Source organism: Paraburkholderia sediminicola (assembly GCF_046027355.1).
Classification (GTDB): domain Bacteria; phylum Pseudomonadota; class Gammaproteobacteria; order Burkholderiales; family Burkholderiaceae; genus Paraburkholderia; species Paraburkholderia sediminicola_B.
Genome location: NZ_JAQQEK010000009.1, coordinates 230,687 through 288,357, shown reverse-complemented (window position 1 = coordinate 288,357; position 57,671 = coordinate 230,687). Strand labels below are relative to the sequence as shown.

52 protein-coding genes (2 of these 52 running past the window's edge) are annotated in these 57,671 nt (G+C 64.0%); 11 read left to right on the top strand and 41 right to left on the bottom strand.

Annotation, left to right across the window (positions count from 1 at the left end):
* Window positions 1-875, bottom strand: partial view of a hypothetical protein gene (locus PQR42_RS18170; protein ID WP_408447022.1) — the 5' portion only. It extends 22 nt beyond the left edge of the window; 875 of the gene's 897 nt are visible here — the first part of the coding sequence; the start codon lies at window positions 873-875; its stop codon lies beyond the left edge, outside the window.
* On the opposite strand from PQR42_RS18170, the gene PQR42_RS18165 reads away from it, so the two are divergent.
* Window positions 757-1,140: a hypothetical protein gene (locus PQR42_RS18165; RefSeq protein ID WP_408447027.1), complete on the top strand. Its 384-nt coding sequence runs from the start codon at window positions 757-759 to the stop codon at window positions 1,138-1,140. The two genes, PQR42_RS18170 and PQR42_RS18165, sit on opposite strands and share 119 nt — an antisense overlap.
* Before the next feature lie 156 nt (window positions 1,141-1,296).
* Window positions 1,297-3,645, top strand: a complete 2,349-nt coding sequence (locus PQR42_RS18160; RefSeq protein WP_408387192.1) for a Tex family protein — start codon at window positions 1,297-1,299, stop codon at window positions 3,643-3,645.
* A gap of 182 nt (window positions 3,646-3,827) precedes the next feature.
* Here the strand turns inward: PQR42_RS18160 and PQR42_RS18155 are convergent, their stop codons facing one another.
* The 17 genes from PQR42_RS18155 to ndk all read right to left on the bottom strand — a co-directional run bounded on the left by PQR42_RS18155 (window position 3,828) and on the right by ndk (window position 23,301).
* Entirely contained in the window at window positions 3,828-5,714 is a 1,887-nt protein-coding gene (locus PQR42_RS18155; RefSeq protein ID WP_408203791.1) for a potassium transporter Kup, read from the bottom strand.
* A gap of 294 nt (window positions 5,715-6,008) precedes the next feature.
* Window positions 6,009-6,599, bottom strand: coding sequence for a phosphoribosyltransferase (locus tag PQR42_RS18150; RefSeq protein ID WP_168794484.1), 591 nt, complete (start codon window positions 6,597-6,599; stop codon window positions 6,009-6,011).
* Between the two features lie 3 nt (window positions 6,600-6,602).
* Window positions 6,603-7,949 (bottom strand): adenylosuccinate synthase, encoded by a 1,347-nt coding sequence (locus tag PQR42_RS18145; protein ID WP_408203787.1) that lies wholly within the window; start codon window positions 7,947-7,949, stop codon window positions 6,603-6,605.
* A 214-nt stretch (window positions 7,950-8,163) separates the two neighbouring features.
* The gene (locus PQR42_RS18140; protein ID WP_408387193.1) at window positions 8,164-9,315 is read right to left on the bottom strand and encodes an ATP phosphoribosyltransferase regulatory subunit; all 1,152 of its coding nucleotides are present in this window, start codon (window positions 9,313-9,315) and stop codon (window positions 8,164-8,166) included.
* A gap of 256 nt (window positions 9,316-9,571) precedes the next feature.
* Window positions 9,572-9,763 (bottom strand): DUF2065 domain-containing protein, encoded by a 192-nt coding sequence (locus PQR42_RS18135; RefSeq protein WP_408203783.1) that lies wholly within the window; start codon window positions 9,761-9,763, stop codon window positions 9,572-9,574.
* Window positions 9,764-9,807: 44 nt separating this feature from the next.
* A complete protein-coding gene (hflC, locus tag PQR42_RS18130; protein ID WP_408387194.1) occupies window positions 9,808-10,710 on the bottom strand; it encodes a protease modulator HflC in 903 nt (300 codons plus the stop codon).
* A 12-nt stretch (window positions 10,711-10,722) separates the two neighbouring features.
* Window positions 10,723-12,114, bottom strand: coding sequence for an FtsH protease activity modulator HflK (hflK, locus tag PQR42_RS18125; RefSeq protein ID WP_408203779.1), 1,392 nt, complete (start codon window positions 12,112-12,114; stop codon window positions 10,723-10,725).
* Window positions 12,115-12,164: 50 nt separating this feature from the next.
* Window positions 12,165-13,379 (bottom strand): GTPase HflX, encoded by a 1,215-nt coding sequence (gene hflX, locus PQR42_RS18120; protein ID WP_408387195.1) that lies wholly within the window; start codon window positions 13,377-13,379, stop codon window positions 12,165-12,167.
* Between the two features lie 30 nt (window positions 13,380-13,409).
* Window positions 13,410-13,646 (bottom strand): RNA chaperone Hfq, encoded by a 237-nt coding sequence (hfq, locus tag PQR42_RS18115; protein ID WP_006051315.1) that lies wholly within the window; start codon window positions 13,644-13,646, stop codon window positions 13,410-13,412.
* 153 nt (window positions 13,647-13,799) lie between these two features.
* On the bottom strand, window positions 13,800-15,137 hold the full coding sequence (gene der / locus PQR42_RS18110; protein WP_408203775.1) for a ribosome biogenesis GTPase Der: 1,338 nt from the start codon (window positions 15,135-15,137) through the stop codon (window positions 13,800-13,802).
* Between the two features lie 455 nt (window positions 15,138-15,592).
* Complete coding sequence (gene bamB / locus PQR42_RS18105) at window positions 15,593-16,738, bottom strand: outer membrane protein assembly factor BamB (protein ID WP_408387196.1); 1,146 nt, start codon at window positions 16,736-16,738, stop codon at window positions 15,593-15,595.
* 75 nt (window positions 16,739-16,813) lie between these two features.
* On the bottom strand, window positions 16,814-17,443 hold the full coding sequence (locus tag PQR42_RS18100; RefSeq protein WP_408175882.1) for a YfgM family protein: 630 nt from the start codon (window positions 17,441-17,443) through the stop codon (window positions 16,814-16,816).
* 78 nt (window positions 17,444-17,521) lie between these two features.
* Window positions 17,522-18,862 (bottom strand): histidine--tRNA ligase, encoded by a 1,341-nt coding sequence (gene hisS / locus PQR42_RS18095; RefSeq protein WP_408203769.1) that lies wholly within the window; start codon window positions 18,860-18,862, stop codon window positions 17,522-17,524.
* A 21-nt stretch (window positions 18,863-18,883) separates the two neighbouring features.
* Entirely contained in the window at window positions 18,884-20,200 is a 1,317-nt protein-coding gene (ispG, locus tag PQR42_RS18090; RefSeq protein WP_408387197.1) for a flavodoxin-dependent (E)-4-hydroxy-3-methylbut-2-enyl-diphosphate synthase, read from the bottom strand.
* Between the two features lie 86 nt (window positions 20,201-20,286).
* The gene (locus PQR42_RS18085) at window positions 20,287-21,345 is read right to left on the bottom strand and encodes a RodZ domain-containing protein (RefSeq protein WP_408387198.1); all 1,059 of its coding nucleotides are present in this window, start codon (window positions 21,343-21,345) and stop codon (window positions 20,287-20,289) included.
* Window positions 21,346-21,562: 217 nt separating this feature from the next.
* On the bottom strand, window positions 21,563-22,714 hold the full coding sequence (rlmN, locus tag PQR42_RS18080) for a dual-specificity RNA methyltransferase RlmN (protein ID WP_007181344.1): 1,152 nt from the start codon (window positions 22,712-22,714) through the stop codon (window positions 21,563-21,565).
* Between the two features lie 161 nt (window positions 22,715-22,875).
* A complete protein-coding gene (gene ndk / locus PQR42_RS18075; protein ID WP_012433533.1) occupies window positions 22,876-23,301 on the bottom strand; it encodes a nucleoside-diphosphate kinase in 426 nt (141 codons plus the stop codon).
* 296 nt (window positions 23,302-23,597) lie between these two features.
* Here ndk and PQR42_RS18070 point away from each other — a divergent pair, with 296 nt between their 5' ends.
* Complete coding sequence (locus PQR42_RS18070; RefSeq protein ID WP_106279488.1) at window positions 23,598-24,296, top strand: Bax inhibitor-1/YccA family protein; 699 nt, start codon at window positions 23,598-23,600, stop codon at window positions 24,294-24,296.
* A gap of 129 nt (window positions 24,297-24,425) precedes the next feature.
* On the opposite strand, the gene PQR42_RS18065 is transcribed toward PQR42_RS18070, so the two are convergent.
* The 10 genes from PQR42_RS18065 to PQR42_RS18020 form a co-directional block, all read right to left on the bottom strand.
* Window positions 24,426-25,199 (bottom strand): MBL fold metallo-hydrolase, encoded by a 774-nt coding sequence (locus PQR42_RS18065; protein ID WP_408203760.1) that lies wholly within the window; start codon window positions 25,197-25,199, stop codon window positions 24,426-24,428.
* Between the two features lie 7 nt (window positions 25,200-25,206).
* Window positions 25,207-26,346 carry an NlpB/DapX family lipoprotein gene (gene bamC, locus PQR42_RS18060; RefSeq protein WP_408203758.1) on the bottom strand — a complete coding sequence of 380 codons (1,140 nt, stop codon included), beginning with the start codon at window positions 26,344-26,346 and terminating at the stop codon, window positions 25,207-25,209.
* A gap of 133 nt (window positions 26,347-26,479) precedes the next feature.
* On the bottom strand, window positions 26,480-27,394 hold the full coding sequence (gene dapA / locus PQR42_RS18055) for a 4-hydroxy-tetrahydrodipicolinate synthase (protein WP_310814692.1): 915 nt from the start codon (window positions 27,392-27,394) through the stop codon (window positions 26,480-26,482).
* Between the two features lie 43 nt (window positions 27,395-27,437).
* Window positions 27,438-28,040, bottom strand: coding sequence for a class I SAM-dependent methyltransferase (locus PQR42_RS18050; RefSeq protein ID WP_408387199.1), 603 nt, complete (start codon window positions 28,038-28,040; stop codon window positions 27,438-27,440).
* A gap of 17 nt (window positions 28,041-28,057) precedes the next feature.
* Window positions 28,058-29,260: a tryptophan--tRNA ligase gene (locus PQR42_RS18045; protein WP_106279479.1), complete on the bottom strand. Its 1,203-nt coding sequence runs from the start codon at window positions 29,258-29,260 to the stop codon at window positions 28,058-28,060.
* A gap of 6 nt (window positions 29,261-29,266) precedes the next feature.
* Complete coding sequence (locus PQR42_RS18040) at window positions 29,267-29,929, bottom strand: site-2 protease family protein (RefSeq protein WP_408203752.1); 663 nt, start codon at window positions 29,927-29,929, stop codon at window positions 29,267-29,269.
* A gap of 47 nt (window positions 29,930-29,976) precedes the next feature.
* Window positions 29,977-30,612, bottom strand: coding sequence for an L-threonylcarbamoyladenylate synthase (locus PQR42_RS18035; protein ID WP_132373849.1), 636 nt, complete (start codon window positions 30,610-30,612; stop codon window positions 29,977-29,979).
* Between the two features lie 141 nt (window positions 30,613-30,753).
* Entirely contained in the window at window positions 30,754-31,584 is an 831-nt protein-coding gene (locus tag PQR42_RS18030; RefSeq protein ID WP_408387200.1) for a 3',5'-nucleoside bisphosphate phosphatase, read from the bottom strand.
* A gap of 108 nt (window positions 31,585-31,692) precedes the next feature.
* Entirely contained in the window at window positions 31,693-32,577 is an 885-nt protein-coding gene (locus tag PQR42_RS18025; protein WP_408493688.1) for an alpha/beta fold hydrolase, read from the bottom strand.
* Between the two features lie 84 nt (window positions 32,578-32,661).
* Window positions 32,662-33,570, bottom strand: coding sequence for a ferritin-like domain-containing protein (locus tag PQR42_RS18020; protein ID WP_408493687.1), 909 nt, complete (start codon window positions 33,568-33,570; stop codon window positions 32,662-32,664).
* 330 nt (window positions 33,571-33,900) lie between these two features.
* Between PQR42_RS18020 and PQR42_RS18015 the strand changes: the two genes are divergently transcribed.
* From PQR42_RS18015 to PQR42_RS18005, 3 genes are all read left to right on the top strand, one after another.
* Window positions 33,901-34,425, top strand: a complete 525-nt coding sequence (locus tag PQR42_RS18015) for a gamma carbonic anhydrase family protein (protein WP_408203743.1) — start codon at window positions 33,901-33,903, stop codon at window positions 34,423-34,425.
* A 64-nt stretch (window positions 34,426-34,489) separates the two neighbouring features.
* Window positions 34,490-35,440, top strand: coding sequence for an Hsp33 family molecular chaperone HslO (gene hslO, locus PQR42_RS18010; RefSeq protein ID WP_408203741.1), 951 nt, complete (start codon window positions 34,490-34,492; stop codon window positions 35,438-35,440).
* A 197-nt stretch (window positions 35,441-35,637) separates the two neighbouring features.
* Window positions 35,638-36,027, top strand: coding sequence for a hypothetical protein (locus PQR42_RS18005; RefSeq protein ID WP_408203739.1), 390 nt, complete (start codon window positions 35,638-35,640; stop codon window positions 36,025-36,027).
* 135 nt (window positions 36,028-36,162) lie between these two features.
* Here PQR42_RS18005 and ftsB read toward each other — a convergent pair whose 3' ends face one another.
* From ftsB to PQR42_RS17955, 10 genes are all read right to left on the bottom strand, one after another.
* Window positions 36,163-36,600 carry a cell division protein FtsB gene (ftsB, locus tag PQR42_RS18000; protein ID WP_408203737.1) on the bottom strand — a complete coding sequence of 146 codons (438 nt, stop codon included), beginning with the start codon at window positions 36,598-36,600 and terminating at the stop codon, window positions 36,163-36,165.
* A gap of 107 nt (window positions 36,601-36,707) precedes the next feature.
* Window positions 36,708-37,991, bottom strand: a complete 1,284-nt coding sequence (gene eno / locus PQR42_RS17995; RefSeq protein ID WP_115106943.1) for a phosphopyruvate hydratase — start codon at window positions 37,989-37,991, stop codon at window positions 36,708-36,710.
* A 214-nt stretch (window positions 37,992-38,205) separates the two neighbouring features.
* Window positions 38,206-39,060: a 3-deoxy-8-phosphooctulonate synthase gene (kdsA, locus tag PQR42_RS17990; protein ID WP_408175867.1), complete on the bottom strand. Its 855-nt coding sequence runs from the start codon at window positions 39,058-39,060 to the stop codon at window positions 38,206-38,208.
* The gene (pyrG, locus tag PQR42_RS17985; RefSeq protein WP_408203734.1) at window positions 39,057-40,730 is read right to left on the bottom strand and encodes a CTP synthase; all 1,674 of its coding nucleotides are present in this window, start codon (window positions 40,728-40,730) and stop codon (window positions 39,057-39,059) included. Before pyrG ends, kdsA begins: the two co-directional genes overlap by 4 nt.
* Before the next feature lie 140 nt (window positions 40,731-40,870).
* Window positions 40,871-41,674, bottom strand: a complete 804-nt coding sequence (locus PQR42_RS17980; protein ID WP_408203732.1) for an alpha/beta fold hydrolase — start codon at window positions 41,672-41,674, stop codon at window positions 40,871-40,873.
* A gap of 118 nt (window positions 41,675-41,792) precedes the next feature.
* Window positions 41,793-44,624: a DNA internalization-related competence protein ComEC/Rec2 gene (locus PQR42_RS17975; RefSeq protein WP_408387203.1), complete on the bottom strand. Its 2,832-nt coding sequence runs from the start codon at window positions 44,622-44,624 to the stop codon at window positions 41,793-41,795.
* A 111-nt stretch (window positions 44,625-44,735) separates the two neighbouring features.
* A complete protein-coding gene (locus PQR42_RS17970; RefSeq protein WP_408203728.1) occupies window positions 44,736-45,524 on the bottom strand; it encodes a TatD family hydrolase in 789 nt (262 codons plus the stop codon).
* A gap of 46 nt (window positions 45,525-45,570) precedes the next feature.
* The gene (lolD, locus tag PQR42_RS17965) at window positions 45,571-46,314 is read right to left on the bottom strand and encodes a lipoprotein-releasing ABC transporter ATP-binding protein LolD (protein WP_408203726.1); all 744 of its coding nucleotides are present in this window, start codon (window positions 46,312-46,314) and stop codon (window positions 45,571-45,573) included.
* On the bottom strand, window positions 46,307-47,560 hold the full coding sequence (locus PQR42_RS17960; protein WP_408203724.1) for a lipoprotein-releasing ABC transporter permease subunit: 1,254 nt from the start codon (window positions 47,558-47,560) through the stop codon (window positions 46,307-46,309). The genes lolD and PQR42_RS17960 overlap by 8 nt, the downstream gene beginning before the upstream one ends.
* Before the next feature lie 376 nt (window positions 47,561-47,936).
* Window positions 47,937-48,182, bottom strand: a complete 246-nt coding sequence (locus tag PQR42_RS17955; protein ID WP_408203722.1) for a hypothetical protein — start codon at window positions 48,180-48,182, stop codon at window positions 47,937-47,939.
* A gap of 145 nt (window positions 48,183-48,327) precedes the next feature.
* On the opposite strand from PQR42_RS17955, the gene PQR42_RS17950 reads away from it, so the two are divergent.
* The 5 genes from PQR42_RS17950 (at window position 48,328) to PQR42_RS17930 (ending at window position 55,345) form a co-directional block, all read left to right on the top strand.
* The gene (locus tag PQR42_RS17950; RefSeq protein WP_408493686.1) at window positions 48,328-49,503 is read left to right on the top strand and encodes a regulator; all 1,176 of its coding nucleotides are present in this window, start codon (window positions 48,328-48,330) and stop codon (window positions 49,501-49,503) included.
* A 28-nt stretch (window positions 49,504-49,531) separates the two neighbouring features.
* Complete coding sequence (recJ, locus tag PQR42_RS17945; RefSeq protein ID WP_408387205.1) at window positions 49,532-51,238, top strand: single-stranded-DNA-specific exonuclease RecJ; 1,707 nt, start codon at window positions 49,532-49,534, stop codon at window positions 51,236-51,238.
* Window positions 51,239-51,503: 265 nt separating this feature from the next.
* Window positions 51,504-52,608 (top strand): peptide chain release factor 2 gene (gene prfB, locus PQR42_RS17940; protein ID WP_106313460.1). Its coding sequence is split into 2 segments (ribosomal slippage): window positions 51,504-51,584 and window positions 51,586-52,608, totalling 1,104 coding nucleotides; the frame shifts between segments, so codons are not numbered across the junction.
* A gap of 122 nt (window positions 52,609-52,730) precedes the next feature.
* Window positions 52,731-54,272: a lysine--tRNA ligase gene (lysS, locus tag PQR42_RS17935; RefSeq protein ID WP_408387206.1), complete on the top strand. Its 1,542-nt coding sequence runs from the start codon at window positions 52,731-52,733 to the stop codon at window positions 54,270-54,272.
* Window positions 54,273-54,592: 320 nt separating this feature from the next.
* A complete protein-coding gene (locus PQR42_RS17930; protein ID WP_408203714.1) occupies window positions 54,593-55,345 on the top strand; it encodes a glycine zipper 2TM domain-containing protein in 753 nt (250 codons plus the stop codon).
* A 124-nt stretch (window positions 55,346-55,469) separates the two neighbouring features.
* On the opposite strand, the gene iscX is transcribed toward PQR42_RS17930, so the two are convergent.
* The 3 genes from iscX to hscA form a co-directional block, all read right to left on the bottom strand.
* On the bottom strand, window positions 55,470-55,667 hold the full coding sequence (iscX, locus tag PQR42_RS17925) for a Fe-S cluster assembly protein IscX (protein WP_007181290.1): 198 nt from the start codon (window positions 55,665-55,667) through the stop codon (window positions 55,470-55,472).
* Between the two features lie 15 nt (window positions 55,668-55,682).
* On the bottom strand, window positions 55,683-56,024 hold the full coding sequence (fdx, locus tag PQR42_RS17920) for an ISC system 2Fe-2S type ferredoxin (RefSeq protein ID WP_097389705.1): 342 nt from the start codon (window positions 56,022-56,024) through the stop codon (window positions 55,683-55,685).
* A gap of 149 nt (window positions 56,025-56,173) precedes the next feature.
* Window positions 56,174-57,671: the 3' portion of a Fe-S protein assembly chaperone HscA gene (hscA, locus tag PQR42_RS17915; protein WP_408493685.1), read on the bottom strand. 374 nt of this gene lie beyond the right edge of the window; the window shows 1,498 of its 1,872 coding nt (coding positions 375-1,872); its start codon lies off the right edge, out of view — the gene reads right to left on this strand; the stop codon is at window positions 56,174-56,176.

Below are 57,671 nucleotides of genomic sequence, written 5' to 3'. Positions count from 1 at the left end.
TTTTGCTGCTCTTCCTGTTGCTGCTGTTTCAGCGCGTCCTGACGCTTCTGCTCGGCTTTCTCGGCCGCCTGTTTCTGACGCGCCTCCACGTCGGCCTTGTGCTGCGCCGCGTCCGCCTGCTTCTTCTCGAAGCTCTGCTGCTTCTGCACGCGCTCCTGCGCCTTCTGCGCGCCTTGCGCACGCGCCTCGTCGAGCTTGCGCTGGAAGTCGCCCTGCTTCTGATCGTACGCCTGCTGGTTGGCCGCCGCCTGCGACGGGCTGATGCCGCGCTGCGCCTGATCCAGCGCATGCTGACGCTGCTTCTCCTGATAGGCCTGCGCATTCGAGCTGCGCTGCGGCGCTTCGGCGGCGCGCTGCGCCTGATCGAGCTGATGCTGACGCTGCTTGTCTTCGTAAGCCTGGGCGTTGCGCGCGTCCTCGGCGGCACGCTGCGGCGCGCTCGCTTCGTCCTGCGCGCGCTTGATCGCGGCCTGCTCGTCACGCACGCGGGCACGCTGCGTGCGCTGTTCGCCGTCGAGCGCGAGCTGTTCCTTGCGAATGTCGGCCTGCACCGAGCGCATGCTGTCGCGCGCCTTGTTCAGGCAATAGTTGACGAAGAACTTGCTATAGCAGTCGTGTTCCGCGACGCCGTAGCGATAGTTGTTCTCCTCGGTGCGCTGATCCAGGACTTTTTGCCGCGCGTCGAAATCGCTGCCCGACGATACCGCGTTGCCGGCGTTGTCCGTGCCGTCGGCATTCGCAGCGCCCTGCGCCTTCGTGGCGCTCATGGCCTGCGCGCCCGATGCTGCGGCCGGCGTCAAGGCGCCTGCGGGCCGCGCCGCGCTGCTGTTCGCCGGCGTCACGGATTGCGCCACGGCCGGCGCGGACACGGCCAGCGCGACGGCCAGCACACACGACGCGCACGACGCGAAAAACACCCCATTGGAGAGGAACGCGGACCTGAACACGGAGCGCGGCGCCGACACGAGCGAGGCGAACGAAGAACGTGGCAAACCCGGTGACGAACCCGGCGACAAAAACGGCAGCAGTTGTGACAAGCGAGAGACCAAGCGGGAGCCCAGGCAGTTGAGGGACAAGGAGATCGGCAACGTCGTAGAGGGTCAACGGAACATGCCCGAAATTCTATCACCCTGCGGTTGAGCCCTTTTGCATTTATGGCAAAATGCCCCGCTCCAGCAACCTGGTCGCAGCGCGCACGCCCGGCGTGCCCCGACGTGCCTCAAGTGGCCCTCATGTGCCCTCACGCAGCGTCAGCGCGCGGCCCCCGAACTGAGTCCGCAGGAACACCAAGACCTTATGACGGAAACCGTAGCACTCAAGATCGTACAGCGCATCGCCGCCGAACTGTCCGTCCAGCCGCGCCAGGTCGCGGCCGCGGTGCAACTTCTCGACGAAGGAGCGACTGTTCCGTTCATCGCCCGCTACCGTAAGGAAGTGACCGACAATCTCGACGACACGCAACTGCGCAACCTCGAGGAACGCCTGCTGTATCTACGCGAGCTGGAAGACCGGCGCGCCGCGATCATCGCCAGCATCGACGAACAGGGCAAGCTCACCGACGAGCTGCGCGCCGCGATCGAAGGCGCCGACAGCAAACAGGTGCTGGAAGACCTGTATCTCCCGTACAAGCCGAAGCGCCGCACGCGCGCGCAGATCGCCCGCGAAGCCGGCCTGCAGCCGCTCGCCGACGCGCTGCTGGCCAATCCCCTGCTCGACCCGCAAACCGAAGCCGCCGCCTACGTGGACGCCGAGAAAGGCGTCGCCGACGTCAAGGCCGCGCTCGACGGCGCGCGCGACATTCTCTCGGAACAGTTCGGCGAAACGGCCGAGCTGCTTGGCAAGCTGCGCGACTACCTGTTCAACCAGGGCGTGGTGTCGTCGAAAGTGGTGGAAGGCAAGGAAAACGCCGAGGAAGAGAAATTCCGCGACTACTACGACTACGCGGAAACCATCCGCACCGTGCCGTCGCATCGCGCGCTGGCGCTGTTCCGCGGCCGCAATGCGGGCGTGCTGATGGTCAAGCTGGGCTTGGGCGAGGAACTCGACGCGCAGGTGCCGCATCCGGGCGAAGCGATGATAGCGCGCCACTTCGGCATCGCCAACCAGAACCGGCCGGCCGACAAGTGGCTCTCCGACGTGTGCCGCTGGTGCTGGCGCGTGAAGGTGCAGCCGCACATCGAAAACGAACTGCTGACCAATCTGCGCGACGAAGCCGAGCACGAAGCGATTCGCGTGTTCGCGCGCAATCTGAAGGACTTGCTGCTGGCCGCACCCGCGGGCCCGAAGGCCGTGATCGGCCTCGATCCTGGCATGCGTACCGGCGTGAAAGTCGCGGTGGTCGATCGGACCGGCAAGGTGCTCGCCACCGACGTAATCTATCCGCACGAGCCGCGCCGCGACTGGGACGGTTCGATCGCGAAACTCGCGCGCATCTGCGCGCAGACGCAGGCTGAACTGATCAGCATCGGCAACGGCACGGCGTCGCGTGAAACGGACAAGCTCGCGAGCGAACTGATCGCGCGTCATCCGGAATTCAAGCTGCAGAAGATCGTCGTGTCCGAAGCCGGCGCGTCGGTGTACTCGGCCTCCGAACTCGCGGCGAAGGAATTCCCCGACATGGACGTGTCGCTGCGCGGCGCGGTGTCGATCGCGCGCCGTCTGCAGGATCCGCTCGCCGAACTCGTGAAGATCGAGCCGAAGGCGATCGGCGTCGGCCAGTACCAGCACGACGTGAATCAGCGCGAACTGGCCCGCTCGCTCGATGCGGTGGTGGAAGACTGCGTGAACGCCGTCGGCGTGGATGCGAATACGGCTTCCGTCGCCCTGCTCGCTCGCGTCTCGGGTCTGAATGCCACGCTGGCGCGCAACATCGTCGACTATCGCGATGCGAACGGTCCGTTCCCGTCGCGCGAGCATCTGCGCAAGGTGCCGCGTCTGGGCGACAAGACGTTCGAGCAGGCAGCCGGGTTCCTGCGCATCAACAACGGCGAGAATCCGCTCGACCGCTCGTCGGTTCACCCGGAAGCGTATCCGGTCGTCGAACGCATGCTGGCGAAAATCAGCAAGCATGTCGGTGAAGTGCTGGGCAATCGCGACGCATTGCGCGGACTGTCGCCCGCGGAATTCGTCGACGATCGTTTCGGCCTGCCGACCGTGCGTGACATTCTGCTCGAACTCGAAAAGCCGGGCCGCGATCCGCGTCCCGAGTTCAAGACCGCGACGTTCCGCGAAGGCGTCGAGAAGGTCAGCGATCTGACGCCGGGCATGGTGCTCGAAGGCGTCGTGACGAACGTGGCGGCGTTCGGCGCGTTCATCGACATCGGCGTGCATCAGGACGGTCTGGTGCACGTGTCGGCCATGTCGACGAAGTTCATCAAGGACCCGCATGAAGTCGTCAAGGCCGGCCAGATCGTCAAGGTGAAGGTGCTGGAAGTCGACGTGAAGCGTCAGCGTATCGCGCTGACGATGCGGATGGATGACGAGGTCGGTGTAGCCGCGGCGCGCAGCGGTGGCGGCGCTCAGCAGGATCGCGGCGGCGCGGGCCGCTCAAGCGGCGGTGGACGCGGCGCGCCGCAACAGCGCTCGCGCGAGCCGGAATCGGGCGGCGCGATGGCGGCTGCGTTCGCCAAGCTCAAGCAGAAGTAAGTTTGCTGCGGTTAGGGCGCGTGATTCGCTCACGCGCCTGCTGAGCTTGTTGAGCTTGTTGAGCACCGTGCGGTGCTCGATCAGTCGATCACTCGCACCAGCGCCAAACAAAAAGCCCACGCATTCGCGTGGGCTTTTTTTCGCGCCTTGAACATGAGGCGCTTGAGAATCAGCAGCGACCGTCAGATCTCGATCTTGGTCCCCAACTCCACCACCCGATTCGCCGGAATACTAAAGAAGTCCGTCGGCTTCGCAGCGTTCTGATGCATCCATGCGAACACACGTTCGCGCCACACCGACATGCCCGGCAGTTGCGTCGGCACCACCGTTTCGCGCGCGAGGAAGAACGACGTGTCCATCATCTCGAAGGTCATGTCGCGGGTGCGGCCGACTTCGAGCAGCACCGCCTTCACGTCCGGCGTTTCGTTGAAACCGTAGGCCGCCTTGACGAGATACAGGCCGCCGTCGATATCCTTGACCGTCACACGCTCCAAGTCGTTCACATACGGAATATCACGCGTCACGAAGGTCAGGAAGATGGTGCGCTCATGCAGCACCTTGTTGTGCTTCAGGTTGTGCAGCAGGCTCACCGGCACGAGCGAATCGCTGCCGGTCAGATAGATCGCCGTACCCGACACGCGATGCGGCGGATGCGCGAGCAAGCCCTGCAGGAACGGCATGAGCGGAATACCGTCCGCGGCCGTGCGTTCCTTGACGATCATGCGGCCCTTGAACCAGGTCATCAGCAGGAAGAACAGCAACGCGCCAATGCCGAGCGGCAACCACCCGCCTTCTTCCACCTTCAGCAGGTTGGCGCCGAAAAATCCTAGATCGACCGTCATGAACACGCCGATAATCAGCGCCACCAGCAGCTTGTTCCAGTTCCACACGTTCACCATCACGACGCAGGCGAGAATCGTGGTGATCACCATGGTGGCCGTCACCGCGATACCGTACGCGGCCGCGAGATTGTCCGAGCTCTTGAACGCAATCACGATGCACAGAATGATGAACAGCAGCATCCAGTTCACCACCGGCACATAGATCTGGCCGATCGCCAGTTCCGACGTGTGCAGGATCTTCATGCGCGGCACATAGCCGAGCTGGATTGCCTGGCTCGTCAGCGAATAAGCGCCGGAAATCACGGCCTGCGAGGCGATCACGGTCGCGACGGTCGAGAGCACGACGAGCGGCAGCAAGGCCCAGTCCGGTGCGAGCAGGAAGAACGGATTTTCGATGGCCTTTGGATCGTGCATCAGCAGCGCGCCCTGGCCAAAGTAGTTCAGCACCAGCGAAGGCATCACCAGGAAATACCACGCCATGCGGATCGGCTTGGCACCGAAGTGGCCCATGTCGGCGTACAGCGCTTCGGCGCCGGTCAGCACCAGCACGACCGAGCCGAGCACCACGTAGGCCTGCAGCACATGCGCGGCCATGAAGGTGTAAGCGTAATACGGGTTCAGCGCGCGGATCACATTCGGCGACTGCAGGATATGCCACAGGCCGAGCACCGCGAGCACAATGAACCACACCACCATGATCGGACCGAACAGACGGCCGACCATCGCCGTGCCGTGCCGCTGAATCCAGAACAGCAGCACGAGGATCACCATGGTCAGCGGCAGCACCAAATGCGACAGATGCGGCGCGGCGATCTCGAGACCCTCGACTGCGGAGATCACCGAAATGGCCGGCGTGATCACCGCGTCGCCATAGAACATGCAGGCGCCGAATATGCCGAGCATCACCAGCAAGCCGGCCATTTTCGACTTCTCGTCGAGCGAGCGCAGCGCCAGCGCCATCAACGCGAGCACACCGCCCTCGCCGTTATTGTCCGCGCGCATCACGAACAACACGTACTTGACGCCGACCACGATCACGATCGCCCAGAACAGCAGCGAGATCACACCCAGGATTGATTGATCGGTCAGCGGAATGCCGTGAGAGGGGCTGAAGGCTTCTTTCAGCGAGTACAACGGGCTCGTGCCGATATCGCCGAACACCACTCCGATCGCAGCGAGAGCGAGGGAAGGCAGAGGCTGTTTGTGCACGTGATTGTTATCTGTCATAAACGCGAGGAAATCCGTTCCCTGAGCGGAAAAACGACCGCCATTCTAAACTGCCAGCATGGCGCCGCCCGGCTTGTTGTGGATACACCACGTGATGGTCCGCGCAGTGTAGCACCGCGATATGAGCGCGTCTGCTGCGCGAACCGCATTGCCGGCATCGCCGATGCGTGGTTTGCGAAGCGCGCGCGCACCGGCTCACACATAAAAAAACGGAGCCCAATGGGCTCCGTTTTGCGAGACTGCGCAGGGTACGGCGCGAGGTACGACGCAACACGTTCGGCGCCGAAGTGCGCATCACTCCCCCGACGACTCCTGCGCCTGCTGCATGCCGCGCTTGATCCACGCGCCGAGGTTATGCGGACGAACCGTATCCCACTCCTCGAACGGTTGATGGATCCACGGATTGGTGGGCAGATACTGCACGTGGTAATCGGGCTTCACCTTCGAGCAGCCCTTGTACCAAAGCACCGCCGAGCGCACCGCGGTGATCGCCGGATAACGCTCTTTCAGATGCTGTTGAACACGCGCGAGCGTCACGCCCGAGTCGACCAGGTCGTCGACCAGCAGCACGTTGCCGTGCAGCTCGCCACGCGTCATGGTGATGTATTGCGCGATGTCGAGTTCGCCCTGCTCCGTGCCGGCCGCTTCACGATACGAACTCGTGGCGAGAATCGCCAACGGCAGATCGTAAATACGCGAGAGTTGATCGCCGACGCGCAAACCGCCGCGCGCGAGGCACAGGATCTTGTCGAATTTCCAGCCCGATTCGTGCACCTGCAACGCCAGCAATTCGATCAGCCGGTGATACTCGTCCCAGCCGACCCACAGATTCTTGTCGTCGTTGCGCGGATCTTTCATCGCAATCATGGGTACACCTTGCACCATGGCTTAAACCTTGAACGGATGACGAAGCAGAATCGTTTCGTCGCGATCCGGACCGGTCGACACCATGTCGATCGGAATGCCCGCGACTTCCTGCACACGCGACAGATAAGCGCGCGCATTCGCGGGCAGCTTGTCCCATTCCTTGATGCCGACGGTGCTTTCCTTCCAGCCCGCAAAGGTTTCGTACACCGGCACGCAACGCGCGACTTCCGACGCGCCGCGCGGCAGCAGATCGACGTTCTTGCCGTCGACCGTGTAGCCGACGCACAGCTTCACTTCGTCGAGACCGTCGAGCACGTCGAGCTTGGTCATGCACAGACCCGACACGCCGTTGATCTGGATCGAGCGGCGCAGCGCGGCGGCGTCGAGCCAGCCGGTGCGGCGCGGACGGCCGGTGACCGAGCCGAATTCCTTGCCGACGGTAGCCAGTTCGAGGCCGATCGCTTCCTGACGGGCGGCGTTGTCCGCGTCGTACAGTTCGCTCGGGAACGGGCCCGAACCGACGCGCGTGCAGTACGCCTTGGTAATGCCGAGAATGTAGTTCAGCTTTTGCGGACCGACGCCCGCGCCCGACGTGGCCGCACCCGCCACGCAGTTGCTCGACGTGACGTACGGATACGTGCCGTGGTCGATGTCGAGCAGCGTGCCTTGCGCACCTTCGAACAGCAGGTTGCTGCCGGCGGCGTTCGCGTCGTACAGACGGCGCGACACGTCGGTGACCATCGGCTTCAAACGGTCGGCATAGCTGAGCATCGTGTCGAGCGTTTGCTGGAAGTCGACAGCGGCGACGCCCAGGTATTGCGTCAACACGAAGTTGTGATAGTCGAGGTTTTCACGCAGACGTTCGGCGAAGGTCTCCGGCTCGAACAGGTCCTGCACGCGCAAACCGCGGCGCGCCACCTTGTCTTCGTAGGCCGGGCCGATACCGCGGCCGGTGGTGCCGATCTTGCCCGCGCCACGGCGCGCTTCGCGGCCCTGGTCGATGGCGATGTGATACGGCAGGATCAGGGTGGTGGCTTCGGAAATGAAGAGGCGATTCTGAACATCGACCCCGGCGGCTTCGAGCTCGCCGATTTCCTTGAACAGCGCTTCCGGCGACAACACGACGCCATTGCCGATGTAGCACGCGACGCCGGGATGCATGATGCCCGACGGAATCAGACGCAAGATGGTTTTCTTGCCACCGATGATGAGCGTGTGACCGGCATTGTGACCGCCCTGGAAGCGAACGACGCCTTGAGCGTGGTCCGTCAACCAGTCGACGATCTTGCCCTTGCCCTCATCACCCCACTGGGTTCCCACGACGACGACGTTACGCCCGGGGTTCACATTCACTGCGCTGGCAGACATGTTGTTTCGTAAGCTGGTTAAAAACGTATTCTACCTATGTTCGCGGAACCTTCCGAATTTTTCCGTTTCCGCTCAACGGTATGCACGTTATGTTGGGTATGGCGAAAGTAGCGCGACCGGTGGCCGCGCCGCGTTTTAGCGGCACGTTCGATGCCGCCTGAGATGCGCTGAGGATCGCCCTCAAGCGCGTCTAACAGACACTCGGTCAACGCGCTCAGGCGCGCGATTCGACGACCCAGTTACCGTTGCGCTCGACCAACACGCGGTCGAACGCGAATTCGTCCAGATCGTGTTCATGGCCGGGCAGCGCCTGAATCACCACTTCGCCGGCATCGCGCAACGCGGCGACGCTCACGCGCAGTGCTTCGTCGTGCTGCCACGGCGCGAGAATCGCGCTGCTGCGTGCTTCGACTGGTGAAATCCGCGCCACTTCGCGCAGATCGAGCGAAAAGCCGGTAGCCGCCCGCGCACGGCCGTACGCCTGACCCACGTGGTCGTAACGGCCGCCGCGCGCCACCGCGTTCGGCACACCGTCCACATACGCCGAGAACATCACGCCGCTGTGGTAAGCATAGCCGCGCAGATCGGCGAGATCGATCATCACTTCGGCGCCGTCCACCTGGCTCGCGAGGAACGCAAGATCGTCGAGCGCGCGAGCGATGGCCGGCGCGTTCGGCAAGCGAGCGCGGGCTTCGTCGAGCACCGAGGCGTCGCCGTACAGCGTGGGCAGCGCGCGCAAGGCGTCGCGGATCACCGGCGTGAGGTTGGCCGTCAGTTCGACGAGACGCGGCACGTCCTTGCCCGCCAGCGCGTCATAAAGCGACTGCCCCAGTTCGGCCGCGGCCGGCTCGGCTTCGATCAGTGCGGCGAGCACGCCCGCGTGGCACAGATCGAGGCGCACTTTCGCGAGGCCGGCCAGACGCAGCGCGTCGAGCATCAGTTGCTGGATTTCCAGGTCCGCTTCGAGACCGGCGTGTCCGTAGATTTCCGCGCCGATCTGGATCTGCTCACGCGTGGCGTGCAGGCCGCGCGGACGCGTATGCGCCACATTGCCCGCATAGCAAAGACGCGTCACGCCCTGGCGATTCAGCAGGTGCGCGTCGATACGCGCGACCTGCGGCGTGATGTCCGCGCGCAGACCAAGCGTGCGCCCGGACAGTTGATCGACCAGTTTGAAGGTCCGCAGATTCAGATCGTGTCCGCCGCCGGTCAGCAGCGACTCGATGTACTCGAGCAACGGCGGCATGACCATCTCGTAGCCGTACGAGCGGAAACGGTCCAGCAAATGGCGCCGCAATTCTTCGATCTTGCGGGCTTCCGACGGCAGCACGTCGGCGATATTCTCGGGAAGTAACCAGGTCGACATCGATACAGTCCTACGACGTTGAACACGGCGGCTGAGTGCGCCGGTAAGTGAGTGTGAATGGCGGGCGGCGGCTCGATTTTGGCGGCCATCGCGGGCGTCTGGATTGCCGGCAACGACCGCATCCGGCTTTTGGCCGCGGGGCGATGCACTACGCGGCGTTCACGCCGCGGCTGCTTGCTTGCGGCCGCCGGGCTATGTATGACCCGCGCCGCCGCCAGTCCGCCAGGCCGCGAGGCCATCGGCAAAACAAGCCGCATCAAGTCACGATAAACAGCAGGATCAGCCCGAGCACCATTACGATCAGGCCACCCACGCGAATCTGATGCGACGGCCGTTCCGCTATTTTACGGAACGTGTCGCGCCAGGCGCTCGGAAAAACGAAGGGAAACATTCCCTCGATAATCAGCATCAACGCGATCGCGAGCAGTAACGAGCCGGCTATATCCATGCGAGTCAAAGGGCCGCGATGCGGGTGCCGCGGCGTTCCGGTTATCAGGGTTTGCGCGGGACCGCGGGAGCGTCCGGGGCAGCGCCGCCGGTCGGGCTACGCATGAAGCGGAAGAACTCGTTGCTCGGGTCGACCACGATCACGTCGCCCGGCTTGAAGGTGTTCTTGTACGCCTGCATGCTTTGATAGAACTGGTAGAACTGCGGGTCGCTGCCGTAAGCGTCGGCGGCGATTTGCGCTGCCTTGGCATCGCCCTCGCCCTTGATGGTCTGCGCCTGGCGATAACCGTCCGCGAGAATCGCCTGTTGCTGGCCGACCGCGTCTTCCTTGATCTTGTCGGCTTCGGCGGTGCCCTTCGCGCGTTCGTCGGCCGCGACCTGCTGGCGCGCGGCGATCATGCGCTTGTAGACGGAGTCGGCCATCGACGCGGGGAAATCGACGCGCGTCAACTGCACGTCGACCACCGACACGCCAAGCGATGCCGCAGCCTTGTCCATCGCGGCGCGCGCTTCGTCGGCGACGGCCTGCTGCCGCGCGAGCGCGTCGGACAGGGTGACTTTCGCGAACGCATCGCCGAGCGCGCTGCGCGACAGCAACGCGAGCCGGTCCGGCAGGCTCTGCGCATCGCCGCGGGTTTCGGCGAGTAGCTTGAGCGGATCGGTGACGCGGTATTTGAGGACCGGGTTGGCCAGCAGATCGATCTTGTCGGATGTCACGTAGCGGTCTTCGTCCGGCGCGTCGAGCGACTGGATGCGGTTGTCGACCAACGTGACCGTTTGCAGCGGCGGCGGCAGTTTCACGTGCAGGCCAGGGCCGAGCAGGCTCGGCGCCTCGTCGCCATGCGAGGACAGCACCGCCATGTGGCGCTGATCGACGACGAACAGCATCGACGAAGCAGCGAACAGCACAATGACGATAGCCACGACGAGCGCAATGATCTTGTTCATGATGTGCGCTCCTTATTGAACGTCGTCTTCGCGCATACGGCTGCGGAAGGAGTCGCGTGAACGCAGCGCGTCGCTGCTGGCCGCGGCCTGGCTGGCCGGTGCGGCGGCCGCGGCAGGCGCCGAGGCCGCGGAGCCAGTTGCAGAGGCAGACGGTGTAGCCAACGGCGACGCGGCACTGCTCGCCGCGGGCGGCGCGGCAACGGCCGAGGTGGCGCCCGATGCGGCGGCAGCATTGGCGACCCGCTGGCGGGTCTGCTCGACCAGCTTGTCGAGCGGCAGATACAGGACGTTGTTGCCGCTCTTGCTGTCCACATACACCTTGGTCGTATTCGAATAGATCTGCTGCATGGTGTCCAGGTACATGCGCTCGCGAACCACAGCGGGCGCTTTCGAGTACTGCGCGTAGACCTGCTTGAAGCGCTCGGCGTCGCCTTGTGCCTGGGCCACTGTCTTGTCGCTGTAGGTTTTCGCTTCGTCGATCTGGCGAGCCACGTCGGCTTGCGCGCGCGGCAGAAGATCCGCGGCGTAGGCTTCGGCATCGCGCTTGGCGCGCTCGTTTTCCTGACGGACTTTGGCGGCGTCGTCGAATGCGGCTTGCACTCGGTCGGGCACCTGCACACCCTGGATCGTCACCCCGGTCACGGCGAGTCCGGACTGGTATTCATCCAGGGATTGCTGGATCGCCGCCATCAGTTGCTGGCGAATTGTTTCGCGATCCTGATAGAGGATGTCATTGGTGCTACGCGCGCCGACGATGCTGCGCACCGCCGCCTGGCCGGCCTGCATCACGCCCTGATCGGGATCGACGCTGCGGAACAGGTAGTCGGTCGGCTTCTTCACCTGGTATTGCACGGCGAAGCGCACGTCGACGATATCCGCGTCGTGCGTGAGCATCGACGCGTCTTTCACATTCGCGAGACGCACCACGTTATTGCGGCCGATCTCCACCTGGCGGATCTGGCCGATATTGACGAGTTCATGCGCTTCGAACGGATACGGCAGACGCCAGTGCACACCTTGGCCCGCCGTGTAGCGATACTTGCCGAACTGCATCACGACGCCGGCCTGACCGTCCTGCACGACGAACACACCGCTGCCGAGATAAATGGCCAGCAGCACACCGATCACGATGCCCACGCCGATACGCGCGCCACGACCATTGTCCGGACGGCCACCGCCCGCGCCGCCGCCCTTGCGGCCGAACACGCGGCTCAAACGGCGGTTGAAATCGCGCCACATCTCGTCGAGATCGGGCGGGCCTTCACCGTCCTTGGTCGGCGGACGCTTGGGCTCGTTTGGACGTTGCCGGTCACCATTGCCGTCCCCACGGCCCCAGCGCGGATCGTTCAGTGACAGCATGGCGCGCATGCGCAGCCAGATACTCCGCTCGTTGTAATCGTTCACCTGTGTTCGTTCACCAGAGTAGACAGCGGGTCAGTGCAATTTGGAACGGGTCAGTGCCCGAGTTCTGGGACCTTGCGGTCGTCGCGTGGTGCTGCCGACCGGTCTTCTTCCGAGAGATCGACCAGCGTTTCGGAAAGAGGTTCGGCAGTTGCGATTTCAGCGATGGCAGCGCGCAGTGTGTCCAGCCCTTGCCCCGTGCGCGCGCTCAAAAAGACGCGCGAAATATTACCATACTCGTCCCTTTCAACCGCGTCCCCACGGGCCGCCAACTCCGGCACCGCGTCGATCTTGTTGAAGACCAGCACCTGGCGGATCGTGTCTGCACCGATTGCGTGCAACACCTCGTTCACCTGATCGATCTGGTCGAGCCGCACCGCGCTCGATGCATCGACCACGTGCAGCAGCAGGTCGGCGTGAATGGTTTCCTCGAGCGTGGCGCGAAACGCCGCCACCAGTTGGTGAGGCAGTTCGCGGATGAAACCGACCGTATCCGACACCACGACCTGCCCCGCTTCGTCGCCGAGATAGAGGCGCCGCGAGGTGGTATCCAGCGTCGCGAACAACTGGTCGGCGGCATACGCCTGAGCCTTGGTGAGCGCGTTGAAGAGCGTGGACTTGCCCGCGTTCGTGTAACCGACCAGCGACACCGACATGGTCTGATTGCGACTGCGCGCGCGGCGCTGCGTGCCATGCTGACGGCGCAGTTTCTCGAGCCGCGTCTTGAGCGCCTTGATGCGCTCGCCGATCAAACGGCGGTCGGTTTCGAGCTGCGTTTCGCCAGGGCCGCGCAAACCGATACCGCCTTTTTGCCGTTCCAGGTGGGTCCATGCGCGGATCAGTCGCGTCGACAGATACTGCAGCTGCGCGAGTTCTACCTGCAGCTTGCCTTCATGGCTGCGGGCGCGCTGCGCAAAAATGTCGAGGATGAGACTGGTGCGATCGATCACGCGCCGATTAAGCGCCTGCTCCAGATTACGCTGCTGTGCAGGCGCCAGAGCGTGATTGAAAATGACGAGTTCGATGTCGTTCGCCTCACACGCAAGACGCAGTTCTTCGGCCTTGCCGCTGCCGACGAACATCTTGGCATCGGGACTGGACCGGCGCCCGGTGAGGGTGACTAAGGGATTCGCGCCCGCGCTTTGCGCGAGCAAGCTGAGTTCTTCTAGGCTGGCTTCGAAATCGATCTTACCGAAGTCGATGCCGACAAGCGCTGCATTGATCAAATTGGAGGGTATCAAAATGAGGCGGCCGGGAGTAATCGCCAACGGGCGACGTTACGCCGGCCGCGACGGGGGTTAGGACTGTTCAGAATCCGGGTGGAAATTCACCGGACGGGCTGGCACGACTGTCGAGATTGCGTGCTTGTAGACCATCTGGGTGACCGTATTCCGGAGCAACACGACGTACTGGTCGAACGATTCGATGTTCCCTTGAAGCTTGATGCCGTTGACCAGGTAGATCGACACCGGCACATGCTCTTTACGCAGTGCGTTCAAAAACGGGTCTTGTAACAATTGCCCTTTGTTGCTCATAGCAAACTCCGTATTTTTTTGCAGGTTGACTTAATTGACGAGGAAGAAAAAGAGATCCACCGTCAACCGCTACACTATAGCCGATTTTCATTTTTGCGCGGGAGGCCTGGCCAGGCGGCCAAAGCCAGCACACACGCGGGTTTCAGCCTGGGTCTAGCCTTTATCCGCGTAAGGGTTCGTCGACGATCTGAACTCTATGCGCAATGGAGTCCCAGTCAGCTTGAAAGTTTCCCGGAAGCGGTTTTCCAGGTAGCGTTTGTACGTTTCGGTGATCGCGTCGAGCGCGTTGCCGTGAATCACGATGATCGGCGGATTCTGTCCACCCTGGTGCGCGTAACGCAGTTTCGGGCGCACCGGACCGCGGCGGCGCGGCTGCTGGAATTCGACGGCATCGATCAACGCGCGCGTGAGCTTCGGCGTCGGCAGCTTGGCCATGGCGGCTGCGTAGGCGTCGTCGACCGAGCGCATCAATGGGCCGATCCCGGTTTTTTCCGCGGCGGAAATGAAATGGAATTTGGCGAAGTCGAGAAATTTTAGTTTGCGCTCGAGGTCCGCCTTGGTGCGGTCGCGCACATGCGGATCGAGACCGTCCCACTTGTTCACGCCTACCACCAGCGCGCGGCCCTGCTCCACCACGAAACCGGCAATGTGCGCGTCCTGTTCTGAAATGTCCTGGCGCGCGTCGAGCAGCAGGATCACGACGTTGGCGTCGGAGATCGACTGCAGCGTTTTCACCACCGAGAATTTCTCGATCGCTTCGAACACTTTGCCGCGGCGGCGCAGACCGGCGGTGTCGATCAGCGTGTACGGCTTGCCGCCGCGCTCGAAATCGACGTAGATCGAATCGCGCGTGGTGCCCGGCATGTCGAACGCGATCACGCGCTCTTCGCCCACCAGCGCGTTGATCAAAGTCGACTTGCCCACGTTCGGGCGGCCGACGATCGCGATCTTCACGCCGCGCGCGGCTTTCTCGTCGTCGTTTTCTTCCGGCTGACCGGCGTAGGCGACTTCGAGCGCCTCGTTGATCATTTCGGTGACGCCGTCGCCGTGCGCCGCGGAAATCGCGCGCGGGTCGCCGAGACCGAGTTCGTAGAAGTCGGCGGCGACGGTGGTGTACTTCATGCCCTCCGCCTTGTTGACGACGAGGAAAATCGGCCGGCCGACCTTGCGCAGATAGTCGGCGATCGACTTGTCCTGCGGCGCGAGGCCATTGCGGCCGTCGACGATGAACACGACGATGTCCGATTCCTCGACGGCCTGGCGGGTTTGACGCGCCATTTCGTGCAGGATGCCGTCTTTCGCGACCGGCTCGAAACCGCCGGTGTCGACGACCAGATACGGCCGCTCGCCGGTGCGCCCTTCGCCGTAATGGCGATCGCGCGTGAGACCGGGCAGGTCGGCAACCAGAGCGTCACGCGAGCGCGTGAGCCGGTTGAACAGCGTGGATTTCCCCACATTGGGGCGCCCAACGAGGGCAATAACGGGTTTCATCAGATGTTGTTCACGGTGAAACGCGGGATCGAAATCGACCGCCCGCGTAGCGACGCCATGCGGCCGCTACACGGCAGCGTTTGACGAAAATTATCACGAATTCGGCCAGCCCCGGATGTGCTGTCAATATGCGCACCCGGGCGGACGGGGGTTTGGCTGTATGGGCGGCGCCATGGGGCCGCCAGGTTCAGTCTACTGCTCGACGGCTCGCACGCCAGTTCGAATACGATTCTCTGCGGTATGTACGAAGATGCCGCCGAAAGTGGTGCCGCAAGCAACCACCGATGGCCACGTGGGCTCGTGCGCCATGTCTGATCCGACTTGCCGGACCAGCCAGTCCGGCGAATTCTTCTACTCACTCTGCCCTGCAACTACAACTCAAACGGAAAACTCGACAAAAACGCGCGCGGCCGGCGAAGCCGGCCTGCACGCTAGACGGCGATTGCCTCGCGCGATCAGCGCGGACGGTAGCCGTACAGGTCGCCGTCGTGCGTCAGCACCACCAGCGTTTCACCGGCGAGTACCGGTGCCGCGGTAATCGGGCTGCCGTCAGTCTTCACGCGCGCGACGAGCGTGCCGTCGTCACGGGACAGGAAGTGCACGTAACCTTGATAGTCGCCCAGCACAGCGGCGTGACCCAAAATGAACGGCACGCTCAGGTCACGGTTCTTCAGCTTGTCGTTCTTCCACAGCGACGCGCCGTTGCTGACGTCGAACGCCGACACCACCGACCAGTCGTCCGCCGCGACCACGGCGCGATCATCCTGCGCCAGGCCGCTCGTGCTGGAGAACGCCTTTTCCCACACGGCGCGGCCCGAGTTCGCGTCGAAACAGCCAATCTGGCCCTGGAACGTCACCGCGCAGGTTTCCGAACCGACCAAAGTGGGCGGACCGGTCACGTCGTTGATACGCTCTACTTCCGTCACACCCTTCGGATAGGACACCGGCGTTTGCCAGTAGTTGTCGCCCGTCTGCAGGTTGATCGCCGCGAACGCGCCGCCCGGGAAACCGGCGAGCACGGCTGCGTCGCCCGCGAACGTCATGCCCGACGACACGCGCAGATTGAGCGGCACCGCGCGGTTGCGATAGTTCCACTTCTGCTCGCCGGTTTGCGCGTTGAACGCGACGATCTGACCGTCGACCGTACGCACCACCACGAGGCCGTTGCCGACGAGCGGCGGCGAAATGATCTCGCCCGGCGCCTTGGCGGTCCACAGTTGCTTGCCGTCCGCGCCGAGCACGTAGACGTCGCCCTTCAGACCGCCGACCGCCGTAAGCGTGCCGTCACTGCCGACACCTGCCGAGAGATCGTCGTGCAGCTTGACGCGCCAGATGTCCTGACCGGTTTGCGCGTCGATCTTCGCAACCGAACCGTTCGCGCCAGCCGCGTACACCGCATTGCCGACTGCAACCGGCGAGAACAGGTAACGACCCGCCTTGCCGACGCTCGCCTTCCAGGCCTGCTGTACGTCGAGCACGGGTTTGAACTCGGTGAGCGGCGTCGGCACGCGGCGCTCGTCTTTCGTGGATGAGCAAGCCGCCATGGTGAGCACGGTCATCGCACAGGCAACGGGCACAGCGTAACGTTTCAGCAGATTCATCGGTGGACGAAGCATTCAGGAAATTAATTAAAGGAGACCGGTTGGTCGTTGCACGCGGCGCACTGCCTGCGGCGATCAGCCGCCCAGCGCGTCCAGCTTGAACTGAATCAACTGGCGTGCCGAACTATCGTTTTTCGACAGCGAGTCAAGCGCGAGCTTGTAGGCCGCGCGCGCATCGTCGCGCTTGCCTTGAGCGGCGAGCAGATCGCCGCGGCCGTTCGCCACGATGCCCTTGAACGCGTCGGACTGCGGTTCGGCGAGCAATGCGAGGCCCTGGTCATACGCCTTGTCGTCGAGCAGCAGCGAAGCGAGGCGCAGCTTGGCGATCTGCTTGAACTCGTCATCTTTCGCGTGATCGATGGTCCATTGCAGTTGCGCCTTCGCGGCGGCTTCGTCGCCCGCGGCGTACAGCGCCTTGGCGGCGCCCAGCGCGGTCATCTGCGCATACGCGGTGCGGCTGAACTTGTCTTCCATGTCGGTGGCAACGCGCGTGATCTTCGCCTTGTCGCCCGATGCCACGGCTTGCTGGACCTGGTCATACAGCACGGCGGCTTCCGCCGCCTCGCGCCGTTGCCAGAAATTCCAGCCGTTCCAGCCGGCCGCGGCCACCAGCGCCACCAGCACGATCCACGTGGTTGCATTGCCCCACTGCGCCCACCATGCCTTCAGACCTTCAATCGATTCTTGTTCGTCGTGGTAACTCATTGCCCGGCGATTTCCTCTTTCTTGCTACGTGTGCGTGTCGAACCCGATTGAAAACCAACCGGCTCGACGACATCGCGATCAGTCGTCGCCGTCTTCGGCGGTTGCAACCATCGCATTGATTAGAAATTCGGTCAAGTCTTCGGCCGGCACGTTTTGTTGCTCGTTTTTACCGCCGTTAGCATTTGTATCGCGCAGCGGTTTCACGCCGATCGTGCCGTTGGCGATCTCGTCTTCGCCAAGCACCACGGCGAAGGCCGCGCCGCTTGCATCGGCACGCTTCATCTGCGATTTGAAGCTGGCCGATTGACCGTCGGCGCTGCAATGCAGGATCACGTCGAGGCCGGTGTCACGCAGACGCTCGGCGATGATGAACGCCTGCTCGCGCGCCGCGTCGCCCTGATGGACCACATACACGTCGCAACCTTCGTCTTCCGGCACGAGCTGCTCTTCCTTCAGCAATTCGAGGATCCGCTCGACGCCCATTGCCCAGCCGCATGCCGCCGTGGGCTTGCCGCCAAGTTGTTCGATCAGCGGATCGTAACGGCCGCCGGCCGCGACGGTGCCCTGCGCACCGAGCTTGTCGGTCACCCATTCGAACACGGTCAGATTGTAATAATCGAGACCGCGCACGAGACGCGGATTGATCGTGAACGGGATGTTGTTCGCCTTCAGAATGCGCTGCAAACCTTCGAAGTGCGCGCGCGATTCTTCGCCGAGAAAATCGATCAGCTTGGGCGCGTTCTGCGCGACTTCCTGCATGGCCGGATTTTTCGTATCGAGCACGCGCAACGGATTCGTGTAGAGACGGCGCTTCGCTTCTTCGTCGAGCACGTCCATGTGCTTTTCGAGGTACGCGATCAATTCGACACGGTGCGCCGCGCGTTCTTCCGCGAGGCCCAGCGAGTTGATTTCGAGCTTGATGCCCATCAGGCCGAGGTCGTCCCACAGACGCTGGCACATCATGATGATTTCAGCGTCGGCGTCCGGACCGGCAAAGCCGAGCGCTTCCACGCCGACCTGATGGAACTGGCGATAGCGGCCGCGCTGCGGACGCTCGTGGCGGAACATCGGGCCGATGTACCACAGGCGCTTCGGACCGTCGTACAGCATGTTGTGTTCGATCGCCGCGCGCACCACCGCCGCCGTGTTTTCCGGGCGCATGGTCAGATTTTCACCGTTCAGCGCGTCGGTAAAGCTATACATCTCTTTCTCGACGATGTCGGTCACTTCACCGATACCGCGTTTGAACAGCTGCGTATGCTCGATGATCGGCGTACGAATATTCTGGTATCCGTACGAACGCAGCATCGACTTGACGGTCGTTTCGAAAAATTCCCACAGCCCGGCTTCCTGCGGAAGGATGTCGTTCATGCCCTTCACGCCGGAGAGCTTTTCGAGCTTTTTCTTCTGTTCAGTCATCTGTATTTCGAGAGCCGATGTTTAGTTGGCTACCGTGGCGCGGCCGTAGCTGCGCTCGACGTAGTCACTCACGATTTGCTGGAATTCTTGCGCGATGTTATCGCCGCGCAGCGTCTTCACCTTCTCGCCGTCGATGAACACCGGCGCGGCCGGGTTCTCACCCGAGCCCGGCAGGCTGATGCCGATATTGGCCTGCTTCGACTCGCCCGGACCGTTGACGATGCAACCCATCACCGCGACGTGCATCTTCTCGACGCCAGGATATTGATCGCGCCACACCGGCATCTGCGTGCGCAGATAGGTCTGGATTTGCGACGCCAGTTCCTGGAACAGCGTGCTGGTGGTACGGCCGCAACCCGGACACGCGATCACCATCGGCGTGAACGAGCGTAGACCCATGGTCTGCAGGATTTCCTGGCCGACGATCACTTCGCCGGTGCGCGAGGCGCCCGGTTCCGGCGTGAGCGAAATGCGGATCGTGTCGCCGATGCCCTGCTGCAGCAACACGGACAACGCCGCGGTAGAGGCGACGATGCCCTTCGACCCCATGCCCGCCTCGGTCAACCCGAGATGCAGCGCGAAATCGCAACGGCGCGCGAGTTCGCGGTACACGGCGATCAGATCCTGCACGCCACTCACCTTGCACGACAGAATGATCTGATTGCGCGACAGACCGAGTTCGACCGCCCGCTCGCCCGAGCCGATCGCCGACTGGATGAGCGCTTCGTACATCACGCTTTGCGCTTCCCACGGCGTGGAACGCGCGGCGTTCTCGTCCATCATCTTCGCGAGCAGGTCCTGATCGAGACTGCCCCAGTTGACGCCGATACGCACCGGCTTGTCGTACTTCGCCGCGGCTTCGATCATCTGCGCGAACTGCGTGTCGCGCTTCGCGCCGTGGCCGACGTTGCCCGGATTGATCCGGTACTTGGACAGCGACTCCGCGCACGCGGGGTAGTCACGCAACAGCAAATGGCCGTTGTAATGGAAGTCGCCGACCAGCGGCACCGACACGCCCATGCGGTCGAGCTGCTCGCGCACGGCCGGCACGGCCGCGGCCGCTTCCGGCGTGTTCACCGTGATACGCACCAGCTCCGAGCCGGCTTGCGCCAGTTCCTTGATCTGGATCGCGGTGCCGATGGCGTCCGCGGTATCCGTGTTGGTCATCGACTGGATGCGCACGGGTGCGTCGCCACCGATGGTGACGAGCTGGCCGCCCCAACGGACGTCGACCGCGTGCGACTTGCGCCGCGCCGCCTGGCCGCCGAACACCGGCTCGGTTGAAACGATCTTGCTACTGGATTGGGATTGAGCTTCGGATTGCATCGAAAAACCCATTTACGCCGCATGCGCCACACAAAAGACGTAGCGCCTGAATTGAAAAAGCGCCGCGGACCGGTTGGCCGCGGCGCATACCGTATCTGTCAAGGCAGCGCGAAACGCGCCACGTTGCCTTTGGCCGCCGCATATTTCGACGGATCGACCGGCTGGCCATCGAGCGTCAGCGAGTCGAGGCCGGCCCTGTTGCCGACCGTGACCTTGAACGGCGCTTCGCCCGTTACTTCCTTCGTATCGCCTGCGTGCACGAGGCCGGAGAACACTTCCTTGCCATCTTTGCCACGCACGCTGAACCAACTGTCCTGTGTTACCCGCAATGCGACGATCGCCTGGCCTGCGGCCGGCGCCGCGGCGGCAGCCTGAGCCTGTGAGCCGGCCTTCGGCGCGGCCGTCATTGCCGTGACCGCCGGCGCCGACGAAGGCGCCGTGCCGGTGGCGAGCGGCGCAGGCATCGGCGTCGCCGACGCTGCATTCTCTGCTGCCGCCTGCGTGTCCGGCGCCGAAGCAGCCTCTTCCGCGGTGGCTTCCGAACCTGCCGATTGACCTTGCGCCACCGCGCCCGATGCGCCGGTTGCGCCGCCAGCGGCACCGCTCGCGCTCGCTTTCAATCGTGCAAGCCACGCCGACGAGTCGCCGCCATTGGTATGCCACATGCCTAGCGCGATCACCGCGACGATCACCGCCGCCACACCCCACAACCATGAGCGGCTCTTTTGCCCACTGCCGCCCAGCGAGAGCGATACCTTGCCGCGCGGCAAATCTCTACCCGACGATGCCGGCATCGACAAATCCGGCGCGGGCACACCCTTTTCGCGGCGCAATGCCGCCGTGAACGGCGTGGGATCGGCGCCGAGCATCTTCGCGTAGCTGCGCACCACGCCCAACGCGAAGGTCGTGTCCGGCAAGTGGCTGATGTCGCCCGATTCGAGCGCGCGCAGCTTGATGGCGGACACCTTCAGACGCGCCGACACGTCGTCGATCGTCCAACCTTTCGATTCACGCAATTGGGTCAAGCGCGCGCCAGCCGCCGCCAACGAATCCATGCCCGGCTGCACAACAGGCTGCACCGCCGCCCGTGCGACTGGCGCCGGATGGCCTTCGTTCGTATCTGTGTCCTGCGGCTGCGGGTGCTGCGGCTCACTCATCCCAAATCCTTTCGCGTCGATTCTTTTTCACTCGTGCAACCCGGACGGGCTCAAGCCTCACGTCCGAATCGCAGACCGTTTATAACAAAATGTGCGGCCTTGTGCGCCGCTTCCGATCGCTTCTGCAAACTTTCTTTTCAATCGACACCGGCGCAGCAGGTTGTCGCGCGTTCACAGAGCTTTCTCCGAACGCCGGCGCCCTGCCATCCCCGTGCGATTACACGGCGCGAACCTCGATGATCTTCGCTGCCTTCCCGGTGCGTTCAGCGAGGCGCGTGCGGTCTTTCACCGCGCCGGCCAACTGACCGCAGGCAGCGTCGATATCATCGCCGCGTGTCTTGCGCACCGTGGTGACGACGCCCGCGTCCATCAACACTTGTGCAAACCGCTTGATCTGTTCCGGTTTCGAGCGGATGAGGCCCGATTCGGGGAACGGATTGAACGGAATCAGGTTGAACTTGCACGGGACGTCGCGCGTGACGGCCAGCAATTCGCGCGCTTGCGCCTCGCTGTCGTTCACGCCGTCGAGCATGCAATATTCAAACGTAATGAAGTCGCGCGGCGCGACCTTCAGATAGCGCTGGCAAGCCGCCATCAGTTCGCGCAGCGGGTACTTCTTGTTCAGCGGCACCAGCATGTCGCGCAGCGGATCGCTAGGCGCATGCAAGGAGACCGCGAGCGCCACCGGCAGATCGGCGCCGAGCCGGTCCATCATGGGTACGACGCCCGAGGTGGACAGCGTGACACGGCGGCGCGACAGGCCGTAGGCGTTGTCGTCGAGCATCAGGCGCATGGCCGGCACGACCGCGTCGTAATTGAGCAGCGGCTCGCCCATGCCCATCATCACGACGTTCGTGACAACGCGCTCGCCCTTGCCGTCACCACCCGTGGCGCGGCCGCCGTCCACGCCGCGCGATGCGCGCAGCGCGAACTCAGCCATGCGCAACTGGCCGATGATTTCGCCGGTGGTGAGATTGCGGGAGAAACCCTGTTTGCCGGTCGAACAGAAACGGCAATTGACCGCGCACCCGGCCTGCGACGACACACACAGCGTGCCGCGCGTTTCTTCGGGGATGTAGACGGTTTCAACCGCGTTGCTGTTGCCGACGTCGATCAGCCACTTGCGTGTGCCGTCGGTCGAAATATGGTCGCTGACGATGCCTGGCATCGAGATCGTGGCGCGCCCCTTGAGCTTTTCGCGCAAGGACTTCGCCAGATCGGTCATGCCGTCGAAGTCGGCAGCGTTGTATTGGTGAATCCAGCGCTGCAATTGCTTGGCGCGAAACGGCTTCTCGCCCAGGCTGTCGCAGTAGGCGACAAGCCCTTGGGCGTCGAGGTCGAGAAGGTTGACGGTGGGACTGCTCGTCATATCGAATCCTGCCATTTCAGTGCGAGACTACGTTCATGCAACAAGCTGCATGAACGCAATGCCGTTCGCGCCCATTCCTGCTGCTTTTACCTTACTACTTTGCCGGGCGATTCGTGCGATAAATCCAATCGGCTGCACGAATCGCGCGAGGCAAGTCCTGCTTAACGCGAGTAGACGTTCACTTGCGGGAAGAAGAACGCGATTTCAACGGCAGCCGTTTCAGCCGCGTCGGAACCGTGCACTGCGTTCGCGTCGATGCTGTCAGCGAAGTCGGCGCGGATCGTGCCCTTTTCCGCCTTCTTCGGGTCCGTTGCACCCATCAGATCACGATGCTTCAGAATGGCGTTTTCGCCTTCGAGCGCTTGCACGACGACCGGGCCCGAGATCATGAAATCGACCAGGTCCTTGAAGAACGGACGTGCGGCGTGCACAGCGTAGAACTTCTCCGCGTCGGCGCGCGACAGGTGAACCATGCGCGAAGCCACGATCTTCAGACCAGCGTTTTCGAAACGGCTGTAGATCTGGCCGATCACGTTCTTGGCCACTGCGTCCGGCTTGATAATCGACAGGGTGCGTTCGATCGCCATAAAAACTCCAAAAAATTAAGAGGTTACAGATTCAAATGAATCCGCTATTGTAGCATGTTCCCGTGTACGATTGCGATTGAACCCTTACAACATTGAAAGACTCCAAGCAGGAGTTTCCGAATACTGGTAGCGTAGGCGGTGTCGGTATTTTCAGGGCATTGAAACTCCCTGCCCGCGCGCCAATCTTAGGGATGAGAGCGCCGCGGCCGGCGGCAGACATTCCCACCGGCGCAGCCCGACTCGCCACAACCCGCTTCACAACCATACGCATCACGCTTCTGAGGTAAGGAGAGACCATGAACGAACATCCGTATAGCTTTGGCCGCAATGGCGCGGTCAGCACGGTCGAAACGCGTAACCGCGTGCTACGGAACACCTACTGGCTGCTCGCGCTGTCAATGATTCCGACAGTGCTCGGCGCGTGGGTGGGCCTCACCACCGGTTTCTCGCTGTTCGCCGCCACGAGTCCCGCCATGAGCATGCTGGCGTTCTTCGCGATCGCCTTCGGCTTCATGTTCGCCATCCAGAAGACCAAAGACAGCGCGGCCGGCGTGTTCGTGCTGCTCGGCTTCACGTTCTTCATGGGCCTGATGCTGTCGCGCATCCTGAGCTTCGTGCTCGGTTTTTCGAACGGCCCGTCGCTGATCATGCTCGCCTTCGGTGGCACTGGTGTGATCTTCGCGTCGATGGCAACCATTGCCACGGTCAGCAAGCGTGACTTCTCGGGTCTCGGCAAGTGGCTGTTCATGGGCGTGATCGTGCTGCTGCTCGCATCGGTCGCGAACGTGTTCCTGCATCTGCCGGCGCTGATGCTCACAGTGTCGGTCATGGCCATCGTGATCTTCTCGGCCTACATGCTGTTCGACGTGCAGCGCGTCGTGAACGGCGGTGAAACGAATTACATCACCGCTACCCTCGCGATCTACCTGGATCTGTACAACGTGTTCGTCAACCTGCTGGCGCTGCTCGGTATCTTCGGCGGCAATCGCAACTAAGCCTGATTCCGGACGTGGCGTTCGAAACGCCCCGCCCCGAAAGAAAAAGCCCATAACGAGCGATCGTTATGGGCTTTTTTCATGGCGCCGCGGCGTCTGCCGCGCCGGGAATCAAGCGTCAGACGCGCATCACACGCTCAGCCACGCAAACCCCTCATCCTGCGAAGCCACCACCACTTCCGTGGGCGCCGCGCCCAGCACACCGGCCATCGCCGCCTGCGCCAGTTCCGGCAAATTGTTCTGCTGGCTCAGATGCGCGGCGACCAGATGGCGTAATCGCGAACGGTCGAGCGAGGCGAGAATTTCAGCCGCCGCGTCGTTGTTCAAATGCCCATGATTGCCGCCGATGCGCGCCTTCAGCGACTGCGGATAGCGGCTGCCCGCCAGCATCCGCACGTCGTGATTGCATTCGAGCACCAGCGCGTCGCAGCCACTCAGCACCGCGCTGATATGCGGCGTGGACGTGCCGACATCCGTCAGCACGCCGAGCCGGCTCGCGCCGTTCGAGAGCACGTATTGCAGCGGCTCGCGGGCGTCGTGCGGAACGGTATAAGGGAGAATGCTGAGGTCGCCGATCGCCACCGCTTCGTCGCCCCACAGCACCTGCAGGTCGACATCGGCCTCGTCGGCGCCCACCGCGCGGGCGGTGCCCCAGCTCATGTACAACGGAATCGACCACTTGCGCGCCAGCGTCAGCGCGCTGCCAATGTGGTCGCTATGTTCATGCGTGATCAGAATCGCGTCGAGACCCTCGACGCTCGCGCCGAGCCGCGTCAGCCGCCGCTCGACTTCCTTGGCCGAAAAACCGCAGTCGAGCAGTACACGCGTGGTGGTCGCGCCGCTTTGCGCTTCCACCAGCAAGGCATTGCCTTCACTGCCGCTACCGAGACTCGCGAACCTCACGGTCCGCTTAGTTCAGTTGCGCGTGCAGCAGCGTCACGATGCGCTGCGCGTCGGACGAGTTGTCGACCTGCCCGTTCGCAGTCAGCACCGCCACCTGCGTCACCGTGTCGCCCTTCGAGCGCACGTTGACGAGGAATTCCTGACCCGGCTTCTTCGACGAATTGCCGCTGTAGAAGAGCTTGCCGAGCAGCCCTTCTTTTTTAAGTTCCTGCATCGAGTCCGCGTAGCGTACGTAGTAGATACCCTTCGCACGATCGCGGTTGTCAACGGTGAAGTTGGTGCGGTCGAGCGCGAGGCCCACGCGCAGCCATGCGCGGTCGAACGACTCCGGCAGGTCGAGCGTGGAGGCGCCCGCGCTCTGGTCGATCGTGGCCGGCGCAACCGCCGTACGCGCGTCAGTCAGCAGTTGCTTCGATTGCGCTTCGGTCAGGCCGAACTTCTGCATCAGCTTGGTGAGGAACAGCGCCTCGAGCGCCGGATCGCGCGGACGCTCTTCCCAACGCGACGACGTCTTGTCCTGCCCCGTCAACACTTCCTCCATGGCGCTGTGCGTAATGGAGATGTCGGTCGTGTCGCCGGGCGCACGCGATACGAGCGTGCGGAAGCTGTCACGCGTGCCCGACGAATACGCGAAGTCGATGACCTTGCCGACCGTACGGCGGAACCAGTCGTCCGGAATGTTGGCGCGGTTTTCCGCCCAGTCGGTCGTCATGATGCCGGTGGCCGGCGCGTCGGTCTTCAGCGCGAAGCCGTTTTCCTGCCAGAACTCCTGCAACTGCGGCCAGAGTTGTTCCGGCGAACGGCCGTCGACGACCAGCCAGCGGCGATCGCCGTCACGTTCGATATGCATGCCGAGCGGATCCTGCGCGTTCGGCTGGCCTTCGGTCGAATTGCCGGCGGCCGTGACCGCGCGCGTCTGCGCGCCGCCCAGCGCCAGATTGGCCGGCGGAGCGACGTAGCGCTCGTCGGTCTTGGTGGTGCTCAGATCGCCCGGAACGGCGAGCGGCGGCGCGCTGGCCGCGCCCTTGTAGTTGACGCGGTCGGAAGCAAACCAGTCGTTCAGCGTGTCACAGCCGGCGAGCGTCGTGAGGGCAAGCGCCAGCGCCGCCATGCGGGTTGCGTGGAGGGAAAGTGCGGAACGTTTCATGAGGTCCTTCGTGATGCTGGAACGCGGTGCCTTGGTTCTGTGTGCCGGGAACGTGGGCTGGATCGACGTCGGTTAAGGGAGTGCCGGTGGCAGGCTTTCGTTGGCGCTGGTGGGTGCCGCGGACGCTATCCGCCTAGCCCAGCAGGCCCGCTTCGCGCAGCGCGCCGCGCACCACTTCGTGGTATTGCGCGTCGAGCGGCGTGAGCGGCAGGCGGATTCCGCCCTGCACACGACCCAGTTGCTGCAGTGCCCATTTGGCCGGAATCGGATTCGATTCGATGAACAGGTTCTTATGCAGCGACAGGAGTTTCAGATGAATCTCACGCGCGGTCTTGGCATCCGCCGCGAGAGCAGCCTTGCAGAGATCGCTCATCGCGCGCGGCGCGACGTTGGCGGTGACCGAAATATTGCCGTGGCCGCCGAGCAGCATCAGCGCGATCGCGGTGGGATCGTCGCCGCTGTAGATGCCGAAATGCGCCGGCGCGGACTTGATCAGATGCGCGGCGCGATCGATATTGCCGGTCGCTTCCTTCACACCGATGATGCCCGGCACCTGCGCGCAGCGCAGAATGGTTTCGTTGCTCATGTCCGCAACGGTGCGGCCCGGCACGTTGTACAGAATCACCGGCAGATCGACGGTTTCGGCGATCTTCGCGAAGTGGCGGTAGATGCCTTCCTGCGTCGGCTTGTTGTAGTACGGCACGACCTGGAGCGTGGCGTCCGCGCCGACTTCCTTGGCCTGCTGGGTGAGTTCGATGGCTTCGGTCGTGGAATTGCCGCCCGAGCCCGCGATCACCGGAATCCGGCCCGCCGTATGCTCGACTGCGGTCTTGACCATCAGCACGTGCTCTTCGACCGACAGCGTGGCCGACTCGCCGCTCGTGCCGACCACGACGAGAGCGTTCGTGCCCTCCGCGACGTGCCAGTCGATCAGTTTGCGAAACGCCGGCAGATCAAGGCTGCCGTCTTCGAGCATCGGGGTGATGATGGCAGGAATGCTGCCGCGAATCTGAACGCTGTCGTTGCTGCTGTGGTTGCCGTTAGTCATGAAACGCCATGAATTTGATCAGGTAAACCGCGATTGTAGCGGATTAGCCAGCCAACTCGTAACAAGGCGGGGGTGCCGCCTGCGCGGGGTCGTCTGAGCGCGCCGCTTCCAGAATTGCGCAGATCCGCTGGACGTAGGCCGGGCGCGGCTGCGCGAGAAAACCGTCCTGAAAAGCGATCACCCGGAGCCGGCCGCGCACGCGGTCGAGAAGCTCGCCGGGCGCCAGCAGAAACGCCGGATTAGAGGGTTTGCCGACGCTTTCGTTTCCTTGCGCGAAGGTCTCGTAAACCAGTACGCCGCCGGGCGCGAGCGCGCGCAAAAGCTGCGGAAAGAGCGGCCGGTGCAGGTAGTTCGTCACCACGACGGCGGCGAATTTCGCGTCAGCGGGCAACGGCCACGCGGCGCCTTCGAGGTCGGCTTGGAGCGGGGTGACGAGCGGCTCGCCGCGCAACGCGTCGAGCGCCGCCGTGTCGCGGTCGATGGCGGTCACTGGGTGCCCCAGCGACGCAAAGAACCGCGCATGCCGTCCTGCCCCGGACGCGACGTCGAGCACAGCACCGCCCTTCGTGACCAGATGTGCCCAATCGCGCACCCACGGCGACGGCTCGCCCAATCCATGCACGGCGGCGGTAGCGGAAGTACTCATGAGGTTGGCGCCGCTCGTCAGTTGTACGAGAGCCCCATGGCTTCGCGTACGTCGCGCATCGTTTCCGTGGCGAACCTGCGGGCCTTGTCGCAGCCGTCGGCGACGATCGCGCGCAACAGCGACGGATCGTCCATGTACTTCTGCGCGCGCTCGAGCATGGGCTGCTGCTCGCGCAGAATGCCTTCGATCACCGGCTGCTTGCACTCGAGGCAACCAATGCCGGCCGTCCGGCAGCCCTTCTGCACCCACTCGTGGGTGGCTTCGTCCGTGTAGACCTGATGCAGCTGCCACACCGGGCACTTGTCGGGGTCTCCCGGGTCGGTGCGGCGCACGCGGGCCGGATCGGTCGGCATGGTGCGCACTTTCTTCGTGATGGTCTCCGCGTCTTCACGCAGGCCGATCGTGTTGCCGTACGACTTCGACATTTTCTGGCCGTCGAGACCCGGCATGCGCGACGCCTCGGTCAACATGGCCTGCGGCTCGACCAGAATGATCTTGCGCGAACCTTCGAGGTAGCCGAACAGGCGCTCGCGATCGTTCATCGACAGGCTTTGCGATTCCTGCAACATCGCCCGCGCCTGTTCGAGCGCTTCGTCGTCGCCTTCCTGCTGGTAGGCGTTGCGCAGCTCGTGATAGAGCTTGGCGCGCTTGCCGCCGAGCTTTTTCGCGGCGTCGTTGGCCTTCTCTTCGAAGCCTGGTTCGCGGCCGTACAGGTAGTTGAAACGGCGCGCGATTTCACGCGTCATTTCGACGTGCGGCACCTGGTCTTCACCGACCGGCACGAGCGAGCCGCGATACAGCAGAATGTCCGCCGCCATCAGCACCGGATAGCCGAGAAAGCCGTAAGTGGACAGATCCTTGTCCTTCAGTTTCTCCTGCTGTTCCTTGTAGGTCGGCACGCGTTCGAGCCAGCCGAGCGGCGTGCTCATGCCGAGCAGCAGCGCCAGTTCGGCGTGCTCGGGCACCTTGCTCTGGATGAACAGCGTGGCCTGCGCCGGATCGATGCCGGAGGCCAGCCAGTCGATCAGCACGTCCCAGACGTTCTTTTCGATCACTTCGGGCGTTTCGTAGTGCGTCGTCAGCGCGTGCCAGTCGACCACACAAAAGAAACACGGGTACTCGGACTGCAGCCGCACCCAGTTTTTCAGCACGCCGTGATAGTGGCCGAGGTGCAGCGACCCGGTGGGCCGCATGCCGGAGAAGATACGGTCTGGGAACATGGTTATTTAGAAAAGCGAAACAAGGGGAGTCAGAATGGCGGTGATCGCGCTGTAGCCGATCGTGACCAGCGGGTTCAACCAGTATCGCGTCAGCGTACCCGTCATGACCAGCGCCATCACGATGAAAAACCCGTACGGTTCGAGGCGCGACAGCGTAATGGACTGCCGCGGCGGCAACAGCGCCATCAGCACGCGGCCGCCGTCGAGCGGCGGCAGCGGAAACAGGTTGAGCACGCCGAGCACCAGATTCACGCCGACGCCCGCTCCCGCCATGCGCGTGAAGAACGGCTCGTCCACGTTCAGCACCGCGAGCGCGACACCGAACAGACCCCAGATCAGCGCCTGCACGAAGTTGCAGCCCGGACCCGCCGCCGCGACCCACAGACTGCCCCAGCGCGGATTGCGCAGATTGCCGAAGGCGACCGGCACCGGCTTGGCGTAGCCGAACATGAACGCGCCGCTGGTGGCGAAGTACAGCAGCAAGGGAATCGCAATCGTGCCGAGCGGGTCGATGTGCCGCATCGGATTGACGGAGACGCGGCCGAGCACGTAGGCGGTATTGTCGCCGAGCCAGCGCGCGACGTAGCCATGGGCGGCTTCGTGCAGCGTGATGGCGAAAATCACCGGCAGCGCGTACACCGCAATGGTCTGTATCAGGGAAGAATCCATAACTCGTTATTGTAACAACGCGATTGCGTGCGTCTGTCCGCTTTCACTCATGCCGTCTCTTCGAGGCCGAACGGCGCGAGAGAACCGCGCCCCGGCCGCACCAGCACCGGTTCCGCGCCGGTCAGATCGATCACCGTGGACGGCTCGCACACGCACGGGCCGCTGTCGATCACCAGATCCAGTTGCTTCTCCAGGCGCTCGCGGATTTCTTCCGGGTCGTTCAACGGCTGGGTTTCGCCCGGCATGATCAGCGTCGAGCCGAGCAGCGGCTGGCCGAGTTCTTCGAGGATCGCCAGCGTGATCGCGTGATCCGGCACGCGCAGGCCGATGGTCTTGCGCGACGGATGCGACAGGCGCCGCGGCACTTCCTTGGTGGCCTGCAGGACGAACACGTAAGGGCCCGGCGTCACCGATTTGATCAGCCGGTATTGCCGGTTGTCCACCATCGCGAAGTTCGCGAGTTCCGACAGATCGCGCACCAGCAGCGACAGCAACTGCTTCTCGTCGAGTCCGCGAATGCGCCGCAGACGCTCGACCGCGTCCTTGTCGTCCAGATGGCAGGCGAGCGCGTAGCTCGAATCCGTCGGCAACGCGACCACGCCGCCATCGTTGATGATCTGCACGGCCTGCTTGACGAGGCGCGGCTGCGGGTTATCAGGATGAAGCCGAAAGTATTGGGACATGGCGACTAACGTTGGCTCACGGATGAAAGCGGATAGACGGCAAATTGAACTGCGGCTGAACACCGGTCGAAAGATCGGACGAAAGCACGCGCGGCGCACGGCCCGCTTTCGCGCATGACGTGCCGCGACGGCACGGCGCGATCACAGCCAGCGTTCCCAGACGGGCTTCAGATCGGCGGGCAGCGGCGGCAGCGTGCCGAGATCGACGCGGCCTTCGCCGGGTGCATGGAAGTCGGACCCGCGCGACGCCTCGAAACCGAAACGGCGCGCGACATCGGCGTATTCGCGGTATTGATCGGGTGTGTGGCTGCCCGTCACCACCTCGATCGCCTTGCCGCCGAGATCGATGAATTCGGCGAAAAACGCGTCGAATTCGATCGGTGAGTAGGCATAGCGCCCCGGATGCGCAATGATCGCTTCACCGCCGGCGGACTGGATCCAGCCGACCGCGTCGGCCAGTTTGGCCCAGCGGTGCGGCACGTAGCCGGGCTTGCCGTCGCCGAGAAAGCGGGTGAACACGTCCTGCGTGGAACTGGCGTAGCCGCTTTCCACCATGAAACGCGCGAAATGCGTGCGCGAAATCATGTCCGGATTCGACACGTATTTGAGCGCGCCCTGATAGGCGTCGGGGATGCCGAGCGTGGCGAGTTGTTCGCCGATCGCCTCCGCCCGCGCGGCTCGGCCGTTGCGGGTGCGCGCGAGACCGTCGAGCAGGATCGAGCTGGTCGGATCGACCCCCAGTCCGACAATGTGCACCGTGCGCGACGCCCATGTCACCGAAATCTCGACGCCGCTCAGATAGTCCATGCCGAGCGCCTCGGCGGTACTTCTCGCTTCGTGCTGGCCGCCCAGTTCGTCATGATCGGTGAGCGCCCACAGCGTCACGCCGCCCGCGTGCGCGCGGCGCGCGACGTCGGCCGGCGCGAACTGGCCGTCGGAAACGGTGGAGTGACAGTGGAGGTCGGCGTTCATCGTTGTCTTGAAAAGGTTCTACGCTCATTTTACTGCAACGCAGTAAGTGGACGCAGAGCTATCTCGCAACGAACGTCCCAAAGGAGACGCTCAATCTTTTTGAAAACGCTACGCGCAGAATCCCTCGATCAGCGCGGCCACCTGCTCCGGCTGGTCGTGGTGCACCATGTGCCCCGCTCCGTCGATGATTTTCTCGCGCCAGTCGGGGAACGCCTGAAAGCGTGCCTTGAGTTCGTCGAGCGGGATCTCGCCGGCGATCTGCGCGAGCGTCGGCGAATTGGCGGCCTCCACGTGCAGCACCTTCGCGCTCACCTTGCGCCACGTCGCCATCACTTCGTCGAGACGGTACAACGCCGGGCCGCGCAGCTTGTGCGCGGGATCGGCGAGCAGCATGTAGCGCCCTTCGCCGTCCGGCTTCGACCAATGCCGCGCGAGAAACTGCGCGCGCTGCGGGTCGAGGCGTGGATTCGTCTTGGTGAGACGCGCGGCGACGTCGTCGAGCGACGCGTAGCGCTTCAATTGCGGCGGATCACGCAATTCGTCGAGCCAGGTGCGCAGCCGCTTGGGCGCTTGCGCCGAATGCGACGGCGCGAGACCGAAACCCTCGAGGTCGACCACCCGCCGCACGCGCTCCGGCCGCACGCCCGCATACACGCAGGCGATGTTCGCGCCCATGCTGTGGCCGACCAGATTCACTTCGCCGGTCGGCGCGTAGTGGTCGAGCAAGGCGTCGAGGTCGGCCACGTAGTCCTGAATCCAGTAGTTGCCGCCGCCGCGTTCCGCCACCGGCCAGTCCGACAGGCCGAAGCCGCGCATGTCCGGCGCCAGCACTTGCCAGTCGCCGCCGAACGCGTCGACGACGAACTGAAACGAGGCGGCCACGTCCATCCAGCCGTGCAGCATGAAGAGCATCGGCGCATCCGGGTTGCCCCAGCGCCGCACATGCAAACGGATGCCGCGCACGGCGACGAATTCAGACTGCGAAGTGTTCATGAACGGCACGCCCAGAAAAAGAATGGTCGTTCGATTATAACGAGATAGCCCGCCGGCGCACGGGGTCGGATGGTGAAGGAAGTCTCAGTCGCCGGTGGACGGCGACGCCGCTTCCGGCGCGTCGAGGCCCGCCAGGGCTGCCAGCGCGGCCAGTTCGGCTTCGTCGAAACCGGCGTCGCGGCGCGCCTCGAAATTGAACGGTCCGCGTAATTTCGGTGCGTGATACTGGTCGGCGAGGCGCGTGTAAGTCTCGTGCGGGTCGAGGCCGCTGCCGTCGCACAGATGGCGGAACCAGCGATTGCCGATCAGCACGTGGCCGATTTCGTCGCGCAGGATCACGTCGAGAATCGCCGCCGACGCCTGATCGCCGGCCTGCAGCAGGCGCGCGCGGATCGGCGGCGAGGCGTCGAGGCCGCGGGCTTCGAGCGTGCGCGGCACCAGCGCCATGCGCGCGAGCACGTCGCCGCGCGTGCGCTCGCACATGTCCCACAGACCGTCGTGGGCCGGAAAATCGCCGTAGACTTGGCCGTACTCGGCGAGGCGCGCGCTCAGCAGCGAGAAGTGATACGCCTCTTCGGCGGCGACCTTGAGCCAGTCGGTGTAGAAGGCGGCGGGCATGCCGGCGAAGCGCCAGACCGCGTCGAGCGCGAGATTGATGGCGTTGAATTCGATGTGCGCGAGTGCGTGCAGCAGAACCGCGCGACCTTGCGGCGCTTGCATGCTGCGCCGCTTCAACCCGCGCGGATCGACCAGTTCGGGTCGCGCGGGACGGCCCGGCAAGCCGGCCGGCTCGTCGAGTTCGAGGTCCGCGGCGCATGCCATGCTGCCGTCGAGCACTGCGGCGTAGAGCGCGCGGGCCGCGACGGCCTTGGCGGCCGGATCGACTTCGCGCAATGCGGCGAGCGCTGCGGTGCGCGCGCAACGGGCCTCGGGCGCTGCTTCGGCACGCGAATCAGGCGAATCAGGCGAAACGGACGGTGCGGCGGACATCATGGCAAGCGGATCGACAAGGGAAACTGCAAAGGAAGCCAAAAACGGCATGGCTAAGGAAATGGCAAAACCGGCGGCAACCGACGCATTGGCATACGACCGTCAAAACACGCCCCGGGCCGCAACCACGCGACCGGCGGTCCGAACAGCGAAGCCGCGAACGCCCTTGCGCCCGGACCAAGCGGCCCAACCACACAACCGTTTACAATACTCGATTCGACCATCCAACGCGCCCGATGCGCCGGCGAGGCCGGGCAGCCCGGCGCGGCTAGACGTTTCAGGCAGTTCGGCGCCCTATCCCGCGCGCGCAGCGACCGATCAAGAGGAGACACCGTGACCATTTACAAGCTTGGCGAAGCCGCCCCGACCATCCATGAAAGCGTCTTCGTCGCGGATTCAGCGAGCATCATCGGCAACGTGACGCTCGAGGAAAACGCCAGCGTCTGGTTCGGCGCGACGATTCGCGGCGATAACGAGCCGATCACCATCGGTGCCGGCAGCAACGTGCAGGAAAACGCCGTGCTGCACACCGATCCCGGTTTTCCGCTGACGATCGAGCCGAACGTGACGATCGGCCATCAGGTCATGCTGCACGGCTGCACGATCAAGGAAGGCTCGTTGGTCGGAATTCAGGCCGTGGTCTTGAATGGAGCGGTAATCGGCCGCAACTGTCTGGTCGGAGCGGGCGCCATCGTCACCGAGGGCAAGGTATTTCCCGACAATTCGCTGATTCTCGGCGCGCCCGCCAAGGTGGTGCGCGAACTGACCGAGACGGATATCGCCAACATGCAGCGCGGCGCGGCAACCTATGCCGAGCGCCGCGAATATTACAAGGCGCAGCTCGTGCGTATCGGCTAACCAGCCGGAGCGCGCGGCGCGCACGGCGCGGCATCACGCTGCGTCATTCGACCGAGGAAAAGTTGTGAGCGACCAGTTGCAAAAATTCATGTTCAGCGCGGCGCCGGTGCGCGGCGAGATCGTTTCCCTGCGCAATACGTGGCAGGAGGTGCTGACGCGCCGCGATTATCCGGCGCCGGTGCGCACGGTTCTGGGCGAAATGATGGCCGCGTGCGCGTTGCTGTCGGCGAACCTCAAGTTCAACGGCACGCTCATCATGCAGATTTTCGGCGACGGCCCGGTCAAGATGCTGGTGGTGCAGTGCAGCTCCGATCTGTCGATGCGCGCGACCGCCAAGCTGTCCGGCGAAGCGGCCAATGTGATCGGCGAGACGACCAGCATGGTCGACCTGCTCAACGCGAGCGGCCACGGCCGTTGCGTGATCACGCTCGACCCGGCCGACAAGCAGCCCGGCCAGCAGCCGTATCAAAGTATCGTGCCGCTGTCGGGCGTGGACGGCCCGCTCAACTCGATGGCCGAAGTGCTCGAGCACTACATGCACCACTCGGAGCAGCTCGACACGCGCCTGTGGCTCGCGGCGAACACCGAGCGCGCGGTCGGCATGCTGCTGCAAAAATTGCCGGGCGACGGCGGCATCGTTCCTCATCCGGGCGATCTGGACGCGGATACGTGGGAGCGCGTTTGCACGCTGGGCGGCACGATGTCGCAAGACGAACTGCTGAAGGAAGAACCGGAAACAATATTCCGCCGCCTGTTCTGGCAGGAAAACGTCCAGCACTTCGAACCCGCCACGGCGCGCTTCGAGTGCACGTGTTCGCGCGAAAAAGTCGGCGGCATGCTGAAGATGCTGGGCCGCGAGGAAGTCGACGGCGTGCTCGAAGAGCGCGGCCATGTTGAGATTCATTGCGAGTTCTGCAACCAGCGTTACGAGTTCGATCCGGTCGACGTCGCGCAACTTTTTGTCGCCGAGGCGCTCTCACAAGGTGTGACGCCGGCGGCTGAGCAGCGGCACTAAACGGGTCGTCGTTCAGCGCGCATTTCATGCGCGCCGAACAGCGATTCATCACGCCTGTACTACGGCAGTAAAAATACCGCGCCGCCCGCTGCCTTTTCAGGGCCCGGGCGGCGCAGTATCTTTGATCATTGCGTTAGATCATTGGCGGTGCGCGCGGCGCATGATTTGCTTAGGCATCCGACCGATGGAGATCGAACATGAACCACCCTACTTCGTTGATACCGATGCTGCGCCGTGCGCGCACGGTCGCCGTGCTGGCTGTCGTCGTCGGCAGTGGCGCGCTTGCGGGCTGCATGATGGACCCGCCGGGTCCGTCGCCGATCTATAGCCGGTTGCCTGCGGATCAGTCGGGCATGGCAGCCACCGCCCAACCGCTGACACCAGAAGAACGCCAGCGGTATGACGCGATCGACCATCAGGTGATGGCCGAGCAGAATCAGGCGATGGCCGCTGAAAATGCGGCGCAAGCGTGGTCGCGTTACTACACGCCGCCGGTCAGCGTGTACGGCAGCTATTACGGCGGTGGATGGGGACACGGCTGGGGTACGGGTGTCGGCGTCGGTTACGGGCCGTACTGGGGCTGGTAAGCGGCGGCAAGCTCACGCATGCGGCGAGAATCCTGGCTCGGCGCGGCGGCGGCGGGCCCAAAGAAAAAGGCACGGTTCTCACCGTGCCTTTTTTGCATCCTTCATCCCGAATCGTTGTTTGTGCTACGGCGAGGCTCAGTGCGCAGGCTTCTTGTCTTTCGCGGCAGCCGCCTTACCACCATGCTTGCGATCCGGCTTCGCGCGCGACTCCGGATTCGGCACCACATGCAGCGGCGCGGTCGACATCTCACCACGCGTGGACGTCGTAACCGAAGGCGTGTTTGCCGTCGGCAACGGCGCGTTCGGCGAGACGAACTGCACGAACACTTCGCCATCCTTCACCATGCCCATTTCATAACGCGCCCGCTCTTCGACCGCGGACGTGCCGTTCTGCAAATCCTGCACTTCGCCTTGAATGCGTTCGTTGCGCAGTTTCGAATCGGCATTCTTTTGCACTTGCTGCGCCAGTTGCTGCTGCAACTCGTGGACGCGCAACCAACCGCCGTGCCCCCACCAGAGCGGGTACTGGATCAGCGCCAGTAGAACGATCAGGACAGCAGTGACAAGCCGCATGAAGTAAGCACAATAAATACACGCCGCCCTGCGCTATACGCAGGGCGGCGGGGTCAATCAGAAACGAAGGATAACCGGCTCATCGGTCAGCGCCAGCAAACCAGCCATTAGCGCAGATTGTAGAACGCCGACTTGCCCGGATAGCTGGCGATATCACCGAGGTCTTCTTCGATGCGCAGCAACTGGTTGTACTTCGAGATGCGGTCCGAACGCGACAGCGAACCCGTCTTGATCTGACCGGCGTTCAGGCCGACCGCGATATCCGCGATCGTCGAATCTTCGGTTTCGCCCGAACGGTGCGAGATCACGGCCGTGTAGCCGGCGCGCTTCGCCATTTCGATCGCCGCGAAGGTTTCCGTCAGCGTGCCGATCTGGTTGATCTTGATCAGGATCGAGTTGGCGATGCCCTTCTCGATGCCTTCCTTCAGGATGCGCGTATTGGTGACGAACAGGTCGTCGCCCACCAGCTGCACCTTCTTGCCGAGCTTGTCGGTCAGAATCTTCCAGCCTGCCCAGTCGCTTTCGTGCATGCCGTCTTCGATCGACACGATCGGGAACTTGTCGGCCAGGTTCGCGAGGTAATCCGCGAATTCCGTCGACGACAGTTGCAGGCCTTCGCCGGCCAACTGGTACTTGCCGTCGTGATAGAACTCGCTCGCTGCGCAGTCGAGCGCGAGCAGCACGTCTTCACCGGCGCGGTAGCCGGCTTTCTCGATGGCTTGCAGGATGGTCGACAGGCATTCGTCGTTGCTGCCGAAGTTCGGCGCGAAGCCGCCTTCGTCGCCGACGGCTGTGCTCATGCCGCGATCCGACAGGATCTTCTTCAGCGCGTGGAACACTTCGGCGCCGCAGCGCAGTGCTTCGCGGAAGGTCGGCTGGCTGACCGGCACGATCATGAATTCCTGGATGTCCAGGCTGTTGTTGGCGTGCGCGCCGCCGTTGACGATGTTCATCATCGGCACCGGCAGTTGCATCGCGCCCGAGCCGCCGAAATAGCGGTACAGCGGCAGGCCGGCTTCTTCAGCGGCAGCCTTCGCGACGGCCATCGACACGGCCAGCATCGCGTTCGCGCCGAGGCGCGACTTGTTGTCCGTGCCGTCGAGTTCCAGCAGGGTCTTGTCGAGGAAAGCCTGCTCGGAAGCGTCGAGGCCCATGATCGCTTCGGAGATTTCGGTGTTGATGTGCTCGACAGCCTTCAGCACGCCCTTGCCGCCGTAACGGCCGGTTTCGCCGTCGCGCAGTTCGATGGCTTCACGCGAACCCGTCGACGCGCCCGACGGCACCGCTGCGCGGCCCATCGTGCCCGACTCGAGCAGCACGTCGCATTCGACGGTGGGGTTGCCTCGCGAATCGAGAATCTCTCGACCGATGATATCTACGATAGCACTCATGGTTTCCTCAAGAAATGACGTTGAATTCTTTACTGTGACACTGTACCTGGCGTGTCGATCCGGAGTTAGCGCTTTAGCGCTTACTTCGGTCCCATGCAGAGCACCGGTCTCCCCGGCAAACTACCTGCGCGCCGATACGTTCGACGACCATTGCGTGCATTCGCCGCGTGCCACGATTGTGCGTACCGATCGTGACACACGGTGAACGCCTGAATCAGTTGAAATCGCTTTCGAGGAACGGCGTGCGCTTGACGGCCTGATCGAGCGTAACCAGCGTCTCGAGCAGATCGGCCATGCGATGCAGCGGCACGGCGTTGGGACCGTCCGACTTCGCCTCGGCCGGATTCGGGTGAGTCTCCATGAAGAGCCCCGACACGCCCACCGCCACCGCAGCCCGCGCCAGCACCGGCACGAACTCACGCTGACCACCGGAGCTCGTGCCCTGCCCGCCCGGCAACTGCACCGAGTGAGTGGCGTCGAACACGACCGGCGCGTTGGTTTCGCGCATGATCGCGAGCGAACGCATGTCCGACACGAGGTTGTTATAACCGAACGACACGCCGCGCTCGCACGCCATGAAGCGGTCTTCAGACAGACCCGCTTCACGCGCCGCATCGCGCGCCTTGTCGATTACGTTCTTCATGTCGTGCGGTGCGAGAAACTGGCCTTTCTTGATGTTGACCGGTTTGCCCGAACGCGCGCAAGCGTGAATGAAGTCCGTTTGACGGCACAGGAAAGCCGGCGTTTGCAACACGTCGACCACCGAGGCGACCTGCTCGATCTCGTGCTCGGCGTGAACATCGGTCAGCACCGGCAGACCGAGCTGGCGCTTCACTTCCGACAGGATGCGCAGGCCTTCGTCCATGCCCAGACCGCGGAACGACTTGCCGCTGCTGCGATTGGCTTTGTCGTACGACGATTTGTAGATGAACGGAATATTCAGCTTCGCGCAGATTTCCTTCAGCCGGCCGGCTGTGTCGATCGTCATCTGTTCGGATTCGACAACACAGGTGCCTGCGATCAGGAAAAACGGCTTGTCGAGCCCGATTTCGAAATCGCCCAGTTTCATGCTTTCTCCCCGACTGCGACCGGCGTGCGCGCCTCGTGATGCGCGAGCGCCGCTTCGACGAACGACTTGAACAGCGGATGGCCGTCACGCGGCGTGGACGTGAATTCCGGGTGGAACTGCACGCCGACGAACCACGGGTGCATGCTGCGCGGCAGTTCCATCATTTCCGGCAGATCTTCACTCGGGGTACGGGCGCTGATGATAAGGCCGCCGGCTTCGAGTTGGGGCACGAAGCGGTTATTGACTTCATAACGGTGGCGATGGCGTTCGTTCACATCCTTGCCATAGATCTCCTCGGCCATGGTGCCGGGCTTGATCGGGCAACGTTGCGAACCGAGGCGCATCGTGCCGCCCAGATCCGACTCTTCCGTGCGCTTCTCGACGCGGCCTTCGCGGTCGTACCACTCGGTGATCAGCGCGACCACGCGGTTCGGCGTTTCCTGATCGAACTCGGTGCTGTTCGCGTCTTTCAGACCGACCACGTCGCGCGCGAATTCGATCACCGCGAGCTGCATGCCGAGGCAGATGCCGAGATACGGCACCTTCGCTTCGCGTGCATAGCGGATCGCCGCCATCTTGCCTTCGGTGCCGCGACGGCCGAAGCCACCCGGCACGAGCACGGCGTCCAGATGCTTGAGGCTCTCGACGCCTTGCGTCTCAACTTCTTCCGAATCGATGTATTCGATGTTGACCTTGGTCGACGTATGCATCGACGCATGGCGCAGCGCTTCGATCAGCGACTTGTACGACTCGGTCAGATCGACATACTTGCCGACCATGCCGATCGTGACTTCGTGCTTCGGATGCTCCAGCTTCTCGACCAGATCGGACCACATGGACAGATCGGCGGCCTTCGGCGCGAGCTTGAGCTCTTCGCAGATGATTGCGTCGAGACCCTGATCGTGCAGCATCTGCGGAATCTTGTAGATGCTGTCCGCGTCCCACACGGAGATCACGGCGTCTTCCGGCACGTTCGAGAACATGGAGATCTTCGCGCGCTCGTCGTCCGGAATGCGGCGGTCGGCGCGGCACAGCAGCACGTGCGGCGAAATACCGATTTCGCGCAGCTTCTGCACGCTGTGTTGCGTGGGCTTGGTCTTCAGCTCGCCGGCCGTGGCGACCCAGGGCACCAGCGTGAGGTGCACGAAGCACGCGCTGTTGCGGCCCATGCGCAGGCTCATCTGACGCGCGGCTTCGAGGAACGGCAGCGATTCGATGTCGCCCACGGTGCCGCCCACTTCGACGATGGCGACGTCCGGCTCACCGCACGTCGCGGAAGCCGCGCCGCGTTCGATGAACGCCTGGATTTCGTTCGTGATGTGCGGGATGACCTGCACCGTCTTGCCGAGATAATCGCCGCGGCGTTCCTTGCGGATCACCGATTCGTAAATCTGGCCCGTGGTGAAGTTATTGGCCTTGCGCATCTTCGTGCTGATGAAGCGCTCATAGTGGCCGAGGTCGAGGTCAGTCTCCGCTCCGTCTTCCGTCACGAACACTTCGCCGTGTTGAAACGGGCTCATCGTGCCGGGGTCGACATTGATGTAGGGATCGAGCTTGAGGAGGGTGACTTTAAGACCGCGCGATTCGAGGATCGCGGCGAGGGAAGCGGCGGCAATACCCTTGCCGAGGGAAGATACTACGCCGCCGGTGACGAAAACATATTTGGTCATCGCTGGATGCTCGCGGGAAAAACGGATTATACCGTAAAGCAGGGCCCCAACCCCAGCAAAATCCGAGCGAGGTCGGCACGTGCATATGCCACGGCGGCGGCCGTTGCCGTGCGTCGATCATGCACCGTTTTCCGCGGCCGTCAGCCGCGCTGCTCCAATTCATGCAACATGCTTTGCACCGCGCGTGCGGTTTCGACCGGTTTTTCCATCGGGTAGAGATGACTGCCCTCGATCCATTCCACATGGCCACCGGTCGCGCGGCGGGTGGCGTCGAGACCGGCCTGGCGGATTTCCTTCGAACGCGTGCCGGCGATGAAACCCACCGGCACCGGCACGCCCCGCGCGAGCCGCGAGCCGAGCGTGTGCGGCAAGGTCTTATAGATCTGATATTCGGTACGGCGGTCGAAGGCCAGCGACCGTGAGCCGTCGGGCGAAGTCTGCGGAATGCCGAAGTCGATATAGTCGGACAGCATGCGCTCGTCCCAGCGCGCGAACGCCGGCTTCGAGTGGAAATGGCGCCACGCTTCGTCGCGACTCGCCCACTGGGTGCGGCGCGTGCGGGTGGCGGCCGCGGGCGAGAGTCGCTCATCGAGGCCGGTCCATTGCGACACGCGCAGCATGCTGCTGCGCCAGCCGGCGATCACCGGCGAATCGAGCATCACCACGCCCCTCACCCACTGCGGCTTCTTGAGCGCGGCCATCAACGACAGATAGCCGCCGAGCGAATGCCCCACCAGCCACACCGGGTGCTCGTACGTCCTGCGGATGTCGTCGAGCAACTGCTCGACCAGATGCGGCCAGTCCTGTGTCACCGGAAAGCGCGCGTCGTGGCCGATCCGCTCGATGGAGCGCAGTTCGTAGTCGTCGGCGAGCTCGGCGAAAATCGTCCGGTAGGTCGACGCCGGAAAGCCGTTCGCATGCGAGAAGTGAATGATGTTTTTCAACTGCGGCTATCTCCGTTCTGTTTTTGCGTCCGAGTTGTCGTGCGCACCTGCGTGCAATCACCACGCCCGGTGGCGCGTTTCTTCTATCTGTGCGGCCGGCAATTCATCGGCTAACCCGTCAGCGATCCATCCAGTAGCGGCGCTGCGTGTCGCGATAGCGCTCGAGCGTGACCATGGCGCTTTTGCCGGCGGCGCCGGCATTCGCCTCGGTCTCCGGGCTCACCTCGACGCGCACCGCACCGTCCGCATCGCTGCGCCCGAGCTCGATCTGCCGCGCCTTGTAGCGCTCGAACACACCCGCATTCGGATGATGAAAACGGTTGCGATAGCCTACCTGAAATAGCGCGATGAGCGGGTCGATAGAGTCGAGGAACGGCTCGGTCGACGAGGTCTTGCTGCCGTGATGCGGCACGACCAGCAGCTGCGCGCGTAACGCCCCGCGATCGCGCGCGAGCAGAACGCGTTCGACGGGCGCCTCGATATCCGCCGTCAGCAAGGCCGTCATGCGCGGCGGTTCTGTTTGACCTCGGCTGATTGACGGGTTTGCCAAGGCGGGCAAGGTGCTGACCCGCAGCACGCAGCAATGCGCGTTCGGCTTGCCTTGCAGCGGACCGGCGTCCGGCCAGAGCATCGCGAACTCCACGCCGTCCCACTGCCAGCGCTGACCCGCCGCGCACTGCAGCGTGTCGGCGCCGTGCTGGCTCGCGTTCAACCACAGCGCATTCGACGGCGCCAAAGCCGCCACCATTTGATGCACGTCGATCGCGTCCAGCACGGCGGGGGCGCCGCCCGAATGATCGGAGTCGGCGTGGCTGACGATCAACATATCGAGCGCCGTCACGCCATGCGCCTGTAGAAACGGCACGACCACCCGCTCGCCCGCGTGAGTGGACTCCGGGCCCGGCCCGGTATCGAACAGCAAGGTGTGATGCGCGGTTTCGACCAGCACCGAGGTGCCTTGACCGACGTCCAGCGCCGTCAAGCGGAAACTGCCGTGCGGCGGCCCCGACGGCGCGGGCATCAGCAGCGGCAGCCACGTCAGCGGCGCGGCCCAGCGCAGCGGCCAGCCACGCGGCGCCAGACACCAGAGCACGCCCACCGCCGCCGCGGCCAGCGTCCACGCGCCTGGTTGCGGCAGACGCCAGAGCGCCCAGGCGGGACCGGATAGCGTCTGCAAGCCCACCGCCAGTAGTTCGAGCAAAGCGTGCGCGGTATGCCATGCGTAGGCGTCAAGCGGCGCGGGCAACGCGACGCCGGCCAGCACCGCCGGCGTCACCAGCACACTCACCCACGGAATCGCGAAGGCATTCGCGAGCGGGCCGATCAACGGGATCTGCGCGAACCAGTAGACAGTCAACGGTGCGAGCGCGACCGTCACCGCGAACTGCACCTGCGCGGCGCTGCGCAGCCGCTCGTCCGCACTTCGCATGCGGCGGCGCAAGCCTTCACGCAACCTCGCCCATCGGCTCGCTGCCTCGCCGCCCTCACCTGTTTCGTCGCGATGCTGTTGATGATCCTGCACACGGGGCCGCCCCGACATGGCGAACAGAATCGCCGCCACCGCGCAGAACGACAACCAGAATCCCGCTGACACAACCGCCCACGGATCGATCAGCAGCACGAGCCCCAAGGCCCACGCGAGCACCGCCGAGCGCGCCACATTGCGCCCGCTGATAAAAGCGAGCGCGACGACCCCCGCCATCCACAGCGCGCGCTGCGCCGGCACATTGAAGCCGGCCAACGCAGCGTGGAGCGCGGCGAACACCGCCCCGCCCGTGATCGCGACGACTTGCGCGGGCAGCCGCAACGGCCAGTTGCGGCCGATCCATCCGGAGCGCCGCCAGAACGCGCCCGCCAGCCAGCCCGCGAGGCCCGCGACGAAACCGATGTGCAGCCCGGAAATCGCCACCAGATGACTTGTGCCCGTGCTGCGCATCAGCAACCAGTCCGCGGCGCTGACTTCGTCCTGCGCGCCGATGGCGAGCGCCACGACAATCCCGCGGTGCGGCGCGTCGGCGAGCACCGCGTCGATGCGCGCGCGCAGCGCGGCGCGCCAGCGGTCCACCGTCACGCCGACGCCGCGCGCAGTGCCACGCAAGCGCACCGCGTGAGCCGGTGCGCTCACATAGCCGGTGGCCCGCACGTTGCGCGCGAGCAGATTCGCCTCGGCATCGCGTACGCCGAAGTTGGCATTGCCATGCGGACGCTTGAGGCGCACGGTCAGCCGCCAGCGTGACCCTGGTTCGAGCAAAGGCGGCGGTGCGTCATCGGCGATCCATGAGAGTTGGATCACGTGTGGAAAAGCGTCGATCGGCGCTTCGGTCGATTCGACGTCGAATAGAAAGCGCGCGCCGTTTTCATCGTGAGATGGCAAACCTTTAATGCTGCCGACGACCTCGATGTCGCGACCTTCCCATGCGTTCGGCAAGCTCACTGCGAGGCGCATGTCTGCGCGCAAGGCTGCATAGCCGAATCCCACGCATAGCGCCGCGCACCACAGCGCGCTCCAGCCGGTGAACGACCGCACGCGTGGATTGAACCGGACGCGGCGAATGAGCGAACCAAGCGGCGCCAAACGCGAGTACGCGCGATTCGTCGGCGCTGCCGTCGTGTGCGCCGCGACGGCAGCTGTCGCAGCAGTTCCCGCCGCAAATCCAGCCTTAGCGCCAATCGCGGTCGCAGCCATAGCTGCAGTGCCAGCCTCCGCGCCAACCGTATTCATAGCCGCAGTTCCAGCGGCAGCCGCAACGTCGGCAATAGCCATCGCATCCGCCAATGCGCGCGCCCCATCAACCCGCGCGCTCCCGCCATCGCCCAAACCCCAAACCGCCACCACAACCGCGGCGCAAGCTAGCAACACCAACCCGCACAACCCAACCCAATCCGGCAACACCGCCTGCCGTTGCAGCCCGATCACGCCCAACGCAAATCCACACCACCATGCCCGCATCCGCCCTCCGCCAGCAATCGCCGGACGACGCAACGCTCGACGCACAGGCGTCAGCAAGCCCGCCAGGCGTGGGTATCGCCCGGCGCGAACCACTCAGACCATCGAGGTCAATTATGCAGAGGAAAGTGCGAGCCGCGGCAGCGCGGCGAGCGCGTTAGCCGTTGTGCCTAGGGCGGTTTCGTCGGCGGCCATGCCGCGCAGTTGCGCGAGGCCCGCGCCGATGGCCGGAATCTGCTCCGGCGTGTTGCGCTGCTTGTAGATCCACGACGGCGCGATGTCCGGCGCATCGGTTTCGACGACTAGCGCGTCGAACGGCAACTGCTCGGCGAGACGGCGGATTTGTCGCGCGCGCTCGAAAGTCAGATTGCCGCCGAAGCCGAGATGCATGCCTTGGTCGATATACGCCTGAGCCTGCTGAAAACTGCCATTGAATGCATGCGCGATGCCGCGATGAATCTGATGCCGCCGCAGTCCCTTGATCACCTGATCCTGCGATTTGCGCACATGGCAGATCACCGGCAGATCGAACTCACGCGCGAGCTGCAACTGGCCGTTGTAGAAGAATTGCTGGCGGGCGTCGTCGAGACCGTCGACGAAATAATCGAGGCCGATCTCGCCGATTCCGACAAATAGCGGGTCGTCGAGACTCGCTTCGATTTCCATGCGCAGCAGTTCAAGATCGCTCTCCTGCGCCCCCGGCGTGAACAACGGATGAATGCCGAGCGCATACGCACCGCCCTCAACCTGATGCGCCAACTCGCGCACCGCCGCGAAATTCTGCCGGCCGATCGCCGGAATCACGATCCGACCCACGCCCGCGCGGCGCGCCGCCGCCGCGACTTCCGCGCGGTCGGCGTCAAATTCCGAAGCGTCGAGATGACAGTGCGTATCGATCCACATGACGTGCCTCGCTAACGGCGCAACATCGGCTCGCGGAGGCAAGCCATCAAACCGGCACCGGCGGCTCTTCGTGCAGCACGCCGTCGCGCAGCCGCATGATGCGGTCGCAACGTCCCGCCAATTCCGGATCGTGCGTGACGATCACGAAGCTCGTATCGAGCGTTTGCGACAGTTCGAGCATCAGGTTGAAAACGGTGTCGGCGGTGCCACCGTCGAGGTTGCCGGTCGGTTCGTCGGCCAGCACGCAGGCCGGCTTCGTTACCAGCGCCCGGGCAATCGCGACGCGCTGACGCTCGCCCCCCGACAGTTCGCCCGGACGATGCTTCGCGCGATGCCCCATGCCGACGCGCTCCAGCACCGTGAGCGCTTCGCGGCGCGAGGCTTCAGTCGTCATGCGGCGAATCCGCAGCGGCATCGCGACGTTATCGAGCGCGGTGAACTCCGGCAGCAGATGGTGGAATTGATACACGAAACCCAGCGCGCGATTGCGCAGGTCGTTGCGTTCACGCTCGGAGAGCTTGGTGAAAGGCTTGCCCATCACCGAGACATGACCGGCGCTCGGATCGTCGAGGCCGCCGAGCACGTGCAGCAGCGTGCTCTTGCCGGATCCCGACGCACCGACGATCGCCAGCTTCTCGCCGCGCCGCACGCTCAATTGCGCGTTGTTGAGCACCGTCACGTTCAGACCGCCCTGCACGAACGACTTGGAAATGCCGGTCGCTTCCAGCACGTAGGGATGCGGCACGGTGTCGGAAGAAGCCATGGATAGGTTAGCGGAACGGTCATTCATAGCGCAGTGCCTCCGCGGGACGGACTTTCGCACCACGCCAGCTCGGGTACAACGTGGCCAGCGCCGACATCACGAAGGCGATGACGCCGATTCGCGCGACGTCGGCCGGCACCAGTTCAGACGGCAGTTCGCTGATGAAATACACCGACGGCGGCAGGAACTGCACGCCGAGCAGATGCTCGATCATCGGCACGAGCCATGGAATGCTCCACGCAATCAGGCAACCGAGCGCGACGCCCGTGGCCGTGCCGATAAAACCGATCGTCACGCCCTGCACCACGAAAATCTTCATGATCGAGCCAGGCTGCGCGCCGAGCGTGCGCAGAATCGCGATGTCGGCCTGCTTGTTGGTCACCGTCATGACGAGCGACGACACCAGATTGAACGCCGCCACCGCGATGATCAGCGTGAGGATGATGAACATCATGCGTTTTTCGATCTGCACCGCCGAGAACCAGGTCTTGTTCTGCTGGGTCCAGTCGCGAATGTATAAATCGCCGGACAGTGTGCGCGCAAGCTGATGCGCGACTTCCGGCGCGCGCTGCATGTCGGTCAGGCGCAGCCGCACGCCGGTCGGCGCGGGCAGCCGGAACAGCGCCTCTGCGTCCTTGATGTTGATCAGCGCGAGCGTGCTGTCGTATTCGTAATGCCCTGACTCGAAGACGCCCACCACCGTGAACTGTTTCAGCCGCGGCAGCATGCCGGCAGGCGTGATGGTGCCTTCCGGCGCGACCAGCGTGATCTTGTCGTCGACCGCCACGCCGAGATTGGTGGCGAGGTCGGCCCCCAGCACGATGCCGAAGTCGCCCGGCTTCAGCGCGTTCAGACTGCCGCCCTTCATCTCCTTACCGATGTCGGACACCTCGGGCTCCAGCGACGGCTCGACGCCGCGCAGCGCCACCCCGCTCACCGCATCCTGGCGCGTGAGCAGCGCCTGCGCTTCGACATAGGGCGCCGCGCCGATCACTTCCTTGTTCTGGCGGGCTTCCTTGGCGGTCAGCTCCCAGTTGGGCATCGACCCGGTCGGCGAAAAGATTTCGACGTGCGCGAGCACCGACAACATGCGGTCGCGCACCTCTTTCTGAAAACCGTTCATCACGGACAACACGACGATTAGCGCCGCGACGCCGAGCGCGATGCCCGACATCGACACGAGCGCGATGAAGGAAATGAAGCCGTTACCGGTCGTGCGTTTGCCGGCGCGGGTGTAGCGCCAGCCAATCTGCCATTCGTAGGGAAATTTCAAGCGAATCCTTTTCTGCGTTCTTCGGCTTTGTGCCGCGCACGAAGGCGTGAAGCGCCTGCCGTGCGGCCCGAGCGTCGTGATCATTGGTGTCGTTGCGACGCGGATGGTTCCGGTACGGCGCGCCGGAGCGTAGCAATGCGCGCGCCACCGCGGTCCGCGACTGTCCGGAAGGCGGCCGTTGCTGTCGCCGACATCGCTGCCACCACTAATCAAGCGCGAAGTTTGCCATACAATGCCGCCCGCTCGCGCAAAGGCAGTGTGGACGGGACCTCGAACAGAAACGCCGGCCACCGGCGGTCAGGTCGGCTCGGCGGCGGCTGTCCTGAATCGGCGCCGCGTCGCCGTGCGCCGGGTTCGGGCGCGATGCCGGTTTCGTCTAACGCAGGTTGTAACGCCCGCGCAGCTCGTTGATGATGCCCGCGGCGGCGCTGTTGGCGATCTCCGCCACGTCGGCGTCCTTGCGGTCGCGGTGCAGATGGCTGATGTCCCAGTTGCAGCCGCTCTCGTCGTCCACGGTTTCGTGAAAGCCGGTCGGAATCCAGCCGGCGGTGGACGGGTTCGCATCGAGCGCCTTGACGACCAGCGCTAGCAATTCCTGCTCGGTTTTGAGTTCACGCGACATGCCGGTCTCCCTCGTCATGTGCGCGGTGCCGCCGCGCGCGGCTGTTGCTGCGGCGACCGGCCGGCGGCGAACCCGAAGGTCCGCTGCCGCCACGTTTCGTCGAGCGAATGCTGATGGTCGGAATACTCGCACTCTTTGCCCTACAATGCGCAGCATCATGCTCGCCAACCGTCTCCATCTTCTCCTGCCCTTCGCGCTGCCCGCCGCAGCGGACGCTTCCACCGCCCTTCACGCCATCCGCAGTCCGGCCCTCGACCGGCTGATCGCGCGCGCGACGCTGGTGGAACGCGTGATCGGCGAAGACTTTCAGCGCACGCTGCCACACGAGCGCTGGGTGGCGCGCCAGTTCGGCGCGCTGCCGAGCGGCGCGGCCGCCGCCGACGAAGCGCCGCTCGCGCCCTACATGCTGCGCGCCGACGGCGGCGAACCCGGCACCGCGACATGGGCCTGCGTGCAGCCGGTGCACGTGCGCATCGCGCACGATCATCTGGTGCTGATCGATCCAGCCTCGCTCGACCTGTCCGACGAAGAAGCCGGCGCGCTGCTCGCGGTCGCGCGGCCGCTGATCGAGGAACTCGGCGTGCGTATCGAAGCGCCGCGGCCCGCACGCTGGTATCTCTCCGGCGAAGGCTTCGGCACGCTCGCCGGCGCGTCGCCGTTGCGCGCGAGCGGCCGCAACATCGAAATCTGGCTGCCGCACGAGGCGCATTCCGGCGAGCGTTCGCGCGCGTGGATGAAGCTGCAGAACGAAGTGCAGATGGCGTGGTTCGAGCATCCGGTCAACGAAGCGCGCGAGGCGCGCGGCCTGCCGGCGGTCAACTCGATCTGGTTTCACGCGCAAGGCGCTATGCAGCCGGTACGCAGTCCGTTCGCACGCGTGTTCTCCGATGCGGCCGCAACGCGCGGTCTCGCGATGACTGCGGGCGTCACGGCGGCTGCGCCGCCGGCGTCGTTTGCGGCGCTGCGGGCGGCTGGCGCTGCGCGCGGCGCTTCGGATAACGCTCTGCGTGGCGCGTCGGGTGGCGCGTCCGAGTTCAACGACGCGAATGCAAACACGAACACGAGCGGTCCCACGCTGGTCGAACTCGATCCGTTCTCCGCGCCCTACATCGAGCAGGACTGGGCGCGCTGGAACGACGCCTTCGCCGCCATGCAGACCGACTGGTTCGAACCGGCGCTCGCCGCGCTGCAATCCGGCGATCTCGCTGAACTCGGCCTGACCTTGTGCGGCGACACCGGCTCGGTGACGCTCTCGGTCACGCGCGGCGATCTGCGCAAATTCTGGCGGCGGCGCGTGCTCGCCTCGCTCTTCATCGAATAATTGATTGAATGACTCACGGCCTTTCCGAATGACTCGAATCGTTACGCGCGCCTCGTCTCCCGTCGACGCCGAAATCCTCACCCGCCACGGCCTGCATCCGGTGCTCGCGCGCCTCTACGCGGCGCGCGGCGTGTGCATGCCCGACGAAATCGAAACCGGCCTCGCGCGCCTCGTGCCGCCGGTCGCGCTCAAGGGCTGCGAAGTCGCCGCCGCCTTGCTCGCCGACGCGATCCAGAACCAGCGCCGCATGCTGGTGGTCGCCGACTACGATTGCGACGGGGCCACCGCCTGCGCGGTCGCCGTGCGTGGACTGCGCATGTTCGGCGGCCGGATCGAGTATCTGGTGCCGAACCGCTTTGAGTACGGCTACGGCCTGACGCCGGAGATCGTCGCGCTGGCCGCGCGCAGCGCGTCGGGCAAACCGGAGCTGCTGATCACGGTGGATAACGGCATCGCGAGCGTCGACGGCGTGGAAGCGGCCAACGCGCTCGGTATCGACGTGCTGGTCACCGATCACCATCTGCCCGGTGACGAACTGCCGGCTGCCCGCGCGATCGTCAATCCGAATCAGCCGGGCTGCACGTTCCCGAGCAAGTGCATCGCGGGCGTCGGCGTGATGTTTTATGTGCTGCTGGCGTTGCGCGCGGAATTGCGCCGCCGCGGCGCCTTCAACGACGCGTTTCCCGAACCGCGCCTCGACGGCCTGCTCGATCTGGTCGCGCTCGGCACGGTCGCGGACGTGGTCAAGCTCGACGGCAATAACCGCGTGCTGGTCGCGCAAGGGTTGCAGCGCATCCGCAAGGGCAAGATGCAGCCGGGTATCGCCGCGCTCTTCCGCGCCGCCGCGCGCGACGCCCGCAGCGCGTCGGGCTTCGACCTCGGCTTCGCGCTCGGACCGCGCCTGAACGCGGCGGGACGCCTGTCGGACATGTCGCTCGGGATCGAATGCCTGACCACCGACGACATCGGCCGCGCCTGGGATCTCGCGCAGCAACTGGACACGATGAACCGCGAACGCCGCGAGATCGAAGCCGGCATGCAGCAGCAGGCGCTCGAAGACCTCTCGGCGATCGATCCCGAGGGCGCGACCACCATCACGCTGTTCAACCCGAGTTGGCATCAAGGCGTGATCGGCATCGTCGCGGGGCGGTTGAAGGAGAAATTCCACCGGCCCTCGTTCACCTTCGCGCTCGCCGACGACAGCGGCCAGACCGTCAAAGGTTCGGGCCGTTCCATCGCGGGCTTCCATCTGCGTGACGCGCTCGATCTGATCTCGAAGCGCGAGCCGGGCCTGATCGTCAAATTCGGCGGTCACGCGATGGCCGCGGGCCTCACGCTCGCCGCAGCCGACGTGCCGCGCTTCACCGCCGCGTTCGAAGCGGTCGGCCGCGAATGGCTCTCCGAGGACGCGCTCTCGCGCACGGTCGAAACCGACGGCGAACTCGAAGACGCGTACTTCACGCCGCAATTCGTCGAAATGCTCGACGCCGCCGTGTGGGGCCAGGGCTTTCCGGCGCCGGTGTTTTCGGGTGAATTCGACATCGCCTCGCAGGCCCTGGTGAAGGACAAGCACCTGAAGCTGCAACTCGTGCGCGGACGCCAGCGCTTCAACGCGATCTGGTTCAATCACACCGACACACTGCCCGCCCGAACCACCGTCGCCTACCGCCTCGCGAGCGACACGTGGAACGGCGTGTCGCGCGTGCAGCTAATCGTCGAGCACGCCGCGAGCTAAGGTGGCCAGTTGAAATGACCGGTTCAAGCGGCGAGTTGGAATCGCGAGCTGAAGCGCAGACCTGACACGACGAATCCAGGCGATGAGTCGACGCCGGCGAGTCAAGCGACCTGCCGACCGTGTCGGCGCCGGCGCCGGCGCACCGAAAACCCCGAAAATCTCCGCAAAATCAACCGCAAACACGCGCCGGATCGCTGAAGAGCCTCCGGCGCGGCACGCCGATCGGCTATAATTTCCCCTTTTTACGAAGCTATAAAAGATCGACATGGAAGCGGAACGTCTCAACGCGATCGAAGCCTCACTGGCGGACCTGCGCACTCGCGCGGATTCGCTACGGGGGTATCTTTGACTACGACGACAAAGCACTGCGTCTAATCGAAGTCAACCGGGAACTCGAAGACCCGGACGTCTGGAACGACTCGAAGCACGCCCAGGCCCTCGGCCGGGAGAAGAAACTGCTCGACGACACCGTCGGCAAACTCACATCGCTCGATAACGACCTGCGCGACGCGCAGGACCTGTTCGACATGGCCCGCGAGGAAGACGACGAGGAAACTCTCCTCGCCTGCGAATCCGACGCGCAAGGCATCGAACAGCGCGTGGCCGACATGGAATTCCGCCGCATGTTCGCGAACCCGGCCGATCCGAACAACGCGTTTCTGGACATCCAGGCCGGCGCCGGCGGCACCGAGGCGTGCGACTGGGCGTCCATGCTGCTGCGCCAGTATCTGCGCTACTGCGAGCGCAAGGGCTTCAAGACCGAAGTGCTGGAACAGACCGACGGCGACGTCGCGGGCATCAAGAACGCCACGATCAAGATCGAAGGCGAATACGCGTACGGCTTTTTGCGCACCGAAACCGGCGTGCACCGCCTCGTGCGCAAGTCGCCGTTCGACTCGTCGGGTGGCCGTCACACGTCGTTCTCGTCGGTGTTCGTGTACCCGGAAATCGACGACTCGATCGAAGTCGACATCAACCCGGCCGATCTGCGTATCGACACGTACCGCGCGTCCGGCGCGGGCGGTCAGCACATCAACAAGACCGACTCCGCCGTGCGTATCACGCACATGCCGTCGGGCATCGTCGTGCAGTGCCAGAACGACCGTTCGCAGCACCGCAACCGCGCTGAAGCCATGGCCATGCTGAAATCGCGCCTGTACGAGGCGGAAATCCGCAAGCGTCAGGAAGAGCAGGACAAGCTCGAAGCCGGCAAGACCGATGTGGGCTGGGGTCATCAGATCCGCTCGTACGTGCTGGACAACAGCCGTATCAAGGATCTGCGCACCAACGTCGAAATCAGCAATACCAAGAGCGTGCTCGACGGCGACCTCGATCCGTTCATCAGCGCCAGCCTGAAACAGGGCGTCTAAGCGCAACCGGCGCGGCCTGCCTTTGCAACGCCGCGCCGCATCTTTTTACCGCCTGAGGTTTTTACTGACTGGCCACCCGCATGCGAGCCACTTCCGTGCGGGCCACCGAATACCAAATCATCATGACCGAACCGACCCAGCCTAATGTGGCCCAGCCGAACGTCGTGCCCGAGGTGGACGACAACAAGATCATGACCGAACGCCGCGAAAAGCTGCGTGAACTGCGTGAGCAAGGCATCGCCTATCCGAACGATTTCCGCCCTACTCATCACGCAGAAGATCTGCAGTCGCAATACGAGCACGCGGATAAAGAAGCGCTCGAAGCGAATCCGCTCGAAGTCGCGATCGCCGGCCGCATGATGCTCAAGCGCGTGATGGGCAAGGCAAGCTTTGCGACTGTGCGCGACGGTTCGGGTCAGATCCAGTTCTTCATCACGCCGGCCGACGTCGGCCAGGAAACGTACGACGCCTTCAAGAAGTGGGACATGGGCGACATCGTCGCGGCGCGCGGCGTGCTGTTCCGTACCAACAAGGGCGAGCTCTCGGTGCGTTGCACGGAACTGCGCCTGCTGTCGAAGTCGTTGCGTCCGCTGCCGGACAAGTTCCATGGTCTGTCCGATCAGGAAATGAAGTATCGCCAGCGCTATGTCGATCTGATCGTCACGCCGGAAACGCGCAAGACCTTCGTCGCGCGCACCAAGGCGATTTCGTCGATCCGCAAATTCATGGCCGACGCCGAGTTCATGGAAGTCGAAACGCCGATGCTGCATCCGATTCCGGGCGGCGCGGCGGCCAAGCCGTTCACCACGCACCACAATGCGCTCGACATGCAGATGTTCCTGCGTATCGCGCCCGAGCTGTATCTAAAGCGGCTGGTGGTCGGCGGCTTCGAGCGTGTGTTCGAGATCAACCGTAACTTCCGCAATGAGGGCGTGTCCGTGCGCCACAATCCGGAATTCACGATGATCGAGTTTTACGCCGCGTACACCGATTACAAGTGGCTGATGGACTTCACCGAGCAGTTGATCCGCCAGGCCGCGATCGACGCCCTGGGCACGGCCACGATCACGTATCAGGGCCGCGAACTCGATCTGGCGAAGCCGTTCCATCGCCTGACGATCACCCAGGCAATCCAGAAGTACGCACCGCAATACACGAACGAGCAACTCGCCGACAGCGCATTCCTGCGCACCGAGCTGAAGAAGTTCGGCGTCGATGCGTCGCAGCCGCAGTTCCTGAACGCGGGCGTCGGTTCGCTGCAGCTGGCGCTGTTCGAAGAGACCGCCGAGTCGCAATTGTGGGAACCGACTTACATCATCGATTACCCGATCGAGGTGTCGCCGCTGGCGCGCGCGTCGGACAAGGTCGACGGCATTACCGAGCGTTTCGAGCTGTTCATCACGGGCCGTGAGATCGCCAACGGCTTCTCGGAACTGAACGATCCGGAAGACCAGGCGGCCCGCTTCAAGAAGCAGGTCGACCAGAAAGACGCCGGCGACGAAGAAGCGATGTTCTACGACGCGGACTACATCCGCGCGCTCGAATACGGCATGCCGCCGGCGGGCGGTTGCGGCATCGGCATCGACCGCCTGGTCATGATGCTGACCGACAGCCCGAGCATCCGCGATGTGATTCTGTTTCCGCATCTGCGCCGCGAAGACTGAGCGTTGCGTGGTGCGCACCAAGGAGAACGCCCGGCTCGATGCCGGGCGTTTTTCTTGCTACTTCCTTTGAAAGCACACTGGCGGCCGCCTGACGGTTTGTAACCATCGGTAAAAGCTGCACGCCGTGCGAGGATTCGGCCGTCTGCGTTCGTCGCGCGAGCGCTTGCCGGAAGAGGCACCCCGCCGCGCTGCGCGGCCTTTGACGCGACGCCATCGTGATCATTGCCCGGAAATCGTTACAAATTGAAACCCTCGCGGAATCGATTTACCCGACACTTTGTCTTACCAAAAGTCGACGCTGTTGAAGACGGAGGCCAAAAATGGACAATCCCAACACGCAACCCACCCCGCAATCCGCGCAGCCTGCGCAACAACGCCGGATTCACCCGCTCGTCGCGACCGCTGCCGGCGCGGTGATCATCGCAAGCCTCGCCGCCACGGCGGCTGTCACGGGTCTGTTCACGAAGGCGTCCAGCAACGGCTCGCAAAACGATCAGACGCAAGCTGCGCAGGTCGCGACGCAAGCCACGCCGCCGGGCGTGGTCGATTCGGCGGCGCCTGCCAACCCGACGGCGCAACAGGCAGCGCAGCAACAAGCTGCCCAGCAGCAGGCCGCGCAACAGCCGCAACCCGCACCCGTTCCGGCGCCTGCACCCACACAGCAGCAGCAATACGCACAGCAGCAACAGGCGCAGCCGGCGCCTAACTATGCCCAGCAGCAGCCGGCGCAACCGGCCTACTGCTCGACATGCGGCACGGTCGAGGCCATCTCGGCGGTACGTCAGGAAGGTCACGGTACCGGTATCGGCGCGGTCGGTGGCGCGGTGGCCGGTGGCGTGGTCGGCAACCAGTTCGGTAGCGGCGGCGGCCGCACCGCGATGACCGTTCTCGGCGCGCTCGGCGGCGGCCTTGCCGGCAACTCGGTGGAAAAACATATCCGCAGCACCACGTCGTACTCGGTGCGGGTGCGGATGGAAAGCGGCAAGACCCGTTACTTCACCTACCATGAAGCGCCGCCGTTCCAGCAAGGTCAGCGCGTGCGGGTTCAGAACGGCACGCTTGTAGCAAGCTAGGCGTAACTACGCGGGTTGTTTCCGCCAGACGCGAAAAAGGCGATTCCAATGGAATCGCCTTTTTTCTTTACCGAGGCCGGAGCGCAAGCAGATCGCTGACCGGCGTCGGAAAACTCAGTGACGCTCAATAATCCGCGTCTTCAATCCATGCAGCCTGAATCGCCTCGAGGATCTTTTCGTTCGACCGGTTAGGATCATCGTCGAATCCTTCCAGCTCGGTGACCCAACGGTGCAAGTCGGTGAAGCGCACCTGTTGCGGATCGATGTCCTGGTGCTTGTCAGTCAGGGCCATCGCGATGTCTTGCGTATCGGTCCACTTCATGGCTGCATCCTCCTGTTAGTGGTTTTCCTTCGCGTGATTGATCGAGTAGCGAGGGATTTCGACAACCAGATCCTGCTCAGCCGGCACCATGGCCTGGCACGACAGACGCGAGGCCGGTTCGAGCCCCCACGCCTTGTCCAACAGATCGTCCTCGTCTTCCTCCGATGGCGTCAAGGCGGCGAAACCCTCACGCACGATCACGTGGCAGGTCGTGCATGCGCACGACTTCTCGCATGCGTGCTCGATTTCAATGCCGTGCTCGAGCAGGCTGTCGCAGATGCTCTTGCCGGGCACGGCATCGATCACCGCGCCTTCCGGGCACAGTTCGACGTGAGGCAGCACAACGATTTGAGGCATACATTTTCCGTTTGGGTCTGAGGCACGGCGGCCGCAAACAGGCTCCGTACCATTTTACTGGCGCCGCGCGGACTTTTTAAGTCCATGTGGCGCGATTCGGTTCTTTGCGGCGGACCGGTCAGGCGGCCCGCCTGCCGCTAACGCAAGGCTCAGATCTCGTCGAGCTTGCGGCCGGCGAGCGCGCGGCGAATGCCCTTGTTCATGCGGCGGGCGGCGAATTCGTCGGTGCCTTCGGCGAGGGTTTTGGTGGCGGCTTCGATCACGTCGACGTCGTCGCTCTGCGCGACGTTGCGCAATGCATCGAGCAGCGTGTCGAGTTCGGCGCGCTCGCTGTCGTCGAGCAGTTCGGCGTCGGCGGCGAGTGCGGCGTCGGTGGCTTCGACGAGACGCCGCGCTTCCACTAGCGCTTCGCGCAGCGCGCGAGCCCGCATGTCGACTTCAGCGGTCGAGAAGCTGTCTTCGAGCATTCGGGCGATGTCGTCATCGGCGAGACCGTAGGACGGCTTGACCACCACCGACGCTTCCACGCCCGATCCCTGCTCGCGTGCGAACACGGACAGCAGACCGTCCGCGTCCACCTGGTAGGTCACGCGGATGCGCGCCGCGCCGGCGGCCATCGGCGGAATGCCGCGCAGTTCGAAGCGCGCGAGCGAGCGGCAGTCGCTGACGAGTTCGCGCTCGCCTTGCACGACGTGGATCGCCATGGCCGTCTGGCCATCCTTGAAGGTCGTGAAATCCTGCGCGCGCGCGACTGGAATCGTCGAATTGCGCGGGATGATTTTCTCGGTCAGGCCGCCCATCGTCTCGACGCCGAGCGAGAGCGGAATCACGTCGAGCAGGAGCCACTCGTCGCCGTCCGCACCGCGGTTGCCCGCGAGCAGATCGGCCTGGATCGCGGCGCCGAGCGCGACCACCTGATCCGGGTCGAGATTGATCAGCGGCGGCTGGCCGAAAAACGACTCGACCGCGCGACGGATCACCGGCATGCGCGTCGCGCCGCCGACCAGCACCACGCCCTTGATTTCCTTCGTCGTGACTTTGGCGTCGCGCAGCGCCTTTTTCGTCGGGCCCAGCGTGCGCTGCACCAGCGCCTGCGTGATGGCCTCGAAAGTGGCCTCGCCGATCGTCAGATCGATCGGAGCGCCGTTCGAGAGCGTGGCCTGTAGCTTCGCACTCGGTGCGTCGGACAAGGCCTCCTTGGCCTCGCGCACGCTGTCCAGCAGCAGGCGCACATCTTCCGGTGCGAGCGTGTGCGGCGCGATGCCGGCTTGCTCCAGCACATGGCGATACAGCGCGTGGTCGAAATCGTCGCCGCCGAGCGCTGAGTCGCCGCCGGCCGCGAGCACCTCGAATACGCCCTTGGTGAGCTTGAGAATCGACAAATCGAAGGTGCCGCCGCCGAGGTCGTACACGGCGTACAGCCCTTCGGAACCGTTGTCGAGGCCATAGGCGATCGCGGCCGCGGTCGGCTCGTTCAGCAGGCGCAGCACGTTCAGGCCGGCCAGACGCGCGGCGTCCTTAGTCGCCTGACGCTGGGCTTCATCGAAATAAGCCGGCACCGTGATCACGGCGCCGACCAGTTCATCGCCGAGCGAGTCTTCGGCGCGCTGGCGCAGCGTCGCGAGAATTTCGGCCGACACTTCGACC

Excerpts from the sequence above, each read along its gene's own strand:
- PQR42_RS18005 (WP_408203739.1), top strand. The coding sequence starts at position 35,638 with ATGAACCACCCTACTTCGTTGATACCGATGCTGCGCCGTGCGCGCACG.
- PQR42_RS18050 (WP_408387199.1), bottom strand. The coding sequence starts at position 28,040 with ATGAGTACTTCCGCTACCGCCGCCGTGCATGGATTGGGCGAGCCGTCG.
- PQR42_RS18155 (WP_408203791.1), bottom strand. The coding sequence starts at position 5,714 with ATGACAGATAACAATCACGTGCACAAACAGCCTCTGCCTTCCCTCGCT.
- ftsB (WP_408203737.1), bottom strand. The coding sequence starts at position 36,600 with ATGCGGCTTGTCACTGCTGTCCTGATCGTTCTACTGGCGCTGATCCAG.
- der (WP_408203775.1), bottom strand. The coding sequence starts at position 15,137 with ATGAAACCCGTTATTGCCCTCGTTGGGCGCCCCAATGTGGGGAAATCC.
- hfq (WP_006051315.1), bottom strand. The coding sequence starts at position 13,646 with ATGAGCAACAAAGGGCAATTGTTACAAGACCCGTTTTTGAACGCACTG.
- PQR42_RS18035 (WP_132373849.1), bottom strand. The coding sequence starts at position 30,612 with ATGTCCCAATACTTTCGGCTTCATCCTGATAACCCGCAGCCGCGCCTC.
- PQR42_RS18045 (WP_106279479.1), bottom strand. The coding sequence starts at position 29,260 with ATGTTCCCAGACCGTATCTTCTCCGGCATGCGGCCCACCGGGTCGCTG.
- kdsA (WP_408175867.1), bottom strand. The coding sequence starts at position 39,060 with ATGAAACTGGGCGATTTCGAAATCGGGCTCGACAAGCCGTTTTTCCTG.
- PQR42_RS18135 (WP_408203783.1), bottom strand. The coding sequence starts at position 9,763 with ATGGATATAGCCGGCTCGTTACTGCTCGCGATCGCGTTGATGCTGATT.
- PQR42_RS18085 (WP_408387198.1), bottom strand. The coding sequence starts at position 21,345 with ATGAGTGAGCCGCAGCACCCGCAGCCGCAGGACACAGATACGAACGAA.
- PQR42_RS17975 (WP_408387203.1), bottom strand. The coding sequence starts at position 44,624 with ATGCGGGCATGGTGGTGTGGATTTGCGTTGGGCGTGATCGGGCTGCAA.
- PQR42_RS18020 (WP_408493687.1), bottom strand. The coding sequence starts at position 33,570 with ATGATGTCCGCCGCACCGTCCGTTTCGCCTGATTCGCCTGATTCGCGT.
- lolD (WP_408203726.1), bottom strand. The coding sequence starts at position 46,314 with ATGAATGACCGTTCCGCTAACCTATCCATGGCTTCTTCCGACACCGTG.
- eno (WP_115106943.1), bottom strand. The coding sequence starts at position 37,991 with ATGAGTGCTATCGTAGATATCATCGGTCGAGAGATTCTCGATTCGCGA.
- recJ (WP_408387205.1), top strand. The coding sequence starts at position 49,532 with ATGACTCGAATCGTTACGCGCGCCTCGTCTCCCGTCGACGCCGAAATC.
- hflC (WP_408387194.1), bottom strand. The coding sequence starts at position 10,710 with ATGAACAAGATCATTGCGCTCGTCGTGGCTATCGTCATTGTGCTGTTC.
- bamB (WP_408387196.1), bottom strand. The coding sequence starts at position 16,738 with ATGAATCTGCTGAAACGTTACGCTGTGCCCGTTGCCTGTGCGATGACC.
- PQR42_RS18145 (WP_408203787.1), bottom strand. The coding sequence starts at position 7,949 with ATGTCTGCCAGCGCAGTGAATGTGAACCCCGGGCGTAACGTCGTCGTC.
- ispG (WP_408387197.1), bottom strand. The coding sequence starts at position 20,200 with ATGGGTTTTTCGATGCAATCCGAAGCTCAATCCCAATCCAGTAGCAAG.
- PQR42_RS17970 (WP_408203728.1), bottom strand. The coding sequence starts at position 45,524 with ATGTGGATCGATACGCACTGTCATCTCGACGCTTCGGAATTTGACGCC.
- fdx (WP_097389705.1), bottom strand. The coding sequence starts at position 56,024 with ATGCCTCAAATCGTTGTGCTGCCTCACGTCGAACTGTGCCCGGAAGGC.
- rlmN (WP_007181344.1), bottom strand. The coding sequence starts at position 22,714 with ATGACGAGCAGTCCCACCGTCAACCTTCTCGACCTCGACGCCCAAGGG.
- PQR42_RS17950 (WP_408493686.1), top strand. The coding sequence starts at position 48,328 with ATGCGCAGCATCATGCTCGCCAACCGTCTCCATCTTCTCCTGCCCTTC.
- PQR42_RS18160 (WP_408387192.1), top strand. The coding sequence starts at position 1,297 with ATGACGGAAACCGTAGCACTCAAGATCGTACAGCGCATCGCCGCCGAA.
- dapA (WP_310814692.1), bottom strand. The coding sequence starts at position 27,394 with ATGACTAACGGCAACCACAGCAGCAACGACAGCGTTCAGATTCGCGGC.
- PQR42_RS17955 (WP_408203722.1), bottom strand. The coding sequence starts at position 48,182 with ATGTCGCGTGAACTCAAAACCGAGCAGGAATTGCTAGCGCTGGTCGTC.
- PQR42_RS18040 (WP_408203752.1), bottom strand. The coding sequence starts at position 29,929 with ATGGATTCTTCCCTGATACAGACCATTGCGGTGTACGCGCTGCCGGTG.
- lysS (WP_408387206.1), top strand. The coding sequence starts at position 52,731 with ATGACCGAACCGACCCAGCCTAATGTGGCCCAGCCGAACGTCGTGCCC.
- PQR42_RS18030 (WP_408387200.1), bottom strand. The coding sequence starts at position 31,584 with ATGAACGCCGACCTCCACTGTCACTCCACCGTTTCCGACGGCCAGTTC.
- PQR42_RS18070 (WP_106279488.1), top strand. The coding sequence starts at position 23,598 with ATGAACGAACATCCGTATAGCTTTGGCCGCAATGGCGCGGTCAGCACG.
- PQR42_RS17930 (WP_408203714.1), top strand. The coding sequence starts at position 54,593 with ATGGACAATCCCAACACGCAACCCACCCCGCAATCCGCGCAGCCTGCG.
- bamC (WP_408203758.1), bottom strand. The coding sequence starts at position 26,346 with ATGAAACGTTCCGCACTTTCCCTCCACGCAACCCGCATGGCGGCGCTG.
- pyrG (WP_408203734.1), bottom strand. The coding sequence starts at position 40,730 with ATGACCAAATATGTTTTCGTCACCGGCGGCGTAGTATCTTCCCTCGGC.
- PQR42_RS18140 (WP_408387193.1), bottom strand. The coding sequence starts at position 9,315 with ATGTCGACCTGGTTACTTCCCGAGAATATCGCCGACGTGCTGCCGTCG.
- PQR42_RS18100 (WP_408175882.1), bottom strand. The coding sequence starts at position 17,443 with ATGAGTTACCACGACGAACAAGAATCGATTGAAGGTCTGAAGGCATGG.
- PQR42_RS18150 (WP_168794484.1), bottom strand. The coding sequence starts at position 6,599 with ATGGTGCAAGGTGTACCCATGATTGCGATGAAAGATCCGCGCAACGAC.
- PQR42_RS18025 (WP_408493688.1), bottom strand. The coding sequence starts at position 32,577 with ATGAACACTTCGCAGTCTGAATTCGTCGCCGTGCGCGGCATCCGTTTG.
- ndk (WP_012433533.1), bottom strand. The coding sequence starts at position 23,301 with ATGGCGATCGAACGCACCCTGTCGATTATCAAGCCGGACGCAGTGGCC.
- iscX (WP_007181290.1), bottom strand. The coding sequence starts at position 55,667 with ATGAAGTGGACCGATACGCAAGACATCGCGATGGCCCTGACTGACAAG.
- hisS (WP_408203769.1), bottom strand. The coding sequence starts at position 18,862 with ATGACTGAACAGAAGAAAAAGCTCGAAAAGCTCTCCGGCGTGAAGGGC.